44 protein-coding genes and 1 riboswitch are annotated in these 50887 nt (G+C 72.5%); of the genes, 10 read left to right on the top strand and 34 right to left on the bottom strand.

What is annotated here, in order from left to right; all coding sequences use genetic code 11:
• Positions 1 to 73: 73 nt before the first annotated feature.
• On the top strand, positions 74 to 223 hold the full coding sequence (locus V7E45_RS07160; protein WP_443055964.1) for a hypothetical protein: 150 nt from the start codon (positions 74 to 76) through the stop codon (positions 221 to 223).
• Positions 224 to 349: 126 nt separating this feature from the next.
• Here the strand turns inward: V7E45_RS07160 and V7E45_RS07165 are convergent, their stop codons facing one another.
• From V7E45_RS07165 to V7E45_RS07175, 3 genes are all read right to left on the bottom strand, one after another.
• A complete protein-coding gene (locus V7E45_RS07165) occupies positions 350 to 1135 on the bottom strand; it encodes an SGNH/GDSL hydrolase family protein (protein ID WP_333773270.1) in 786 nt (261 codons plus the stop codon).
• A gap of 249 nt (positions 1136 to 1384) precedes the next feature.
• The gene (locus tag V7E45_RS07170; RefSeq protein ID WP_333773231.1) at positions 1385 to 2344 is read right to left on the bottom strand and encodes a M23 family metallopeptidase; all 960 of its coding nucleotides are present in this window, start codon (positions 2342 to 2344) and stop codon (positions 1385 to 1387) included.
• 4 nt (positions 2345 to 2348) lie between these two features.
• A riboswitch (cyclic di-AMP (ydaO/yuaA leader) is annotated at positions 2349 to 2506 on the bottom strand.
• Between the two features lie 315 nt (positions 2507 to 2821).
• Positions 2822 to 4918 (bottom strand): alpha-galactosidase, encoded by a 2097-nt coding sequence (locus tag V7E45_RS07175; protein WP_333773271.1) that lies wholly within the window; start codon positions 4916 to 4918, stop codon positions 2822 to 2824.
• A 173-nt stretch (positions 4919 to 5091) separates the two neighbouring features.
• On the opposite strand from V7E45_RS07175, the gene V7E45_RS07180 reads away from it, so the two are divergent.
• On the top strand, positions 5092 to 5889 hold the full coding sequence (locus V7E45_RS07180; protein WP_333773232.1) for a tyrosine-protein phosphatase: 798 nt from the start codon (positions 5092 to 5094) through the stop codon (positions 5887 to 5889).
• A gap of 6 nt (positions 5890 to 5895) precedes the next feature.
• Here V7E45_RS07180 and V7E45_RS07185 read toward each other — a convergent pair whose 3' ends face one another.
• The 20 genes from V7E45_RS07185 to V7E45_RS07275 form a co-directional block, all read right to left on the bottom strand.
• Positions 5896 to 6018, bottom strand: a complete 123-nt coding sequence (locus V7E45_RS07185; RefSeq protein ID WP_333773233.1) for a DUF6126 family protein — start codon at positions 6016 to 6018, stop codon at positions 5896 to 5898.
• Entirely contained in the window at positions 6015 to 6626 is a 612-nt protein-coding gene (locus V7E45_RS07190; protein WP_333773234.1) for a helix-turn-helix domain-containing protein, read from the bottom strand. Before V7E45_RS07190 ends, V7E45_RS07185 begins: the two co-directional genes overlap by 4 nt.
• Before the next feature lie 73 nt (positions 6627 to 6699).
• Positions 6700 to 8085, bottom strand: a complete 1386-nt coding sequence (locus V7E45_RS07195) for an aspartate aminotransferase family protein (RefSeq protein ID WP_333773235.1) — start codon at positions 8083 to 8085, stop codon at positions 6700 to 6702.
• Positions 8082 to 9983 carry a 1-deoxy-D-xylulose-5-phosphate synthase gene (dxs, locus tag V7E45_RS07200; RefSeq protein ID WP_333773236.1) on the bottom strand — a complete coding sequence of 634 codons (1902 nt, stop codon included), beginning with the start codon at positions 9981 to 9983 and terminating at the stop codon, positions 8082 to 8084. Before dxs ends, V7E45_RS07195 begins: the two co-directional genes overlap by 4 nt.
• Before the next feature lie 41 nt (positions 9984 to 10024).
• On the bottom strand, positions 10025 to 11140 hold the full coding sequence (gene ispG, locus V7E45_RS07205; protein ID WP_333773237.1) for a flavodoxin-dependent (E)-4-hydroxy-3-methylbut-2-enyl-diphosphate synthase: 1116 nt from the start codon (positions 11138 to 11140) through the stop codon (positions 10025 to 10027).
• Between the two features lie 4 nt (positions 11141 to 11144).
• Positions 11145 to 12167 carry an adenosyl-hopene transferase HpnH gene (hpnH, locus tag V7E45_RS07210; RefSeq protein ID WP_333773238.1) on the bottom strand — a complete coding sequence of 341 codons (1023 nt, stop codon included), beginning with the start codon at positions 12165 to 12167 and terminating at the stop codon, positions 11145 to 11147.
• A gap of 5 nt (positions 12168 to 12172) precedes the next feature.
• On the bottom strand, positions 12173 to 12814 hold the full coding sequence (locus V7E45_RS07215) for a phosphorylase family protein (protein WP_333773239.1): 642 nt from the start codon (positions 12812 to 12814) through the stop codon (positions 12173 to 12175).
• Complete coding sequence (gene shc, locus V7E45_RS07220; protein WP_333773240.1) at positions 12815 to 14887, bottom strand: squalene--hopene cyclase; 2073 nt, start codon at positions 14885 to 14887, stop codon at positions 12815 to 12817.
• Between the two features lie 116 nt (positions 14888 to 15003).
• Positions 15004 to 16068, bottom strand: coding sequence for a polyprenyl synthetase family protein (locus V7E45_RS07225; RefSeq protein ID WP_333773272.1), 1065 nt, complete (start codon positions 16066 to 16068; stop codon positions 15004 to 15006).
• A 68-nt stretch (positions 16069 to 16136) separates the two neighbouring features.
• Complete coding sequence (gene hpnE, locus V7E45_RS07230; RefSeq protein ID WP_333773241.1) at positions 16137 to 17564, bottom strand: hydroxysqualene dehydroxylase HpnE; 1428 nt, start codon at positions 17562 to 17564, stop codon at positions 16137 to 16139.
• Positions 17561 to 17719, bottom strand: a complete 159-nt coding sequence (locus V7E45_RS40550) for a DUF6380 family protein (RefSeq protein ID WP_443055965.1) — start codon at positions 17717 to 17719, stop codon at positions 17561 to 17563. The genes hpnE and V7E45_RS40550 overlap by 4 nt, the downstream gene beginning before the upstream one ends.
• Complete coding sequence (hpnD, locus tag V7E45_RS07235; RefSeq protein ID WP_333773242.1) at positions 17719 to 18666, bottom strand: presqualene diphosphate synthase HpnD; 948 nt, start codon at positions 18664 to 18666, stop codon at positions 17719 to 17721. The genes V7E45_RS40550 and hpnD overlap by 1 nt, the downstream gene beginning before the upstream one ends.
• Entirely contained in the window at positions 18663 to 19559 is an 897-nt protein-coding gene (gene hpnC, locus V7E45_RS07240) for a squalene synthase HpnC (RefSeq protein WP_333773243.1), read from the bottom strand. The genes hpnD and hpnC overlap by 4 nt, the downstream gene beginning before the upstream one ends.
• Before the next feature lie 360 nt (positions 19560 to 19919).
• On the bottom strand, positions 19920 to 20699 hold the full coding sequence (locus V7E45_RS07245) for an ABC transporter ATP-binding protein (RefSeq protein ID WP_333773244.1): 780 nt from the start codon (positions 20697 to 20699) through the stop codon (positions 19920 to 19922).
• The gene (locus tag V7E45_RS07250; RefSeq protein ID WP_319146055.1) at positions 20692 to 21621 is read right to left on the bottom strand and encodes an ABC transporter permease; all 930 of its coding nucleotides are present in this window, start codon (positions 21619 to 21621) and stop codon (positions 20692 to 20694) included. Before V7E45_RS07250 ends, V7E45_RS07245 begins: the two co-directional genes overlap by 8 nt.
• 146 nt (positions 21622 to 21767) lie before the next feature.
• On the bottom strand, positions 21768 to 22640 hold the full coding sequence (locus V7E45_RS07255) for a glycosyltransferase family 2 protein (protein WP_333773245.1): 873 nt from the start codon (positions 22638 to 22640) through the stop codon (positions 21768 to 21770).
• A 5-nt stretch (positions 22641 to 22645) separates the two neighbouring features.
• Positions 22646 to 23425 carry a CDP-alcohol phosphatidyltransferase family protein gene (locus V7E45_RS07260; RefSeq protein WP_333773246.1) on the bottom strand — a complete coding sequence of 260 codons (780 nt, stop codon included), beginning with the start codon at positions 23423 to 23425 and terminating at the stop codon, positions 22646 to 22648.
• Complete coding sequence (locus V7E45_RS07265; protein ID WP_333773247.1) at positions 23403 to 24464, bottom strand: iron-containing alcohol dehydrogenase family protein; 1062 nt, start codon at positions 24462 to 24464, stop codon at positions 23403 to 23405. The genes V7E45_RS07260 and V7E45_RS07265 overlap by 23 nt, the downstream gene beginning before the upstream one ends.
• Positions 24452 to 25204 carry a phosphocholine cytidylyltransferase family protein gene (locus V7E45_RS07270; RefSeq protein WP_333773248.1) on the bottom strand — a complete coding sequence of 251 codons (753 nt, stop codon included), beginning with the start codon at positions 25202 to 25204 and terminating at the stop codon, positions 24452 to 24454. Before V7E45_RS07270 ends, V7E45_RS07265 begins: the two co-directional genes overlap by 13 nt.
• The gene (locus tag V7E45_RS07275; protein ID WP_333773249.1) at positions 25201 to 27012 is read right to left on the bottom strand and encodes a DUF5941 domain-containing protein; all 1812 of its coding nucleotides are present in this window, start codon (positions 27010 to 27012) and stop codon (positions 25201 to 25203) included. The genes V7E45_RS07270 and V7E45_RS07275 overlap by 4 nt, the downstream gene beginning before the upstream one ends.
• A 288-nt stretch (positions 27013 to 27300) precedes the next feature.
• Between V7E45_RS07275 and galE the strand changes: the two genes are divergently transcribed.
• The 3 genes from galE (at position 27301) to idi (ending at position 30136) form a co-directional block, all read left to right on the top strand.
• Positions 27301 to 28272 carry a UDP-glucose 4-epimerase GalE gene (galE, locus tag V7E45_RS07280; RefSeq protein ID WP_333773250.1) on the top strand — a complete coding sequence of 324 codons (972 nt, stop codon included), beginning with the start codon at positions 27301 to 27303 and terminating at the stop codon, positions 28270 to 28272.
• A 135-nt stretch (positions 28273 to 28407) separates the two neighbouring features.
• Positions 28408 to 29349 (top strand): cation diffusion facilitator family transporter, encoded by a 942-nt coding sequence (locus V7E45_RS07285; protein ID WP_333773251.1) that lies wholly within the window; start codon positions 28408 to 28410, stop codon positions 29347 to 29349.
• Between the two features lie 193 nt (positions 29350 to 29542).
• Positions 29543 to 30136, top strand: a complete 594-nt coding sequence (gene idi, locus V7E45_RS07290) for an isopentenyl-diphosphate Delta-isomerase (RefSeq protein ID WP_333773252.1) — start codon at positions 29543 to 29545, stop codon at positions 30134 to 30136.
• A gap of 3 nt (positions 30137 to 30139) precedes the next feature.
• Here the strand turns inward: idi and V7E45_RS07295 are convergent, their stop codons facing one another.
• Entirely contained in the window at positions 30140 to 30634 is a 495-nt protein-coding gene (locus tag V7E45_RS07295; protein WP_333773253.1) for an ATP-binding protein, read from the bottom strand.
• A 255-nt stretch (positions 30635 to 30889) separates the two neighbouring features.
• Between V7E45_RS07295 and V7E45_RS07300 the strand changes: the two genes are divergently transcribed.
• Positions 30890 to 31633: an enoyl-CoA hydratase/isomerase family protein gene (locus tag V7E45_RS07300; RefSeq protein WP_333773254.1), complete on the top strand. Its 744-nt coding sequence runs from the start codon at positions 30890 to 30892 to the stop codon at positions 31631 to 31633.
• Here the strand turns inward: V7E45_RS07300 and V7E45_RS07305 are convergent.
• Positions 31617 to 32261, bottom strand: a complete 645-nt coding sequence (locus V7E45_RS07305; RefSeq protein ID WP_333773255.1) for a DJ-1/PfpI family protein — start codon at positions 32259 to 32261, stop codon at positions 31617 to 31619. The genes V7E45_RS07300 and V7E45_RS07305 overlap by 17 nt on opposite strands.
• 11 nt (positions 32262 to 32272) lie before the next feature.
• The gene (locus V7E45_RS07310; protein ID WP_333773256.1) at positions 32273 to 33232 is read right to left on the bottom strand and encodes a GlxA family transcriptional regulator; all 960 of its coding nucleotides are present in this window, start codon (positions 33230 to 33232) and stop codon (positions 32273 to 32275) included.
• A 283-nt stretch (positions 33233 to 33515) separates the two neighbouring features.
• Between V7E45_RS07310 and V7E45_RS07315 the strand changes: the two genes are divergently transcribed.
• Positions 33516 to 35966 (top strand): Tex family protein, encoded by a 2451-nt coding sequence (locus tag V7E45_RS07315; protein ID WP_333773257.1) that lies wholly within the window; start codon positions 33516 to 33518, stop codon positions 35964 to 35966.
• 56 nt (positions 35967 to 36022) lie between these two features.
• Here the strand turns inward: V7E45_RS07315 and V7E45_RS07320 are convergent, their stop codons facing one another.
• A complete protein-coding gene (locus tag V7E45_RS07320; protein WP_333773258.1) occupies positions 36023 to 37663 on the bottom strand; it encodes an ABC-F family ATP-binding cassette domain-containing protein in 1641 nt (546 codons plus the stop codon).
• Between the two features lie 61 nt (positions 37664 to 37724).
• Complete coding sequence (locus tag V7E45_RS07325) at positions 37725 to 38753, bottom strand: oxidoreductase (protein WP_333773259.1); 1029 nt, start codon at positions 38751 to 38753, stop codon at positions 37725 to 37727.
• A gap of 90 nt (positions 38754 to 38843) precedes the next feature.
• On the opposite strand from V7E45_RS07325, the gene V7E45_RS07330 reads away from it, so the two are divergent.
• Positions 38844 to 39752, top strand: a complete 909-nt coding sequence (locus V7E45_RS07330) for an FAD-dependent oxidoreductase (protein WP_443055968.1) — start codon at positions 38844 to 38846, stop codon at positions 39750 to 39752.
• 92 nt (positions 39753 to 39844) lie between these two features.
• Here the strand turns inward: V7E45_RS07330 and V7E45_RS07335 are convergent, their stop codons facing one another.
• Complete coding sequence (locus V7E45_RS07335) at positions 39845 to 41797, bottom strand: Xaa-Pro dipeptidyl-peptidase (protein ID WP_333773261.1); 1953 nt, start codon at positions 41795 to 41797, stop codon at positions 39845 to 39847.
• 171 nt (positions 41798 to 41968) lie between these two features.
• Between V7E45_RS07335 and V7E45_RS07340 the strand changes: the two genes are divergently transcribed.
• Entirely contained in the window at positions 41969 to 43462 is a 1494-nt protein-coding gene (locus V7E45_RS07340; protein ID WP_333773262.1) for a M1 family metallopeptidase, read from the top strand.
• 12 nt (positions 43463 to 43474) lie between these two features.
• On the opposite strand, the gene V7E45_RS07345 is transcribed toward V7E45_RS07340, so the two are convergent.
• From V7E45_RS07345 to V7E45_RS07355, 3 genes are all read right to left on the bottom strand, one after another.
• Positions 43475 to 44392, bottom strand: coding sequence for a PfkB family carbohydrate kinase (locus tag V7E45_RS07345; protein ID WP_333773263.1), 918 nt, complete (start codon positions 44390 to 44392; stop codon positions 43475 to 43477).
• The gene (locus V7E45_RS07350) at positions 44389 to 44877 is read right to left on the bottom strand and encodes a macro domain-containing protein (RefSeq protein ID WP_333773273.1); all 489 of its coding nucleotides are present in this window, start codon (positions 44875 to 44877) and stop codon (positions 44389 to 44391) included. The genes V7E45_RS07345 and V7E45_RS07350 overlap by 4 nt, the downstream gene beginning before the upstream one ends.
• A gap of 74 nt (positions 44878 to 44951) precedes the next feature.
• A complete protein-coding gene (locus tag V7E45_RS07355) occupies positions 44952 to 46427 on the bottom strand; it encodes an amino acid permease (protein ID WP_333773265.1) in 1476 nt (491 codons plus the stop codon).
• 233 nt (positions 46428 to 46660) lie between these two features.
• Between V7E45_RS07355 and V7E45_RS07360 the strand changes: the two genes are divergently transcribed.
• Positions 46661 to 47368: a MerR family transcriptional regulator gene (locus tag V7E45_RS07360; protein WP_333773266.1), complete on the top strand. Its 708-nt coding sequence runs from the start codon at positions 46661 to 46663 to the stop codon at positions 47366 to 47368.
• Here V7E45_RS07360 and V7E45_RS07365 read toward each other — a convergent pair.
• Together V7E45_RS07365 and V7E45_RS07370 are read right to left on the bottom strand one after the other, a co-directional pair.
• Positions 47354 to 49537 (bottom strand): 3-hydroxyacyl-CoA dehydrogenase NAD-binding domain-containing protein, encoded by a 2184-nt coding sequence (locus V7E45_RS07365; RefSeq protein WP_333773267.1) that lies wholly within the window; start codon positions 49535 to 49537, stop codon positions 47354 to 47356. The genes V7E45_RS07360 and V7E45_RS07365 overlap by 15 nt on opposite strands.
• A 41-nt stretch (positions 49538 to 49578) precedes the next feature.
• The gene (locus V7E45_RS07370; protein WP_333773268.1) at positions 49579 to 50793 is read right to left on the bottom strand and encodes an acetyl-CoA C-acetyltransferase; all 1215 of its coding nucleotides are present in this window, start codon (positions 50791 to 50793) and stop codon (positions 49579 to 49581) included.
• Positions 50794 to 50887: the final 94 nt, after the last annotated feature.

Consider the following 50887-nt stretch of genomic DNA (forward strand, 5'->3'; position numbering starts at 1 on the left):
AGCGCGTGGGACATTGACCGCGGGCAGCCGCTGACCCGGCGGGGCCGCTGAGCGGGGCCGCTGCGGCCGGACGGTGCCCCGCACCGCACCCGACGGGCTCGCGGTGCAGCTGACCTCGTACCCGGGCGCGGTCCCCCGGTCCCGCGCCCAGCAGTGGGTGGACGAGGCACTGGCCCGCGAACTCGGTCTGCCACGCGAGGCGCTGACCGCAAGGAGCCGCTGAGCGCGTGGGACATTGACCGCGGGCAGCCGCTGACCCGGCGGGGCCGCTGAGCGGTCCCGCCGGGGTGCGGCCGGGCGGTGCCCCGTACCGCGGGGTGTGCGCGGTACGGGGCGGCGGCGCCGGCCGTCAGGCCACCGCGGCGATCCGCATCTTGATGTCGTCCGGCGACAGGGCGCCCTTAGCGGTCACATGGTCGCCGGAGGATTCGCCGCGCAGCCGGCGGCCGATCCACGGGACGAGGTACTCACGGGCCCAGTGGACGTCGTCGCGGCGGACCTCCAGGGTGCCGCGCGGCGGGAGCGGCGGCCAGGGCTGCTCCGGGTCGGCCGGGATCTCCAGGCCGAGGGCCTGGCCGGCGCGCAGGGCCACCCGGGTGTGCCCCTCGGGCGACAGGTGCAGCCGGTCGCCGTCCCAGGCCCTGCGGTCCTGCACGGACTTCAGGGACCACAGGTCGAGCACGGGGCAGCCGTACCGGTCGGCGATGGCGCGCACGTGCCCGTTGTAGGTCGCGATCTTGCCGCGCAGGTGCTTGAGGACGGGGACGCCCCGGGTGTCGAAGCCGGTCGTCACCAGCACCGTGCCCGCGGCCCCGGCGAGCCGGGCCAGCGCGCGCTCGAAGCGCTCGGCCACCTCGTCCGGGTCGGTGCCGGGACGGATGATGTCGTTGCCGCCCGCGCAGAAGGAGACGAGGTCCGGGGCCAGTTCGACGGCCTTCGGGAGCTGGTCGGCCACGATCTGGTCGAGCAACTTCCCGCGCACGGCCAGGTTCGTGTACGCGAAGTCGCCCTCGGGCCGCCGGTCGGCGAGCAGGACCGCGAACCGGTCCGCCCAGCCGACGAACGCCCCGTCGGGGCCGGGGTCGCCGACGCCCTCGGTGAAGCTGTCCCCCAGCGCCACGTACGACCCGATCACTGATCTGCTGTCATTCTTCGAATCGTCTGCCACGTCGGACCATGATTCACCTTTTTATGTGACCTACGCGACCGTAATACGGGGTTGACGGACGGTGAGATAAGCCACTTCCCCGACAGACGGCACGCGGGAATACACCGCGGCCCGACACACCGCGAGCAGGGCTCGTGCGGGACACACCGAAGGCCGGTCCCGGGGATCGGGGGGCCGGCCTTCGGTGCGTCAGGGAGATGGTTCGTGGGGTGCTCCTCAGCCGACGGGGACGCCGTGCGAGCGGAGGTAGCCGACCGGGTCGACGTCCGACCCGTAGTTCGGGGTGGTGCGGATCTCGAAGTGCAGGTGCGGGCCGGTCACGTTGCCGGTGGCGCCCGACAGTCCGAGCCGCTGACCCGCCGTCACGGTCTGGCCGGCCGACACGGAGAGCTGGGAGAGGTGGCCGTACTGAGCGTAGTAGCCGTCGCCGAGCTTGATGACGACCTGGTTGCCGTAGGCGCCGCCCCATCCGGCGGAGACCACGGTGCCGGCGGCGACCGCCTTGACCGGGGTGCCGGTCGGCACGACGAAGTCGACGCCGGTGTGGTGGCCGCTGGACCACATGCTGCCGGGCACGTGGTAGCCGGTGCCGATGGTGCCGCCGGTGACCGGGAGGGTGTAGCCGGCGGCCGGAGCAGCCTGCTCGGCCGGGGCGGCCTGCGCCGCAGGAGCCGCTTGGGCGGCCGGGGCGGAGGGGGCCGGCTGCGCTGCCGGGGCGGACGGGGCCGGCCGCGGACGCGAGGACGTCCTCGAAGCCGCGGAGGACTCGGTGTGCGCCGTGTGCGCCGTGTCCGCCTTCGCGCCGAGGGACAGCTTCAGGCCCGGGTGGATCAGCGCGGGGTCCGCGCCGACGGCCTGCCGGTTGTCCTGGTAGAGCCGCTGCCAGCCGCCCTCGACGTGCTGCTCGTCGGCGATCCTCGCCAGGCAGTCCCCGGTCCTCACCGTGTAGCTGCGCGCGCCCTGGCCCGTCTGCGCGGCGGCCTTCTCCGCGGCCGCGTTCTGCACGGCGGGCAGGGACCGGGCCGACCCGCCGGGAGCGGTCTGCGGCGTGGCGGCGTGCGCTCCGGTGGCCCCGAGGAGCGGCAGGGCCAGTGCGGCACCGCCGGTTCCGGCGACGGCGATGGAGCGGCTGAGACGCCGGTTCCTGGGGCGTCGGTGCTTACCCTTCGCGGGCATGGCGCGTTCCTCTCCGGCGCCTGCGAGGTGAGCTGTCGGGTTCGGGCTGGAGCTGCCCGGCCGCTCACCGCGGCTGCACCCCGAGCCTGTGCCCCGGAGACCGGGACAGGCAGTCGTACCTGAGGGGTCCCCCGCTCCTGCCGAACACGGGTCATGTGTGTGGGGACTCCGGGCGGCGGCAGGATTCGGCGTTCCGTCCGGATTGGTGGCGAACGTAAGCGAGCGGGACGTGGCCGGACAAGCAACCTGGTCTCGGCAGGAGCCCCCCAGATGATCCAATTCGGGAAAGTACGGTCACTCTGTGTGAATTCCGGACGGCGCGTCGTGTCGAATTCCCTCGTCCGCACCGGAATTACGTGCACATGACGCGCCACACTGGGTCACGGCTATGACGCTCCTCACGCCCCCGTCCGCCACCCTCCGCCAATCCGGATCGAGTTGGAGGAATACGGCGATTCGGACAGGCGGGCAGGCAGGCTAGACGCGGCGCAGCCGGAGGACGGTGGCGTCCAGGTCGCCCTTGAGGCCGGTGCGCAGGCCGTGGTGCAACAGGACCGCACCCCGATACACTTCGCCCGTTTCGCGGCATTCGTACGATGCGGTGGGGTCGAGTCCACGCAGCCGCAGCGCCGGTACCGGCTCGCCGTAGTGCTGCGCCTGGAGGCAGGCGAGGACGACCGACTCGTCCCCGAGGACGTACTGGACGGCGCTCTGCCCGCCCGCCGGGGGCAGCAGCCGGTACAGCTCGCCCCGCTGGACGACCGGGCGTATCTCCTTGTAGAGCTCCACCCACCGGCGGGCCTCGGCCAGCTCCTCGCCGGTCCACCCGGTGAGGTCGCCGCCGACGCCGAGCACCCCGGCCATCGCGCTGACGAAGCGGAACCGCAGCGAGCTGACCCGGCCGTTGAGCTGGGTGTTCGGGCTGTCGGTGACCCAGGCCGCCATCACCCGCGCGGGATGGATCTGGCTGAAGCCGTGCTGGATGGCGAGCCGGTCGAGCGGGTCGGTGTTGTCGGAGGTCCACACCTGGTCGGTGCGGCTGAGCACACCGAGGTCGATCCGGCCGCCGCCACCCGAGCAGGACTCGAAGGCGACCCGGGGGTGGGCGGCGCGCAACCGGTCCAGCAGCGCGTAGAAGGCGCGGACGTGGTCGGTCCACAGGCGCTGCGGATACGGCTCCCCGGGCCAGCCGGCGTCGGTGAAGCAGCGGTTGAAGTCCCACTTCACGTAGTCGATCGGGGCGCTGGACAGCAGGGCGTCCAGCTGTCCCCACAGGTACTCCTGGACGTCCTCGCGGGCGAGGTTGAGCACCAGTTGGTTGCGCAGCTCCGTCCGCCTGCGCCCCGCCTGGTACTGCACCCAGTCGGGGTGGGCCCGGTAGAGGTCGCTGTCGGCGTTGACCATCTCGGGCTCGACCCAGATGCCGAACTGCATGCCGAGGCCGTGCACCTGGTCCGCCAAAGGCTTCAGCCCGTGCGGGAAGCGGTCGGGGTTGGGCGTCCAGTCGCCTAGCCCGGCCCGGTCGCCGGTGCGGGCGCCGAACCAGCCGTCGTCCACGACGAACAGTTCGACGCCGATGTCGGCGGCGTGCCGGGCGAGGGCGGCCTGCTGGTCCTCCGAGATGCCGAAGCCGGTCGCCTCCCAGGAGTTGAACAGCACCGGCCGGTCCCGCGCGGCGTCCGGGATCACGTGGTCCCGCTGGTAGGCGTGCCAGGTGCGGCTGGCACCGCCGAAGCCGCCGTCGCTCCACAGGCCGGCGAAGACGGGTGTGGTGTACGACTCCCCCGGCTCCAGGAGCAGCAGCCCCGAGTCGTCCCAGCCGGCGCCGCCGGTGATCTGCACGCGCGCGTCGGGGAGTTGCGCGACGGCGATCCGCCAGGAGCCGGACCAGCCGAGCGCGCAGCCGTACACCTCGCCGCGCTCCTCGGTCGCGTCGGTGTCCAGCGCGACCCAGGGCAGGTGCTGGTGGCCGGTGTGGCCGCGGCGGCTGCCGATGACCTTCTCGCCGTAGGTGAGGGGGGCGGTGGTGAGCAGGGACTCGGCGGCCCAGCGGCCGTGCAGCTGGGACAGCCGCCAGCCCTCGCGCTCCGGCAGGGTCCAGGTGGCGGCGTCGGCCCGCAGCAGCTCCACGCGCGCGTCCCCGCCGTTGGCCACGGTCACCCAGCGTTCCACCACGTCCCCGCGCATCCGGTGGTGCAGGGTGATCGCCACGCCGTCGTCGTCGAAGCGCAGCCGCAGCTCGTCGGTGCCGGCGCCGGTGTCGGGGTCGGGCCCGGTCTCGTAGGACACGAAGCGCCATTCGGTGCCGCGTCGTTCACCGGTGCGCACGGACAGGGCGGGGCGGACGAAGCGGGGGCCGCCCTCGACGGGGTACTCCTCGTGGCCGTCGAGCGGGGACTCGAAGGGCCAGTAGCCGGGCAGCGGGCGCTCCGCCAGCTCCTCGGCGTCCGCGAGCGCGATCCGTGGCCCCCAGTGCAGGTGCAGCAGCTCGTCCGCCCCGGTGAGATGCAGGGCATAGCTGCTGGTGGGCCCCGAGAGGAGCCACGTACGACCGTTTTCGGCGATGTCCACCATCGAGACCTCACAGGTGCCAACAGATCCGCTCAAGTGCGAACATCATCAGGTCGGGTGGCCCCCGCTGGCAACGCCTGTGGACAACTCATTGCCCGAGGAAATCGATGTCGTATCGTCGACGCAGTGCCCGTCGCCGAGCCGCGCCGGCGGGAGCGAGCCGCAAAGGAGCCCCCGTGACGCAGCAGGTCCCGTCGACCGAGCCGGAGCTGGCCGCCGTACGCAACTTCCGTGACGTGGGCGGGCTGCCGACCGTGGACGGGCGGCGGGTGCGGCAGGGGGTGCTGTTCCGCAGCGGCCACCTCGCGCACGCCACCGCCGAGGACGCGGCCTTCCTCGGCTCCCTGGGCCTGCACACGATCTTCGACTTCCGCAACGCCGCCGACCAGCGGCTGGAGGGCCCGGACGTCGAGCTGCCCGGCGTGCGCAATGTGAACCTGCCGCTGAGCGACCCGGCGGACGGCGCCGAGTTCTGGAAGATGGTCCGCAACGGCGACCTCGACCAGCTCCGCTCGATCCTGGCGGACGGCAAGGGGGCGGCCCGGATGATCGCCTCGTACCGCGCGATCGTCACCCAGCGCACCGCCGAGCACTCCCGGGTGCTGCACGCGCTGGCCGAGGACAGTGTGCCCGCGCTGATGCACTGCGCGGCCGGGAAGGACCGCGCGGGCATCTCCATAGCCGTCACGCTCCTCGCCGTGGGCGTGGAGCGCGAGGCGGTCATCGCGGACTACCTGGAATCCAACGCCAAGCACCGCCGCTACAAGGTGCGCCGCGCCGGCAACCCGGACACCGCGTACACGCCCGAGGTCATGGAGCTGCTCAGCCCTCTCTTCGACGCGCGCGCCGAGTACCTGTCGGCGGCCTTCGAGAGCATCGAGGAGACCTGGGGCGACCTCGACACCTACTTCGAGCAGGGGCTGCGGCTCACCCCCGGGGCCCGGGAGCGGCTGCGCGAGCGGCTCGTGGACTGACGCCGCTCAGCTCTTGGCGCCGATCGCGAACAGCAGGTAGAGGAACGCGGCGAAGAGGTGGCCGACGGCGATGTAGATGATCAGCCGGATCCACAGCGAGCGGGGGAACTTCTCCTCGAAGTCGCTCATGGCAACTCTCCAGTCGGGTGGCCCAGGCACAGCGTGGCCGTGGGGCTCTGCAGCAGGGTGTGGACGAACAGCAGCTCCACGCCGTCGTGGTCCTCGGCGGCGAGCCGGTGCGGGGTGAGCGAGTCGAAGTGCGCGCTGTCACCGGGCGCGAGCAGATGCGCGGTGTCACCCAGCCGCAGCCTGAGCCGCCCCTTGAGGACGTGGAGCCACTCCTCGCCGGGATGGACGCGCACGATGTCGCCCTGGGTGCCGTACGGCACCCGGACCCGCAGCGCCTGCATGCCGCGCCTGGACGACCCGGCCTGGAAGTAGGTCCAGCCGCCCGCGTGGGTCGGTTCCATGTCGGCGGCGCGTACGATCGAGTCGCGTTCGGCGACCGTCTCGCCGAGCAGCTCCGAGACGGTCGTACCGTAGGTACGGGCGAGCGCGAGCAGCATCGGCAGCGAGGGCTGGCGCTGCCCCGTCTCCAGGCGGGACAGATGGGCGGGCGAGAGCCCGGCGGACCGGGCGGCGGCCTCCAGGGTGAGGCCGGCGCGCCTGCGCAGGGCGCGGAGCTGTGGGGCGACGGCGGGCAGCTCGTCCCCGGGCCCCGGCTCGGGAGCGTTCATGTCTCCATTGAGCCGGACTTTTGCCTCTGCGGCAAATTTATTGCCTCAGAGGCAAAAGCCCCGGACCCGCACGTCAGCGGTTGGCCACCGCCTGTTTGATCAGGGTCTTGCCGAAGTCCCACATCAGGCCGCCGCCGCTGTGCGCGTCGTCCATCACCGCGGTGAAGGCCGTCACGAACCGGTCCACGTCCGCCTCGTCGACGACCAGCGGCGGGATGAGCTTGATCACCTCCAGGTGGTCGCCGGAGACCTGGGTGAGGATCCGGTGCCGTTGCAGCAGCGGTACGACGACCATCTGGGCGAACAGGCCCTTGCGCGCGGCCTGCAGCATGGTCCAGCGCCCCCGCAGCTTCAGCGACGAGGGCCTGCCGAACTCGATGCCGATCATCAGGCCGCGACCGCGCACGTCGGCGAGCAGCTCGTAGCGGTCGATCAGCGCGCTGAGCCGGGACTTCAGCAGGTCACCCGTGCGCCGCACCCCGGCGACGATCTGCTCGTTCTCCATGACCGACAGCACGGCGAGCCCGGCCGCCATCGCCTGGGCGTTGGCCCCGAAGCTCGCCGAGTGCACCAGCACCCGGTCCATCGACGAGTAGACCTTCCGGAAGATCCAGTCCCTGCCGAGGGTCGCGCCGACCGGGACGTAGCCGCCGGACAGCGCCTTCGCCACGCACACCAGGTCCGGTTCGACGCCGTCCTCGTGCTGGTAGGCGTAGAAGTCGCCGGTGCGGCCGAGGCCGGTCTGCACCTCGTCGGCGATGAGCAGGGCCTTGTGCCGGTGCAGCAGGTCCTGGGCGGCCCGCAGGTAGCCGGGCGGTGCCTCGTGCACGCCCTTGCCCTGGATCGGCTCCACGATCAGCGCGGCGACGTCGCCCTTCCTCAGTTCCCGCGCCAGGGCGTCGAGATCGCCGAGGGGTACGGCGGTGTCGGGCAGCAGCGGGGCGAAGCCGTCGCGGAAGCCGTCCTCGCCGTTGACCGACAGGGAGCCGGTGGTCAGGCCGTGGAAGGCGTGGTCGCAGTAGAGGATCCGCGGCCTCCCGGTGGCGTAGCGGGCGAACTTCAGGGCCGTCTCGACCGCCTCGGTGCCGCTGTTGCCGAAGAACACCCGGTCCAGGTGCGGGCTGTGCGCGAGCAGCCGCTCGGCGAGCAGTCCGGGCAGCGGCTGGCAGTCGAAGCGGGTGAGGTCGGCGAGGCCCGCGTCGAGGACGTCGTGCAGCGCCTTGCGGACGACCGGGTGGTGCCGGCCGAGGCCCATCACCCCGAACCCGGCCAGCATGTCCAGGAAGTCGTTGCCGTCCGCGTCGAAGAAGTGGGCGCCTTCGGCGCGTTCGTAGACCTTGTCGAAGCCGATGGTGTGCAGCATGCGCGGGAGCTGCGGGTTCAGGTACTTCGCGTGCAGCTCGTAGCGCTCGGCCCCGCGCTCGGCGAGGAGGGCGCCGAGATCGAACTCGGTGGTCATTCAGCTTTCTCCTTGACTGTGCCCCCCATGTCCCTGACGGCCAGGCTCGCGCCGATCCGGCCGGCGACCTCGACGGGCGTGAGGCCGATGTCGGCCAGCACCTCGCCGCGCTTGGCGTGCGCGAGGAACTGCTCCGGGATGCCGAACCGCCGTACCGGCACGTCCACGTCGGCGTCCCCGAGGGCGAGCGCCACGGCCGAACCGACCCCGGCGGCACGGCTGTTGTCCTCGACGACGGCCACCAGACGGTGTCCGGCGGCCAGGCCCGGCAGCGCCGGGTCCACGGGCTTGACCCACCGCGGGTCGACCACCGTGCACCCGATGCCCCGGGCCTGGAGCAGCTCGGCGGCCTGGAGGCACACCGGGGCCATCACCCCGACGGCCACCAGCAGCACCTCGGGGCGCGCGGCCCGGTGCAGCACGTCCATGCCGCCGACGCGGTCGACCGCCGGGATCTCCGGTCCGACGGACTCCTTCGGGAAACGCACCAGGGTGGGCGCGTCGTCCACGGCGACGGCCTCGCGCAACTGGGCGCGCAACTGCTCGGCGTCGCGTGGGGCGGCGATCCTCAGGCCCGGTACGACCTGCAGCACGGACATGTCCCACATGCCGTTGTGGGACGCCCCGTCGACCCCGGTGACGCCGGCCCGGTCCAGCACGAACGTCACCCCGCACCGGTGCAGGGCCACGTCCATCAGCAACTGGTCGAAGGCGCGGTTGAGGAAGGTGGCGTAGACGGCCACGACCGGGTGCAGCCCGCCGGTGGCGAGGCCGGCCGCGGAGACGGCCGCGTGCTGCTCGGCGATGCCCACGTCCCACACCCGGTCGGGGAAGCGCTCGGCGAACCGGCCGAGGCCGACAGGGTGCAGCATGGCCGCCGTGATCGCCACGACGTCCTCCCGTTCCTCCCCGATCCGGACGATCTCGTCGCCGAACACCGAGGTCCAGGAGGGCCCGGCGGACGGCATGAGCGGGGCGCAGGTCAGCGGGTCCATCACGCCGACGGTGTGGAAGTGGTCCTCCTCGTGGGCGAGGGCGGGTTCGTAGCCGCGGCCCTTCTCCGTGAGGCAGTGGACCAGGACGGGCCCGTGGAAGCGCTTCGCCCGGCGCAGCGCCGCCTCGACCTCACCGATGTCGTGGCCGTCGATCGGGCCCACGTACTTCAGGCCCAGGTCCTCGAACATGCCCTGCGGGGCGAAGGCGTCCTTGAAGCCCTTCTTGGCGCCGTGCAGGGACTCGTACACGGTGTGGCCGACCACCGGCGTGCGCAGCAGCACGTCCTTGCCCCAGGCGAGGACCTTCTCGTAGCCGTCGGTGGTGCGCAGGGTCGCCAGGTGGCTGGCGAGGCCGCCGATGGTCGGGGCGTACGACCGCTCGTTGTCGTTGACGACGATGATCAGCGGCCGGTCCTTGGCGGCCGCGATGTTGTTCAGTGCCTCCCAGGCCATGCCGCCGGTCAGTGCGCCGTCGCCGATGACCGCGACGACATGGCCCTGCTCCCCCCGCACCTGGTTGGCCTTGGCCAGGCCGTCGGCCCAGCCCAGCGCGGTGGAGGCGTGGGAGTTCTCGATGACGTCGTGCTCGGACTCCTCGCGCGAGGGATAGCCGGACAGGCCACCCTTGCCGCGCAGCTTGGAGAAGTCCTGACGTCCGGTCAGCAGCTTGTGCACATAGCTCTGGTGGCCGGTGTCCCACAGGATGCGGTCGGCCGGCGACTCGAAGACCCGGTGGAGCGCGACGGTGAGTTCCACCACGCCCAGGTTGGGCCCCAGGTGGCCGCCGGTTCTCGACACCGCGTGCACCAGGAACTCACGTATCTCTCCCGACAGTTCACCGAGTTCCGCCTCGGACAGCGCCTTCAGGTCGCGTGGTCCCCGGATGGTCTCCAGAATCGTCACGCTGGGCCCCCTCTCGGTCCGTACCGTGCCTTGACCTCAACTCACTTCGTCTGCTCGGCGAGCTTCACGGCCTCCTCGATGAGGGTCTCCACGATCCTGGACTCGGGGACCGTCTTGATGACCTCGCCCTTGACGAAGATCTGGCCCTTGCCGTTGCCCGAGGCCACGCCGAGATCGGCCTCCCGGGCCTCCCCCGGACCGTTCACCACACAGCCCATGACCGCCACACGCAGCGGCACGTCCATGCCGGTGAGGCCGGCGGTGACCTCCTCGGCCAGCTTGTAGACGTCGACCTGGGCGCGGCCGCAGGACGGGCAGGAGACGATCTCCAGGCCGCGCTGCCTGAGGTTCAGCGACTCCAGGATCTGGATGCCGACCTTGATCTCCTCGGCGGGCGGGGCCGACAGCGACACCCGGATGGTGTCCCCGATGCCCTCGCTCAGCAGCGCTCCGAAGGCCACCGCCGACTTGATCGTGCCCTGGAAGGCCGGACCGGCCTCGGTCACCCCGAGGTGCAGCGGGTAGTCGCACCGCGCCGCGAGTTGGCGGTACGCCTCGATCATCACCACCGGGTCGTTGTGCTTGACGGAGATCTTGATGTCGCGGAAGTCGTGCTCCTCGAAGAGGGACGCCTCCCACAGGGCCGACTCCACCAGCGCCTCGGGGGTCGCCCTGCCGTACTTCTGGAGCAGACGGCGGTCCAGGGAGCCGGCGTTGACCCCGATCCGGACCGGCGTCGCGTGGTCCTTCGCGGCCCGCGCGATCTCCTTGACCTGATCGTCGAACTTCTTGATGTTGCCCGGGTTCACCCGGACCGCCGCACAGCCCGCCTCGATGGCCGCGAACACGTACTTGGGCTGGAAGTGGATGTCCGCGATCACCGGGATCCGCGACTTGCGGGCGATGGTCGCCAGGGCGTCCGCGTCGTCCTGGGTGGGGCAGGCGACGCGGACGATCTGGCAGCCGGACGCGGTGAGTTCGGCGATCTGCTGGAGCGTGGCGCCGATGTCCGACGTGCGCGTCGTCGTCATCGACTGCACCGACACCGGGGCCCCGCCCCCGACCGCCACCGGCCCGACCTGGATCCGCCGCGACGTGCGCCGCGGTGCGACCGGCCGGGCCGGTACCTCGGGAACGCCCAGGGAGACGGCGGTCACGACGTCACTCCCGGTTCCCGGAGACGGTCTCGCGCATGGCCCGCAGCGACTCCTTCAGGGAGCCCATGGTGGCGAGCACGGCCGTGGGCTCGTAGCCGCAGTGCGCCATGCAGTTGGCGCAGCGCGGGTCCTTGCCCCGGCCGTACTTGTCCCAGTCGGTGTCCTCGATGAGTTCGCGGTACGTCGGCACGTACCCGTCGCTCATCAGGTAGCAGGGTCGCTGCCAGCCGAAGAGCGAGTAGTTCGGGATCGCCCACGCCGTGCACGGGAAGTCGACCTTGCCCTCGAGGAAGTCCAGGAAGAGCGGTGAGTGGTTGAGCCGCCACTTGCGGCGGTTGCCGCCCGCGAAGGCCTTCCGGAACAGCTCGCGGGTCTGCTCGACGCCGAGGAAGTGCTCCTGGTCGGGTGCCTTCTCGTAGGCGTAGGCGGGCGAGATCATCATCTCGTCGACCTGGAGGTCGTCGTTGAGGAAGTTGAGCACCTCGATGATGGTCTGGGGGGTGTCGGTGTTGAAGAAGGTCGAGTTGGTGGTCACCCGGAAGCCGCGCCGCTTGGCCTCCTTGATGGCCTCCACCGCCTCGTCGAACACGCCCTCCTTCGCGACGGACTCGTCGTGCCGCTCACGCAGCCCGTCGATGTGCACCGCGAAGGCGAAGTAGGGCGACGGCTTGAACTTGTCCATCTTCTTGCGCATCAGCAGGGCGTTGGTGCACAGGAAGACGTACTTCTTGCGGGCCACCAGCTGCCGCACGATCTCGTCGATCTGCGGGTGCATCAACGGTTCTCCACCGGCGATGGACACCATCGGGGCGCCGGACTCCAGCACCGCGCCCACGGCCTGGGCCACCGGCATGCGCTGCTTGAGCACCCCGGCCGGATGCTGGATCTTGCCGCAGCCCTCGCACTTCAGGTTGCAGGCGAAGAGCGGTTCCAGCTCGACGATGAGCGGGAACTTGTCGCGCCTGCGGATCTTCTGTTCCGCCAGGTACGTAGCGACCTTGATGGACTGACGCAACGGCATGGCCATCTGGCTCACCTCCGGGGGAGCGGCTGAGAACGGTGCCATTCGAAAAATGCGGGAAGGATGGAACGGAGAACGCGGAAAGCGGTGATTCCCCCGCGCACCGTGCCGATCCGGACGAGTTCGTGTTCCGGAGCGTCCACGACCACCCGGACGGCCGCGACCGGGCGTTCGCCCGTGCGGACGGCGCTCAGCAGCGTGGCCGCCGACTCCATGTCGACCGCGATCGCGCCGGTCGCCAGCAGGTCGGACCGCTCCGGACCACGGACCACGTGATCGGAGCCGGTGAGCGGGCCGGTGTGGACCGTGCGCCCGGGCAGCAGGCGCGCGAGTTCCTTCACCAGCAGATCGGTACCTACGCACGGGACGGTCCCGCGCGGGTCCCGGGTCTCCTCGGCGACGACCAGGTCGCCGGGGTGCATGCCCGGGGCGAGGCCGGCGCAGAAGCCGGTGGCCACCACGGCGGCCCCGGTGAGCGCGGACCCGGCCAGCCGTCCGGTGACGGAGCGTTCCGCCGCCCTCGGGCCCATGCCCGTGCGGAGGAAGGTGACCGGCCCGCCCGCCCCGCCGCGGTCACCGGTGCGCAGGGCGAGGTGCTCGATGCCGAGCGCGCAGGCGATCAGCAGCGGGGCAGGGGCGGGCGGGACGTTCATTCAGCTCCCCTTGGCCTCGGAGCGGGACGTCGCGGCCTCGGTCACCGGCTGCCGCACCTCGGGCAGGTGCTTCCTGGCCGTGGCGAGCGGTGGCCGGTCGAAGGGGTCGCCGTGCAGGTACCGGCCGAGCGCGGTGAGCGGGAACACCTGCCGGTAGAGGTGGTAGTTGATGGAGAAGTCCCAGGGGAAGCCGGTGCCGGTGAAGTACGGCTCGTCCCAGGTGCCGTCCTCGCGCTGGGTCTGAGCCAGCCACCGCACGCCGCGCTCGACGGCCTTGGAGTCCCGCTCCCCCGCCGCCAGCAGCGCCATCAGCGCCCAGCCGGTCTGGGAGGCGGTGGAGGCGCCGCGGCCGCTCCACTCCTTGACGTACTTGTAGGAGCGCAGGTCCTCGCCCCAGCCGCCGTCGTCGTTCTGGACACTCTCCAGCCAGGTCACCGCCCGCCGGATCGCCGGGTGGGAGGCGGGCAGTCCGGCCGCGGTGAGGGCGGGCACCACCGAGCCGGTGCCGTAGAGGTAGTTGACCCCCCAGCGACCGAACCACGAGCCGTCCGGCTCCTGTTCGGCCAGCAGCCACTCGATGCCGCGCCGGGTGCGCGGGTCGTGGGTGAGGCCCTCGGCGGCGAGCATCTCCACCACGTGCGCGGTGACGTCGGCGGACGGCGGGTCGATGACCTCGCCGAAGTCGCAGAACGGCAGCCGGTTCGGGAACGGGCTGGTGTTGTCGGCGTCGAAGGCGCCCCAGGCCCCGTTGCGGGACTGCATCCCGAGGTTCCAGCGCACGGCCCGCCCGATGGCCCGGTCCACGCGCTCGGGGTCGTGGTGGCGGACCCGGCGCAGCGCGAGCGCGACCTCGGCGGTGTCGTCGATGTCCGGGTAGTTGTCGTTGTGGAACTCGAACGCCCAGCCGCCGGGCGGCAGTTGGGGCCGCTTCACGGCCCAGTCGCCGGGCCGGACGATCTCCTCGCCGAGCATCCAGTCGGCCGCTCTGACCAGTTGCGGATGGTCGACGGGCAGACCGGCGTCGACCAGGGCGATGGTGGCCAGGCAGGTGTCCCAGACCGGGGACTGGCAGGCCTCGATCATCCGGGCCCCGTCCTCGCGCCACACGGCGAAACGGTCCAGCGACGCCAGGCCCTCGCGCATCACCGGATGCTGGAGGTCGTAGCCGAGCAGGTACAGGGCGATGACCGAGTACACGGCCGGGGGCTGGATGCCGCCCCAGCAGCCGTCGTTCTCCTGCCGCTCGACGATCCAGCGGGCGGCGGAGTTCATCGCGGCCCGGCGCAGCCGGCGCGGGACGACCTTGCGGAGCTGGTGCAGCGCCTTGTCCAGCCGCTGGAACGCGCCGTCCCAGCTGGCCACCGGGGCGAGCGGCCGGTGCGGGTTGGGGTCGGCCGGGTCGGTGTGCAGCTCGTCGAGCGGGAAGGGCGCCGGGCGCACCGGGCGCTTGGCCGAGACGATCGTGAGCGGCACGATGGTCTGGCGGGCCCAGCAGCCGAAGTCGTAGATGTTGAGCGGCATCCAGGTCGGGAACCAGATCAGCTCCGGCGGGAGTTCGGGCAGGTCCTCCCACTTCCACCAGCCGAACAGGGCGAGCCAGATCCGGGTGAAGACCCGGGCGGAGGCGATGCCGCCGCGCTCGCGGACCCAGGCGGAGGCCTTCGCCATGTGCGGGGCGTCGGGCGCGTCGCCGGCCAGGCGGAGGGCGACGTACGCCTCGACGGTGGTGGACAGTTCGCCGGGGCCGCCGTAGAAGGTGGCCCAGGTGCCGTCCTCGCGCTGCTCGCCCCGGATGAACTTGGCGGCGGCCTGTGTCGTCGCCTCGTCCTGGATACCCAGGAACTGACGGAGCAGCAGGTCCTCGGCGTCCATCGTGACGTTCGTCTCGAGGTCGCCCTTCCACCAGCCCTGCGCGTCCTGGCGCGCCAGGAGGAAGTCGGTGGCGCGCCTCGCGGCGTGTTCGGCGGCTTCTTGTACCCCGGCCGCCGCGGGGGTGGTGAGGTCGGTGTGGCTGGCCGCGGCAGCTCGGGGCGGCAGGGTCGCCCCGGTACTTCCGTCGGTCGTCGCTGTCATGGCTTCCCCTTCGTGCAGTCGTGCGAGTCGTGCTGCTGTGGGTCCGCCGTCGGCCGGTGTCCGTCGTCCCTCGACACCGGCCGGCGACTATGCGAGGACTGTTCGACCGATAAGGATCATCTCTTTCGTACGACGACGAAGTCGGCGAGCGCCGTGAAGGCGGCCCGCACCGGGTCGGGCATGTCCACCGCGTCGAGCGCCTCGACGGCGATGGTGTGCTGACGGCGTGCCTCCTGGGCCGTCCACTCCCGGCCGCCCGCCTCCTCGATGAGGGCGGCGCGGGCCGCGAACTCCTCCTCGGAGAAGTTCTCGAAGTCGCTGCTCTTGGCGTCGGCGGCGAGGATCTCGCCGAGCCGCTCGGAGGCGGAGCCGCCCGCCGCGAGCGCGGCCACCACCGGCAGGGACTTCTTGCGCTGGCGCAGGTCGCTCCAGGTCTGCTTGCCGGTGGCCCCGGGGTCGCCCCAGATGCCGAGGAGGTCGTCGACGGCCTGGAAGGCGAGGCCGAGGTGGTAGCCGTACCTCTCCAGGGTGTCGGCGGTGCGGTCGTCGGCGCCGCCGAGGACCGCGCCGATGGAGCTGGAGGCGGCGAGCAGGGCGCCGGTCTTGTTGCCCTCCATCTCCAGGCACTCCTCGACGCTGACCCGGTCGCGGTGCTCGTAGGAGATGTCCTGCGCCTGACCGTCGATCAGGGCGCGGGTGGCGGTGGTCAGCCGGCGGGTGGCCCGGCCGGCCTCGACGGTGCCGAGTTCCAGCAGCACCTCGTTGGCCAGGGCGAACAGGGCGTCGCCGACCAGGATGGCCTGGGCGGGACCGTGCACCTTCCAGACCGTGTCGCGGTGCCGGCGCTGCTCGTCACCGTCCATCAGGTCGTCGTGCAGCAGCGAGAAGTTGTGGACGAGCTCGACCGCGACGGCCCCCGGGACGCCCACCTCGGGGGCGGCGCCGGTGACCTCGGCGGAGAGGACGGCGAGGGCCGGCCGCACGGCCTTGCCGCCGTCGCCGTCGGCGGGGTTGCCGGCGGCGTCGATCCAGCCGAAGTGGTAGGCGGCGACGGTGTCCATCGGAGGCGCCAGGCGGTCGACGGCCGCACGCAGGACCGGGGTGGCCAGGGTCCGTCCACGCTCCAGGAGCGCGGTCACGTCCACCGCGGTCCTCCGAGCGGGTGTCGAGGCCGGGGGCACAGTGGGCACAGTCTCTCCTCTTGTTGCGGTACCGGGGGTGCGGGGGCCTGCCGTGCTCTGATGAGGCATCAGGCCGCCTCCTCGAACGCGAAGAGACGGCTCGGACGGGGCCGGCCCAGGGCGCTCAGCGCGGCGTCGGCCGCGCTCACTCCACTGCGGACCGCACTTTCCATGGTCGCGGGCCACCCGGTGGCGGTCCACGCTCCGGCCAGGTACAGGCCGGGGGCCTTGGTGCGGGCGCCGGGCCGCAGCCGCCCGACGCCTGGGGTGGGGGCGAACGTGGCCGTACGCTCCCGGGTCACGAAGAAGTCCCGCACCACCGCGTCGCGGGCGCCCGGGATCAGCCGTTCCAACTCGGGCAGGTAGCGCTCGCGGAGCGCGGCGACCGGGGCGTCGATGTCGTCCTGCGCGGCCGACTGGGACAGCGCCAGGTACTGCCCCGCGCCGAGGCCGGACGCGTCGGTCCGGTCGAAGACCCACTGCACGGGGGTGCCGAGGGCGGCGAAGAAGGGCCTGGCGAGCACCTTGCGGTCGTAGACGACGTGCAGGTTGAGGATCGGCGCGGTGCCGATGTCCAGCAGCCGCTCGGGGGCGTCCAGGGCTCCGGGCGGCAGCAGGTCGTGCGTCTCGCGCTGGGGTACGGCGAGCACGACCGTGTCGGCGTGCAACGTTTCGCCGGGAACCTGAACGCTCCAGGTCCCGTTCCCGTTGGAGAGGACGGAGGTGACGCGTGAACGGAGCTCGGTACGGACACCCGCGGAGTCGAGCGCCTTGCGGGCCAGACGGTCGTGCAGTTCGCCCAGCGGGACGTGGGCCCAGCCGATGTCGGCCGCGCCCGGGTCGGACAGCAGACCGGTCTTGAACACCATCGCGGCGAGTCCCAGTGAGGCGTCGCCCGCGACCGCGTTGAGGGTGGCGACCCCGACCAGGTCCCACAGGGCCTCGACGGCGCGCGCGGACTGGCCGTGCGCGGTCAGCCACCCGCCGAAGTCCTGCGCGTCCAGGGCCGGATCGGCCGGGTCCAGCGCCTTGAGCGCGAGCGCGGCGCGGCCGACCGCGGCGCGCTCGGCGAGCGAGAGGTGCGGATAGGCGGCCAGGCTGCGCCCCAGGTGGAGCGGAACCGGCAGCCGGTCGCGCCGCAGTCTGCCGAGCCGCCGCCCCTCGGGCTTGGCGACGTCGACGACGGGCACGTCAAGGCGGTTCTGCAGCGGTGCCAGCGCCGCGCCGTCGATCCGGTCGAGGAACCAGCGGTAGGCGGAGCAGCAACGCAGGTAGACGTGCTGGCCGTTGTCGACGGTCAGTTCGCCGCGGCGGAAGGAGAAGGCGAGGCCGCCCAGCCTCGGCCGGCCCTCGAGCAGGGTGACCCGGAGACCCGCGTCGGCGAGCGCGAGCGCCGCGGTGACCCCGGCGAGACCGCCGCCGACGACGACGGCACTGCGCCCCGCGGGTGCCGGGGTGCCGGCCTGCGCCTGCGTGTGGCGTGAGCCCTCGCTCATCGTGCGTCCTTCCCTGCGTGCCGAGCGTGCTGGATGAACGGTGCACGGTCGGCCGTCGCAGTCAGGGACGCCACGCCGCAGCGGAGGGTTGCCCGCCGCGTCCGCCCGCCGGATCCGGCCGGCGCCCCGGCAGGCACCAGCCCCGCAGAACCCATCAGGCGCGCCTCCTGACGGTGCGCCGGGAAACGTGCCGGGTGTCGAGTCCGGACAGTCCGCGTACGGCGACGTAGGCCTTCTCCCGGCCGGGCAGCGAGACCCGGCCGCGCAGCACGGCCTCCGGGTCGCGCTCGATGCGGTCGAGGAGCCTGCGGTAGATGCCGGCCATGGCCGCCACGCAGGCGCCGCTGCGCCGGTCGAGCATGGGCAGCAGCCGGTAGCCCTCGGCGAACAGGGCGCGGGCCCGTCGCACCTCGAAGTGCACGAGGCCCGCGAAGTCGGAGCCCTCGGGAGGCGTCGGCCCGTCGAACCCGGCCGAGCAGCCGAACTTGGCCAGGTCGTCGGCGGGCAGGTAGGTGCGGCCGCCCTGGGCGTCCTCGCGGACGTCCCTGAGGATGTTGGTGAGCTGCAGCGCGAGCCCGAGCGTGTCGGCGTACTCGGGCGCGCGCTCGGCGCCGCGCGCCCCCGGTTCGGTGCCGAACACGCCGAGCGAGAGCCGGCCGATGGCGCCGGCCACGCAGCGGCAGTAGACCTTGAGGTCGTCCCAGGTCTCGTAGGTCTCCCCGCGCACGTCCATCTGCACGCCGTCGATCAGCTCGTCCAGGCCGCCGAGCGGGATCGGGAAGGCGCACGAGGCGTGGGCGAGGGCGACGGCCACCGGGTCGGTGTCGTCCTCCTCTACGGCGCCCTCGCGGACCCGGGCGAGCAGCGCCCTGGTGTCCTCGAGACGGGCCACCTTGGCCTCGCCCGGCAGCTCTCCGTCGCCGATGTCGTCGACGCGCCGGGAAAGCGCGTACAGCGCCGACATGGCGCGGCGCTTGGGCGTCGGCAGCAGCCGGATGCCGTAGGCGAAGTTGCGGGCCTGCTGTCCGGTGACGGCCTCGCAGTAGCTGTAGGCGGCGAGTACCGGTGCCGAGACCTGCTCAGACTCCACGGTCCGGATCACCTCTCTCCTCGCAGGGTCACGCCCACCTCGCGCAGCAACTGGACCTTGCCGGGCTTGGGCGGGCCGGGAAGTACGTCGTATTCGGCGGCGGCGATCGCCCCGATCGCCGCCCTTCCCCCCGCCACGAATCCCGCGAGCAGCAGCTTCAACCTGCCGTGGACGCTACCCACCAGGGGGGCGCCTTCATTCAGCAGATCGCGGGCGCGTTGCGCCTCGTATGCAACCAGGGCGCGCACCGATGCGCCCGCGGTTTTCCCGGAGAGATCCGCTTCCTGCACGTGAAAGCGCTTCATGTCGGCGGCGGGCAGGTAGATCCGGTCGCGGCCGAGGTCCTCGGCGACGTCCTGGAGGTGTTCCACGATCTGCAGTGCCGTGCAGATCGCGTCGGACCGCCGGACCCGTTCCGGGGTGGAGGTGCCGGTGACGGCGAGGACGAGGCGGCCGACGGGGTTGGCCGACAGTTCGCAGTAGGCGAGGAGGTCGTTGTAGGTCTCGTACCGGGCGACGAGCTGGTCCTGGCGGTTGGCGGCGATCAGGCCGAGGAAGGGCTCGGGGGTGAGCCGGCGGCGGCGGACCGTGGGCTGCAGGCGGCGCAGCAGCGGGTGGCGCGGGGTGCCGTCGAAGACCCGCCGCAGGTCCGCCTCGAAGGCGTCGAGCAGGACCAGGCGGTCCTCGGCGTCCGTGGCCGAAACGCCGAGCACGCGCGCGTCGGCGCCGCCGGGGGCCAGGTCGCCGTCGCCGATGTCGTCGACGAGGCGGGCGAAGCCGTAGACGGCCATGAGGTCGTCGCGCCAGGCCCGGGGCAGGAAGAAGGGGGCCACGGGGAAGTTCTCGCTCGCGGCCTTGTCCAGGGTGGCGCGCTCCAGTCCGTGCGCCGTGTCGCTCACCGTCACCGCGCGCTGCCCGGGGCGGGGACGGCACACACTCCGCTGAACTGGGGAGTTTCCGTAGCCATTGCCGTCACATCTCCCGTTCTACACTGCCGACCCAATACACACTATTTCGGACACGCCATCCGGCCGTCCACGGGACGGCCCGGCGCGCGATGCCGCGCATTATCGCCCCACTTGCCGCTTTCCGGCACCGGTACAGCTTACGTTGTACAACGCGGCGTGGTCCGTCGGGGTGTCCTGCACATCACAACAACACACCGATTGGCGTCAAGATTCCTAAGCCGCAAAGGAGTTGACGCTTCCTTTGCAGACGCAGGGCCCCGCCGGACGGTTGCCGGCGGGGCCCTGGCCGAAATCGGGCTACTTGCCCGTGAACTTCTCGTATTCCTTCAGGACCTCGTCGGTCGGGCCGTCCATGCGCAGCTCACCGCGCTCCAGCCACAGGACCCGGTTGCAGGTGTCCCGGATGGACTTGTTGTTGTGGCTTACCAGAAACACCGTGCCGGCATCCTTGCGCAGTTCCCGGATGCGTTCCTCGGAACGCTTCTGGAACTTGCGGTCGCCGGTGGCCAGCGCCTCGTCGATCATGAGGACGTCGTGGTCCTTGGCGGCCGCGATGGAGAACCGCAGCCGCGCCGCCATGCCGGAGGAGTACGTGCGCATCGGCAGGGTGATGAAGTCGCCCTTCTCGTTGATCCCCGAGAAGTCGACGATGTCCTGGTAGCGCTCCTTGACCTGCTCCCGGGACATGCCCATGGCGAGGCCACCGAGGATGACGTTGCGCTCGCCGGTCAGGTCGTTCATCAGGGCGGCGTTGACGCCGAGCAGCGAGGGCTGGCCGTCGGTGTAGACCTTGCCCTTCTCGGCGGGCAGCAGCCCGGCGATGGCCCGCAGCAGGGTGGACTTGCCCGAGCCGTTGGAGCCGATCAGGCCGATGGCCTCGCCGCGGTAGGCGACGAAGGACACCCCGCGCACGGCGTGCACCTTGCGCACGCCCCGCTCCTCGCCGCGCTTGAGGATGCGGCTGAGGGCCGCGGTGGCGCTGCCCTTGCCGGTCTTCGCGCCGTTGACGCGGTAGACGATGTGCAGCTCGTCCGCGATGACGGTGGGACGCCGGTCCCCGGTGTTCTGCTCAGCCACGGCCGTACCTCTCCTCCGCCTTCCAGAAGTACACGAAGCCGCCGGCGAAGACGACCACGGCCCAGAACAGGGCGATGCCCCACACGTGCGGCGGCAGGTTGCCGGCGCCGTACCCGTCGATCAGCGCGAACCGCATCAGGTCCATGTAGACGGCCGCCGGGTTGACCTGGAGCAGCCGGACCACCCACTCCGGGCGGCCCTCCATCATCTTGCTGATGGAGAACATGACTCCCGAGGCGTACATCCAGGTGCGCAGCACGAACGGCATGAGCTGGGCGAGGTCGGGCGTCTTGGCGCCCATGCGGGCCACGATCAGCGCCAGACCGGTGTTGAACAGGAACTGCAGGCACAGCACCGGGACGATGAGCAGCCAGGACAGGCCCGGGTAGCTGCCGAAGCCGATCGCCACGATGAACATCACGATCATCGAGAAGAGCAGCTGCTGGAGCTGCTGCAGCGAGAAGGAGACCGGCAGCGAGGCGCGCGGGAAGTGCAGGGCGCGCACCAGGCCCAGGTTGCCGGCGATCGCGCGGACGCCCGACATGACCGAACTCTGCGTGAACGTGAAGACGAACACGCCGGTGACCAGGAACGGGATGTACACGTCCTTGGACATGCCGCGGCTGGCGTGCAGGATGACGCCGAAGATGAAGTAGTAGACCGCCGCGTTCAGCAGCGGGGTCGCCACCTGCCACAGCTGGCCGAGCTTGGCCTGGCTGTACTGCGCGGTCAGCTTCGCCTGGGAGAAGGCGAGGATGAAGTGGCGCCGCCCCCACAGCTGACGGACGTACTCGACGAGGGTGGGCCGGGCACCGCTCACGGCGAGCCCATACTTGTCGGCGAGCTGCGCCGCCGTCAGTCCCTCGTCGGGCGACGGGGCCGCGGTCACCGCGACACCGCCGTCGTGCGTTGTCTCACTCACAGGTGGAAGCTTTCGTCTGCTGGTGTGTCGAGTTCGAAGGGTCGAGTTCGAGTGTGCGTGTTCGCGTGTGCGGGTGCCCCGTCTGCGCCGGCGGATCCGTCCCCCCGGGGGGCGCGGTGGCGCGCCGCCCCGCACGGTCGAGCTTGTCAGATGACCGGGGGCCGGCCCAGTCGGGTCAGCCGCCACACCGTACGCCACCGCATGGGACGGCGGGGACCGCACGGGCTGGACCAGCCCTCCCGGAAGCCGCCGAACCAGGCCCTCAGGGCCGCTCCGGAGGGCCGGCGCAGCAGGGTGAGCAGCAGCCAGACCCCGAGGTAGACGGGGACCAGTGGGGCGGGGAGGTTGCGGCGGGCCAGCCAGACCCGGTTGCGGGCGACCATGCGGTGGTACACCGCGTGCCGCGAGGGCGCGGTCGTCGGGTGGTACAGCACCATGTCGGACCGGTAGTCGATCATCCAGCCCGCGTCGAGGGCCCGCCACGCGAGGTCGGTCTCCTCGTGGGCGTAGAAGAACTCGTCCGGCAGGACACCGGCGTCGGCGAAGACGCGGGTGCGCACGGCGTTGGCGCCGCCGAGGAAGGTGGTGACCCGGGAGGAGCGCATCGGGTCGGAGGCGCGCAGCCGGGGCACGTGGCGCCGCTGGGTCTCGCCGGTCTCGGGGTCGGCGATGCGGAAGCTGATGATGCCGAGCTCGGGGTCGGCCTCGAACGCCTGCCGGCACAGCTCGGCGGTGTCGTGGCGGGCGAGGAGGCCGTCGTCGTCGAGGAACATCAATATGTCGACATCGCGACCGCTGGGACCGAAGGCCGCTATGCCGACGTTGCGGCCGCCGGGGATGCCCAGGTTCTCGGGCAGCTCGACGGTCCGCACGCCCTCGGGGACGTCCGGGACGGGCGAGCCGTTGCCGACCACGACCACCTCGACCCGGTCGCCGTCCTGCTTGGCGACGGAGTCGAGGAGGGCACGCAGCTCCTCGGGCCGGTTGCCCATGGTGATGATGACCGCGCCGACCCGCATGCCGCTCACCTCAGCCTGCTGGAGGCGAGGATGGACACCAGGTGCAGCAGCGTCTGCAGCATGGCGATGCCGGCGAGGACGGCGGTGCCGAGCCGGGTGAAGAACAGGTCGCCGTGGATCTGGTCCGCGATCGCGAGGACCAGGATCAGCAGCGACGCCTCGATCCCGAGGATCAGCCGGTGGAACTTCAGGGCCGCGGCGGCCCGGCGGGCCAGCGCCACGCCCGAGGACCGCGGCTCGGCGGCCGACTCCTGCACCGGCGGCTTGCCGGCCTGGTGGCGGGCGACGCCGACCAGGTCGGTCTCGGCCTTGATCAGGATGGCGCCGAGCGCGGCGAGGGTGCCCAGGAAGGCCCACAGCCAGTCGATGCGGCCGCCGCCCCACAGGTCGGCGGCGCGCAGGCCGAGCCCGACCAGGACGGCCGCGTCGGTGAGGTAGGCGCCGACGCGGTCCAGGTAGACCCCGTTCAGCGAGTACTGCTTCTTCCAGCGCGCGACCTCGCCGTCGACGCAGTCCAGCAGCAGGTACAGCTGGGTGGCGACCACCCCGAGGACGGCGCCCGGGATCCCGGGCACCAGCAGGGCCGGGGCCGCGAGCACACCGCAGACGGTCATCAGGTACGTGAGCTGGTTGGGCGTGACCTTGGTGTTCACCAGGTAGCGGTCGACGCGCAGGGACACCTCACGCATGTAGAGGCGTCCCCCCCAGTGCTCACCGCTGCGCCGGTCCTTCACCCCGGCGGGGTGGACGACCGGCCGGAGTTCAGCTACCGATGGCCTTGACATAGTCGGCGTAGGTGTCCTTGATCTGGTTCGGCTTGAGGTCGAGGTGTTCGAGGATCGTGTACCGGCCGGGCCTGGTCTTCGGGGCGTACTCCACGGCGCGGACGAACTCGTCCACGCTGAAGCCGATCTCCTCGGGCAGCACCGGAAGCCCGTGCCGGCGCAGCACCTCGGCCATGTAGGCCGCGTCCTCGTGCGCTCCGCGCAGGTGCATCGCGAAGGCCGCGCCGAGGCCGCACTGCTCGCCGTGGCTGGCGGCGCGCTTGGGGAAGAGCAGGTCGAAGGCGTGGTTGATCTCGTGGCAGGAGCCCGAGGCGGGCCGTGAGTCGCCCGAGATCGACATCGCGATGCCGGTGAGGACCAGCGCCTCGGCGAGCACCTGGAGGAAGTCGTTGTCCCCGATGCCGCCGGGGTGCCTGAGCACGGCCTCGCCGGCCTGCCGGGCCATGGCGGCGGCCAGGCCGTCGACCTTCTCGCCGGTGACCCGCTGGGACAGCTCCCAGTCCGCGATGGCGTTGATGTTGGAGATCGCGTCGCCGATGCCGGCCCGCACGAAGCGCGCCGGCGCCTCACGGATGATGTCCAGGTCGATGACGACCGCGATCGGGTTGGGCACGCCGTAGGAACCGCGGCCCGCGTCGTTGTCGAGCGTGGCGACCGGCGAGCACAGGCCGTCGTGCGCGAGGTTCGTCGGGACCGCGACCAGTGGCAGGCCGACCCGCGCCGCGGCGAACTTGGCGCAGTCGATGATCTTCCCGCCGCCGAGGCCGACCACCGCGTCGTAGTGGTCGGCCTTCATGGCGCCGGCCAGCCGGATCGCGTCGTCGAGCGTGCCGCCGCCGACCTCGTACCAGGTGGCACCGGGCAGCGAGGGCGCCAGGCGCTCGCGCAGCCGTGCGCCGGAGCCGCCGCTGACGGCGACGGCGAGCCGGCCCGACTGCGAGATGCGCTGGTCGGCGAGGACGCCCGCCAGGTCGTCGAGGGCACCCGGGCGGATGTCCACGACGACCGGCGAGGGAATGAGCCGGGTCAGTACTGGCACGCGATCTCACGTCCCCGGGCGAGGTCGTCGTGGTTGTCGATCTCGACCCACTGGACATCGCCGATCGGCGCGACGTCGATCTTGAAGCCGCGGTTCACCAGCTCCTGGTAGCCGTGCTCGTAGAACTGCTGGGGGTCGGTCTCGAAAACCGTCTTCAGCGCGTCGGCCAGGTCGGGGGCGGCGTCGCCCTCGATCAGGGTGACCCCGATGTACTCGCCGGTGGCCTCGGCCGGGTCCATCAGCTTGGTGATCTTCTGGACGCCCTTCTCGGGGTCCACGACGACCTTCATCTCCTCGTCGGCGAGGGACTTCACGGTGTCCAGCGCGAGGATGATCCGCTTGCCCTCGCCGCGGGCCGCGAGGAGGGTCCGCTCGACCGAGACCGGGTGCACGGTGTCGCCGTTGGCGAGGATCACGCCGTCCTTGAGGGCGTCCCGGCCGCACCACAGGGAGTAGGCGTTGTTCCACTCCTCGGCCTTGTCGTTGTCGATGAGGGTGAGCTTCAGGCCGTACTTCCGCTCCAGGGCCGCCTTGCGCTCGTAGACGGCCTCCTTGCGGTAGCCGACGATGACCGCGACCTCGGTCAGGCCGATCTCGGCGAAGTTGCCGAGCGTCAGGTCCAGGACGGTCGGCTCGCCCTCCACACCCTCGGGACCCACCGGCACCAGGGCCTTGGGCAGCGTGTCGGTGTAGGGGCGCAGACGGCGTCCGGCGCCGGCCGCCAGCACGAGGCCGATCATGCGGTTTCTCCTTCGTCGTGTACGGCGGGCGCCCCAGCGGACACCCAGAAGCGGATGCTCTCGGCGAGCACCACCAGGGCGACGGCCACGGCGAGCACCGTGAGCGCGACCTTGAACTGCGAGGCGGTGAGCAGCGCGGCCAGGACGGTGACGAGCAGCGTCCGTCCTTCCTGCCCCCCGATGGCGCGCACCAGCCAGGCCGGCGGCGCTCCGGCGTTCCCGCGGATGCGGTACACCGTGTCGTAGTGATGGTAGGCGACGGCGGCCACCAGCCCGAAAGCCGCGGGAAGGGCTCCGTTCACCCCGGCTTCGGCCGCGAGGGCGAGCACGGTGCCGTACTCGGCGGCCCGGAAGAAGGGCGGGACGAGCCAGTCGAGGGCGCCCTTGAGCGGGCGGGCGACGGCGAGCGCCGAGGCGAGGACGTAGACGAGGGCGCCGGCGACGGGCAGCACGCTGCCGTACCCGGACAGGGCCGAGCAGGCCACGACGGCGGCGCCGCCCGTCAGGGCCGCGGCGGGCACCGCGAGACCGGGCAGGCCCCTGCCGCCGAGCACGCGCCGCGCCGCGTCGGCGAGCGGGCCGGTGTCGGCCAGGTCGGCGAGGGCGAGTGCCGCACGGTCGGTGCGCCGGGCCTTGCGGGTCAGCGACCGCAGCACGCGGCCCGCCGTGGTGTACGTCGCAGCGAAGGCACAGCCGACGAGCAGCACGTAGAAGGTGATGCGGGGCGTGGTGGCCGCCGTCAGGACGGCGATCATGGCCCAGCGCTCGCCGATGGGGAGCACGATCATGCGGCGCACCCAGACCGTCCAGCCGACGCTGTCGAGCCGGCCGGAGAGGGCGGCGGTGGGGCTGGTGTTGGCGGTGGCGTCGTGGTTGGCCTCGTTGAAGGAGAAGTCCACGACGTGCCGGCAGGTCTGCAGGATCATGGCGCCGAGGGCGAGGGCCCACACGTCGTCGCCGCCGCGGGCCGCGCCGAGGGCGAGGCCGGCGTAGTAGGCGTACTCCTTGGCCCGGTCGAAGGTGGCGTCGAGCCAGGCGCCGAGCGTGGAGTACTTCAGGGCGTAGCGGGCGAGCTGGCCGTCGGTGCAGTCCAGCACGAAGGAGGCGATGAGCAGCACGCCGGCCGCGACGAAGCCGGCCCGGGTGCCCGTGGCGGCGCAGCCGGCCGCTATCAGGGCGGTGAGCAGCGAGGCCGTGGTGACCTGGTTGGGGGTCAGGCCCCGGCGGGCGCACCAGCGGGCGAGGTAGCGCGAGTAGGGGCTGATGCAGAACGTGGTGAAGAAGCCGTCGCGGGACTTCACGGCCGACTTCAGGCGTACGGCCTCGTCGTCGACGGCGGCGACGGCCTGCCGGGCCTCGTTGCGGGTCTGCGGGTCGGCCGGGACGACGGCGACCAGGCTGCCCAGCTCGGGCCGGTGGATCTCCGCGCCGTCGGCGTCGAGGGCGCCGGTGATCCGGTCGGGGACGCCGTCGACGGCGACCTCGACACCCGCCGCGCCGCCTCCGCCGGCCCGCTCGCGGACCAGGGCGTGGGTCAGCGCCTGCCGGGCGGCCGGCTGGGCGGTGACGGCGCCGGGCACGGCGGCGAGCGGGAAGCGCGGGTCGGTGAGGCCGAGGCGCAGGGCGTGCGGGTGGCCGACGAACCGGGCGTCGACCAGGGCCACCCGCCGGTCGGCCGGGACGGCGGCGAGCCGGGACCCGGCCTCGGCGGCGTCGGCGGCCATCAGCACGTCGAAGCCGAGGGACCGCAGATCGTTCTCGAGCGACGATCCGGGGACCGGCTGACCGGTGACGATGGCGGTCGGCAACCGAACTCACTCCCTGGGTGCCGGCGCGGCGGCGCCGGATCTTCTGCGTGGTGGGGCGCCCTGCCTGCGGCACCCGGGCGGCATGTCGGCGAAGGGTATCGGATGACCGGAAGCCCATGTTCACCGGCCGTTCACGGCCCGGCCCCCGGGGTCTGTCCCGGCCTTTGCCGCGATCATCATCGGGGATGGGGGGCCGCCCGACAAACCACGGGCGTGAACCGCCCCCACAGACCCGGGCATCCCCGGGCATGCGGGACAGGCGGAGGGCTGCGCATAGGGTGGACGACCATGACGTGGCTGATCACCGGCGGAGCCGGATACATCGGGGCGCACGTGACGCGGGCCATGGCGGCCGCCGGGAAGAGCGTCGTGGCGCTGGACGACCTGTCGGCCGGCGTGCCCGAGCGGCTCCCCGCGGACGTCCCGCTGGTCCGGGGTTCGACCCTGGACGGCGACCTGCTGACGCGGGTCGTCGCGGAGCACGGCGTGACCGGGGTGGTCCACCTCGCGGCGCGCAAGCAGGTCGCCGAGTCCGTGGCGGAGCCCACCCGCTACTACCGGGAGAACGTGGGCGGTCTCGCCACGCTCCTGGACGCGGTGGCCGCGGCGGGCGTGCGCCGGCTGGTGTTCTCCTCCTCGGCGGCCGTGTACGGCGACCCGGAGGTCGGCCTGATCACCGAGGACACCCCGTGCGCGCCGGTGAACCCCTACGGCGAGACCAAGCTGGCCGGTGAGTGGCTGGTGCGGGCGGCGGGAGCGGCCCACGGCATCTCCACGGTGTGCCTGCGCTACTTCAACGTGGCGGGCGCGGCCGCCCCGGAACTGGCCGACACAGGCGTGTTCAACATCGTGCCGATGGTCTTCGACCGGCTCACCCGGGACGAGGCCCCGCGGATCTTCGGGGACGACTACCCGACGCCGGACGGCACGTGCGTCCGGGACTACATCCATGTCGCCGACCTGGCCGAGGCCCACCTCGAGGCGGCCCGGCGGCTCGACGCGGGTGAGGTCGCCGGGGACCTCACGCTGAACATCGGGCGCGGTGAGGGCGTCTCCGTGCGCGAGCTGATCACGGTGATCGGCGAGGTGACCGGCGACCGGCGGCCGCCCCTGGTGGAGGGACGCCGCCCCGGGGACGCGCCGCGTGCGGTGGCGTCGGCCGAGCGGGCCGCCGAGGCGCTGGGCTGGCGGGCCCGGCGCGGGGTGCGGGAGATGGTGGCGTCGGCCTGGGAGGGCTGGCGGCTGCATCACGCCGGGTAGCGCCGCGGCTCCCTGACCAGCGGATCGTTTCCGCAGGTCAGGGCAGATGACAACGGTGTTCAGTGCCGCGTTGCCCGGTACCCCCCGCCCGTAGTTCACTGAAGGCCCGGGCGCGACACGGAAGGCGGTCTTCTCATGGGGGCAGGGCACGACCACGGGCACGCGCACAGCCACGCGCCGCCCACCGGTACGGCCGCGGCCGCCTATCGCGGCCGGCTGCGCGTGGCGCTGGGCATCACCCTGACGATCATGGTGGTGGAGATCGTCGGCGGTCTCCTCGCGGACTCGCTGGCGCTGATCGCGGACGCGGCCCACATGGCGACCGACGCGGTGGGGCTGTGCATGGCGCTGCTGGCCATCCACTTCGCGAACCGCCCGCCGACCACCAACCGGACCTTCGGGTTCGCGCGCGCCGAGATCCTCGCCGCCCTGGCCAACTGCCTGCTGCTGCTGTGCGTGGGCGGGTACGTCCTGTTCGAGGCGGTGCAGCGGTTCGTCACGCCCGCGGACACCCGGGGCGGCCTGATGATCGTGTTCGGTCTGGTCGGCCTGGTCGGGAACTCGGTCTCGCTGGTCCTGCTGATGCGCGGGCAGAAGGAGAGCCTGAACGTGCGCGGCGCCTTCCTCGAGGTGGCGGCGGACGCGCTCGGCTCGGTGGCGGTGCTGATCTCGGCGACCGTGATCCTCACCACGGGCTGGCAGGCGGCGGACCCGATCGCCTCGCTCGCGATCGGGCTGATGATCGTGCCGAGGACGCTGAAACTGCTGCGCGAGACGCTGGACGTGCTGCTGGAGGCGGCGCCGAAGGACGTCGACATGGCCGAGGTGCGGGCGCACATCCTGGCCCTGGACGGCGTGGAGGACGTGCACGACCTGCACGCCTGGACGATCACCTCGGGCATGCCCGTGGTCTCCGCGCACGTGGTGGTCAGCTCCGAGGTGCTGAACGCCATCGGCAACGAGAAGATGCTCCACGAGCTGCAGGGCTGCCTCGGCGGCCACTTCGACGTGGAGCACTGCACCTTCCAGCTGGAGCCGGGCGGTCACGCCGAGCACGAGGCGCGGCTCTGCCACTGACCACCGCTCACCCCGCGCACTGCTGTTCTACGCATGCCAGGGCGGTTCCGGGCGGCGGGCGCCGGGCACGATGACCTACCGGATCCCACTCGGCGGCCGCACCGCGCGGGACATGCGGACGTGCGGGGAAGTGCCGGGAGTGCCGGATTCGTACGGCAGACTTGGGGTGCGAAGACCGAGGCGAAGGATGGGTATGCCGATCACACCTGCCACCGAGACGCACAGCTCGTCGAACGGCACCGCAGAGGCGATTTTGCTGGAACTGGTCGACGAGAAGGGCGTGACGATCGGCACCGCGGAGAAGCTCTCCGCCCACCAGCCGCCGGGACAGCTGCACCGGGCGTTCTCCGTGTTCCTCTTCGACGAGCACGGCCGGCTGCTGCTCCAGCAGCGGGCGCTCGGCAAGTACCACTCCCCCGGTGTGTGGTCCAACACCTGCTGCGGCCATCCCTACCCCGGTGAGGCGCCGTTCGCCGCCGCGGCCCGGCGGACCTACGAGGAGCTGGGCGTCTCGCCGTCGCTGCTGGCCGAGGCGGGCACCGTGCGCTACAACCACCCGGACCCGGAGTCCGGCCTGGTGGAGCAGGAGTTCAACCACCTGTTCGTCGGTCTGGTGCAGGCCCCGCTGGTGCCGGACGCGACGGAGGTCGGCGCCACCGCCTTCGTGACCGCGGCCGAGCTGGCGGAGCGGCACGCCAAGGACCCGTTCTCGGCGTGGTTCATGACGGTGCTGGACGCGGCCCGTCCGGCGGTCAGGGAGCTGACGGGACCGTCCGCGGGCTGGTAGGCACTACGGCAGCACGGCGGGCTTGAGCGGCAGGGCGGCCCAGATCACCTTGCCGCCGCTCGCCGTGTGCTCCACGTCGACGACGCCGCCCGCCTCCCGGGCCACCTCACGGACCAGGAGCAGGCCCCGGCCGCCGGTCTGACCGTGGTCGGCCTCCAGGGCGGTCGGGCGGTAGGGGTGGTTGTCCTCCACCGACACCCGCACCCACTCGGCGCCGACGGCCACCTCAACGGCGAGCATCGGCGACAGCAGGGCCGCGTGCCGGACCGCGTTCGTGACCAGCTCGGAGACGATCAGCAGCAGCCCGTGCACCAGGTCGTCGGAGACGGGCACGCCCTGGCGCAGCAGCAGGTCCCGTACCGCGTGCCGGGCCTGTGGGACCGAGGCGTCCACGGCCGCCGCGGTGAACCGCCACACGCCCTCGTACGGCAGGGGATCCGGCGGCCGTTCGGCGCCCCCCGGTGGGCGCGGGCCTTCCCCGCGCCCTTGATTGTCCATGGTCCGGTCGCCACCCTCGCGCTCGATTGTCACCACACGTCGAGTGTTGGTAACGATCGGCTCCCCTCCGCCACACTGAACACAAGTCAGCGGGTATCGAACGGTTCTGACCGCCTGCGTACGACATGGTCGCTTGTGGGACTGTTCCTGCCCTCGCGGCGCCGGTTCGCGAACTTTTCGGGTTGTACGCGTGTGGCCCCGGTCACCCCACCCCCTTCCAGGCCGCCTTCCCCGCGGGCCGATAGCATCCGCCGCATGGACCCCGAGCTGTCGCACCAGGTCACCGGCGCCGTCGCCACGGTCGTCATCCGGAATCCGGCCAAGCGCAACGCCATGACGGCGGCGATGTGGCGGTCCCTGCCGCCGCTGCTGGCGGAGCTGGCGGCCGACCCCCGGGTGCGGGCGCTCGTACTGACCGGCGAGGGCCAGACCTTCTGCGCGGGCGCGGACATCTCCTCGCTGCGCGGCTCGGCCGCCGAGGCGCAGTCCCTGGCCGTGGCCGCCGAGGAGGCCCTCGCCGCGTTCCCCAAGCCGACCCTCGCGGCCGTGCGCGGCCACTGCGTGGGCGGCGGCGCGCAGCTCGCCGCGGCCTGCGACCTGCGGCTCGCGCGCGAGGACGCGCTGTTCGGGGTGACCCCGGCGCGGCTCGGGATCGTCTACCCGGCGTCCTCCACCCGCCGGCTGGTCTCCCTGGTGGGACCGGCCACCGCCAAGTACCTGCTGTTCACCGCCGAGCTGATCGACGCCGCACGGGCGCTGCGCACCGGGCTGGTGGACGAGGTGCTGCCCGAGGACGGACTGGACGGGCGGATCGCCGAGCTGACCGGGGTCCTCGTGGCCCGCTCCCAGCTCACCCAGGCGGCCGCGAAGGAGTTCGTGGACGGCCGCACCGACCGGGACGCCCACTGGACGGAGCAGGCGCGCGGCAGCGGCGACACCGCGGAGGGGGTCGCCGCCTTCCTGGAGCGCAGGCAGCCGCGGTTCAGCTGGACCGCGTGAGCAGGAAGCGGCTGCGCGCCCGCAGCGCGTCGACGAGGTGCGCGGGGGCCTTGCGCGGGGACCCGGCGTCGTAGGGCGGCCGCGGGTCGTACTCGGTGGCCAGTTGGACGGTCCGGGCGACGTCGTCGCCCGCGATCCGGCCGAGCAGGGTGAGGCCCATGTCGATGCCGGCGGAGACGCCCGCGGCGGTGACGTACTTGCCGTCGAAGACCACGCGCTCCTCGGCCGGCCGGGCGCCGAACCGTTCGAGTTGGCCGAGGGCGAGCCAGTGCGAGGTGGCCCGGCGGCCCTCCAGCAGCCCGGCGGCGGCGAGCAGCAGCGAACCCGTGCAGACCGAGGCCGTCCAGGTGCTCGTGGCGTCGACGGCGCGCAGCCAGTCCAGCAGCGGCCGGTGCTCCATCAGCGCGCTCTGGCCGGGGCCGCCCGGCACCACGACGACGTCGGGGCGGGTCACCTCGGCCAGCGACCGGTCGGCGACGATCCCGAGGGCGCCGGTGTCCGTGCGGACGGCACCGGTGCGCTCGCCGACGAACACGGTCTCGGCGCCCGGGGTGCGGACCAGGATCTCGTAGGGTCCGACCGCGTCGAGCGCGGTGAACCCGTCGTAGACGACGACGGCGATCTGCATGGGACGTCCCTTCAGTGGGTGAGGGCGGGGCGGAACCGGCGCCGGTACTCGGCCGGTGCGGTGCCCAGGGCCTTGACGAAGGCGCGCCGCATGGCCTCGGGGGTGCCGTAGCCGCTGGCGCGGGAGACCTCCCCGACACCGTCCGCGGTGTCCTCCAGGAGCCGGCGGGCGTGCTCCAGGCGGACCCGGTCGACGTAGCGGCCGGGGGTCGTGCCGGTCTCCTCCCGGAAGGCCCGGGCGAAGTGGCGGGGCGAGAGCCGGGCCCGGGCGGCGAGCGACTCGACCGTCAGGTCGTCGGCCGGGTGCTCGGTGATCCACCGCTGGATCTCGCGCAGGGGTTCGCGCCGCGCGGTCTGCGCGGCGAGCTGGGCGCTGAACTGCGCCTGGTTGCCGGGGCGGCGCAGGAACACCACCAGGTGCCGGGCGACGGTGAGCGCGACGTCCCGGTCCAGGTCCTCCTCCACGAGGGCGAGGGCGAGGTCGACACCGGCGGTGACACCCGCCGAGGTGGCGACGTGTCCGTCCCGGACGTAGATCGGCTCGGGGTCCACGGTCACGGCCGGGTGGTCGCGGGCCAGCCGGTCGCAGTACGCCCAGTGGGTCGTCGCCCGGCGGCCGTCGAGCAGACCGGCGGCGGCCAGCAGGAGCGCGCCGGTGCACACCGAGACCAGCCGGGGCGCACCCGGGCCGTGCGTCCGCAGCCAGCCGGTCAGCCGCGGGTCGGGGTCGCGGGTGCCCTGGCCGCCGGGCACCAGCAGGGTGTGCGGCCGGGGCGCCGCGTCGAGCGCCCCGTCCGGTACGAGGGTCAGGCCGCTGGAGGTGCGGACCGGGCCGCCGTCCAGGGAGGCGGTGCGGATCAGATACGTCCCCGGGGTGTGCTGCTCGGCCCCGCTGAACACCTCCAGCGGGCCGGTGACGTCGAGGCTCTGCACGCCGTCGAAGAGGACGAGCAGGAGGGTGTGCTGCGCCATGACTCCGATTCTTCGCCCCTCCCGGCATGGCCGCAATGACGGGTTCCCCACCTTTCCTGCCATGTCGCCCGGCCGCGCCCCGGCAGTCGTCCGGCAGAGGTCCGGCGGCGGTCCGGCGGGGCCGCACCGGAGCGGCGGTGCGCGTGGTCGCGTCCGCGCGGGCGGCCGCCGGGCGGGGCGGTGGGGGCCGGGCGCCCCGCCGGTGCCCCGCCCTGATCCCCGCTTGCCGGTGTCACCTGCCACAATTGCCGCGCAACCAAAGTGGAGAAGGCGGTACGCGATCGTGACGACACCCGGATCCATCGAAGCGGGATCCATCGAAGGCAGGATCGCCGGAGAACTCGGCGTACGGGAGCGGCAGGTGAAGGCCGCGGTGGAACTGCTCGACGGCGGCTCGACCGTGCCCTTCATCGCCCGCTACCGCAAGGAAGCGACCGAGATGCTCGACGACGCGCAGCTGCGCACGATCGAGGAGCGGTTGCGCTACCTGCGGGAGCTCCAGGAGCGGCGGACCGCGATCCTGGAGTCGGTGCGCGAGCAGGGCAAGCTCACCGAGGAGCTGGAGGCGCGGATCCGCGGCGCGGAGACCAAGGCGCGCCTGGAGGACATCTACCTCCCGTACAAGCCCAAGCGGCGCACCAAGGCGCAGATCGCCCGGGAGGCGGGCCTGGAGCCGCTGGCGGACGGACTGCTGAGCGACCCGTCCGTCGAACCGGTGGCCGCGGCCGCCGCGTTCGTGGACGCCGGCAAGGGCGTCGCCGATCCGCAGGCCGCCCTGGACGGCGCGCGGGCCATCCTGACCGAGCGGTTCTCGGAGGACGCCGACCTGATCGGCGAGCTGCGCGAGCGGATGTGGACGCGCGGACGGCTGGCGGCGAAGGTACGGGACGGCAAGGAGGAGGCGGGCGCCAAGTTCGCCGACTACTTCGACTTCACCGAGCCGTTCACCGAGCTGCCCTCGCACCGGATCCTGGCGATGCTGCGGGGCGAGAAGGAGGAGGTCCTCGACCTCGTCCTGGAGCCGGAGGAGCCCACCGAGGGGCCGTCCTCCTACGAGGGCATCGTCGCCTCGAAGTTCGGCATCGCCGACCGGGGCCGCCCCGCGGACAAGTGGCTGAAGGACACGGTCCGCTGGGCCTGGCGCACCCGGCTCCTGGTCCACCTGGGCATCGACCTCAGGCTGCGGCTGCGGACGGCCGCCGAGGACGAGGCGGTGAACGTGTTCGCGGCGAACCTGCGCGACCTGCTGCTGGCCGCCCCGGCCGGCACGCGCGCGACCCTCGGCCTCGACCCCGGCTTCCGTACCGGCGTGAAGGTCGCCGTGGTCGACGCGACCGGCAAGGTCGTCGCCACGGACGTCATCTACCCGCACGTCCCGGCCAACAAGTGGGACGAGGCGCTCGCCAAGCTGGCGCGGCTGGCCGAGCGGCACGCGGTCGACCTGGTCGCGATCGGCAACGGCACGGCGTCCCGCGAGACCGACCGGCTCGCCGCCGAACTCATCGCGAAGCACCCCGAGTTGAAGCTCACCAAGGTGATGGTGTCCGAGGCCGGCGCGTCCGTGTACTCGGCGTCGGAGTACGCCTCGCGGGAACTGCCGGACATGGACGTGTCGCTGCGCGGTGCCGTCTCCATCGCCCGCAGGCTCCAGGACCCGCTGGCCGAGCTGGTGAAGATCGACCCGAAGTCCATCGGTGTGGGCCAGTACCAGCACGACCTGTCCGAGGTGAAGCTGTCCCGCTCGCTGGACGCGGTCGTCGAGGACTGTGTGAACGGCGTGGGCGTGGACGTCAACACCGCGTCCGTGCCGCTGCTCTCCCGCGTGTCGGGCATCTCGTCCGGGCTCGCCGAGAACATCGTCGCCCACCGGGACGCCAACGGGCCGTTCACCTCACGCTCGGCGCTGAAGAAGGTGGCGCGGCTCGGCCCGAAGGCGTACGAGCAGTGCGCGGGCTTCCTCCGCATCCGCGGCGGCGACGACCCGCTGGACGCCTCCAGCGTGCACCCGGAGGCCTATCCGGTGGTGCGCCGCATGGTGAAGACCGCGGGCCAGGACGTCGCCTCCCTCATCGGCAACACCGGGGCGCTGCGCTCGCTCAGGCCCGCCGACTTCGTGGACGACACCTTCGGCCTGCCGACCGTCACCGACATCCTGCGGGAGCTGGAGAAGCCGGGCCGCGACCCGCGACCCGCCTTCAGGACGGCCACCTTCAAGGACGGCGTGGAGAAGATCTCCGACCTGACCTCCGGGATGGTCCTGGAGGGTGTGGTCACGAACGTGGCGGCCTTCGGCGCCTTCGTGGACGTCGGCGTCCACCAGGACGGGCTGGTGCACGTCTCGGCGATGTCGAAGACGTTCGTCAAGGACCCGCGGGACGTGGTGAAGCCGGGCGACATCGTCAAGGTGAAGGTCCTCGACGTGGACATCCCGCGCAAGCGGATCGCGCTCACCCTGCGCCTGGACGACGAGGCGGCACCGCAGGACCAGGGCGGCGGCCGGCAGCAGCGCGGCGGCGCCCGCCCGCCCCAGCAGCGCCAGGGCCAGGGCCAGAGGCAGGGCCAGGGCCAGGGCCAGAGGCAGGGGCAAGGCCAGAGGCAGGGCCAGGGCCAGGGCCAGCGGCAGGCACGCGGCGGTGACCGGGGCGGCCGCCAGGCACCGGCGCCGGCCAACAGCGCGATGGCGGACGCGCTGCGCCGGGCGGGGCTGCTGAACCCGGACGGCAAGCGGCGCTGAGCCGCCGGGCCGGGACGCACGCACCCCGCGTGCGGCCCGGCCCGCAGGTGCCCGCGCTAGCGTTCCGTGACCTTGCCGTCGGCCACGTCGAAGCGGCGGGTCACCCGGACCGCGTCCAGCATGCGGCGGTCGTGGGTGACCAGCAGGAGGGTGCCCTCGTAGGAGTCGAGGGCGGACTCCAGCTGCTCGATGGCGGGCAGGTCGAGGTGGTTCGTCGGCTCGTCGAGGACCAGCAGGTTCACTCCGCGGCCCTGGAGCAGTGCCAGGGCCGCGCGGGTCCGCTCGCCCGGCGACAGGGTCGCGGCCGGGCGCAGCACATGGTCCTGCTTCAGGCCGAACTTGGCGAGCAGCGTGCGGACCTCGGCCGGCTCGGTGTCGGGGACGGCCGCGCGGAACGCGTCGAGCAGCGACTCGGAGCCGTGGAACAGCCCGCGGGCCTGGTCGACCTCGCCGACCAGCACGCCCGAACCCAGCGCCGCGTGGCCCGAGTCGAGCGGGACCCGGCCGAGCAGCGCGCCGAGCAGGGTCGACTTGCCCGCGCCGTTGGCACCGGTGAGCGCGACCCGGTCGGCCCAGTCGAGCTGCAGCGACACCGGGCCCAGGGTGAAGCCCTCGCGCCGGACCTCGGCGTCCCTGAGGGTCGCCACGACCGCGCCCGAGCGGGGGGCGGCCGCGATCTCCATGCGCAGCTCCCACTCCTTGCGCGGCTCCTCGACCACGTCGAGCCGCTCGATCATCCGCTGCGTCTGCCGCGCCTTGGCGGCCTGCTTCTCGCTGGCCTCGCTGCGGAACTTGCGGCCGATCTTGTCGTTGTCGTTGCCCGCCTTGCGCCGGGCGTTCTTCACCCCCTTGTCCATCCAGGAGCGCTGCATCTGGGCGCGGTCCTGGAGGGCGGCCCTCTTGTCGGCGTACTCGTCGTAGTCCTCGCGGGCGTGCCGGCGCGCGACCTCGCGCTCCTCCAGGTAGGCCGCGTAGCCGCCGCCGTAGAGGTTGATCTCCCCCTGTGCGAGGTCGAGTTCGAGCACCTTGGTGACCGTGCGGGTGAGGAACTCGCGGTCGTGGCTGACGACCACCGTGCCCGCGCGCAGCCCGGTGACGAAGCGCTCCAGGCGCTCCAGGCCGTCCAGGTCGAGGTCGTTGGTGGGCTCGTCCAGGAGGAAGACGTCGTAGCGGGAGAGCAGGAGGGAGGCGAGGCCGGCGCGGGCCGCCTGGCCGCCGGACAGGGAGGTCATCGGCTGGTCCAGGTCGACGGCCAGGCCCAGGGAGTCGGCGACCTCCTCCGACCGCTCCTCCAGGTCGGCGCCGCCGAGGTCCAGCCAGCGTTCCAGGCCGGCCGCGTAGGCGTCGTCGGCGCCGGGGGCGCCGTCGACCAGCGCCTGGGTGGCCAGGTCCATCACCCGCTGGGCCTCGGCGACCCCGGTGCGGCGGGCCAGGAACTCCCGGACGGTCTCGCCCGGCCTGCGCTCGGGCTCCTGCGGCAGGTGGCCGACGGTCGCGGTGGGCGGGGACAGGCGCAGTTCGCCCTGCTCGGGCCGGGTGAGTCCGGCGAGCAGGCGCAGCAGGGTGGACTTGCCCGCGCCGTTGGCGCCGACCAGCCCGATCACGTCCCCGGGCGCGACGACGAGGTCGAGCCCGGAGAAGAGCGAGCGGTCGCCGTGCCCGGCGGCGAGGTTCTTGGCGACGAGGGTGGCAGTCATCAGGAGGCCGATCCTAGTGTCCCGCGCCGGCGGCGCTCAGCGGGTGCCGGGGGCCGTCCCGCTACCGGCTCTCCATGGCCCGCACCAGCACGCTGCCCGGGGTCCGGGCCACCACGAAGGACTCCCCCTTCACCGCCGCGGGGTCCAGCGGGATGCGATGGTGGCCGGGCTCCAGGACGCCGTCGAAGATCTCGTGGGTGTGGGTGCGGTGCAGGCGGTCCAGGCGGTAGGCCGTGACCCGGACCCGGCACGGCGAGGTCACGTCGACGCCGGCCTCGCCGCCCGCGGCGGCCAGGGCTGTCAGCCGACGCCGCGCGAGCGGGCTGCGGTCCAGGGCGTGCTCGATCTGCGCGACGAGCAGCGGGACGATCGGGGCGAGGCCGTCCACCTCGGCGACCTCCACCCCGGCCCGCTCGAACGCCGCACGGACGGCGACCCGTTCGGTCTCGCCGACCGCGCGCCCGAAGGCCACGGCGCCGTAGCCGCGCAGTTCCTCGGCGGGGACGCCGCGGGCGTCCTGGGCGATGTCGGCACCCACACCGATGGGGCGCAGCGCGGCGGCGAGCCGGGCGAGGACGGCCACCCGGGCGCCGATCAGCAGGACCCGGCGGAGCGCGGGCGGGGCGCCGGCGTCCTCGATCAGCGCGGCGAGGGCTGCGCGGTACCCGGGCCCGTCGAAGCGGAACGGCCCTGTGCCGTGGTAGCCGTTGCGTACGAGGTCGACGTGGTCGTCGGTCTGCCAGGCGAAGTCGCGCCAGATGTAGTCGTCCCCGTCCCGCTCGATGACGGCGGTCACCGCGCCGCAGCCCAGGTCCGCGCACTCGGGGCAGCCGTAGATCACGAACCGGCCGTCCGGGAGCGGCGCGGCGGCCTCCAGCAGCAGGCAGCGCACCTGGGCGGTGAAGACGGCGGGCGGGACGTCGGAGGCGAGCGGGGAGACGGCGTCCAGGTCGGAGAGCTGGAACAGCAGCGGGCGCCCGTCCACGACGAAGTCCACGAAGTCACGGTGGACCTGGTAGCCACCGTCGGCGAGCACACCGCCGGCGCGTGTCGCCGGTGCCAGGCCGAAGGTCGCGTATGCGGCAGACATGCTGTGAGTATCCCCACACCAGGACGGATGTGAGCGCTGCGTGACATGTTCCGTTAGCGTCCTCGCGTGGAGCGCGAGTCGAGTGACGAAGTGATCGTGGTCGGCAGCGGGGTCGTCGGGCTGACGACGGCCGTGGTGCTGGCCGAGTCGGGCCACCGGGTGTCGGTGTGGGCCCGGGAGCCCGCCGAGCGCACCACCTCGGCGGTCGCCGGCGGACTGTGGTGGCCGTACCGGATCGAGCCCGAGCCGCTGGTCGGCGCGTGGGCGCTGGAGACCCTCCGGGTGTACGAGGGGCTGGCGGACCGCTCGGCCCGGACGGGCGTACGCCTGGTCGAGGGCGTACACCGCGGGGCCCGGCTGGACGAGCTGGGTGAGTGGGCGGGCCGGGTGCCGGGGCTGCGCGCGGTCGCCGACGGGCTGGTGGCACGGCTGCCGTTGATCGACATGCCGGCCCATCTGGCCTGGCTGCGGGGGAGGTTGGCGCGGGCGGGCGGCACGGTCCGGGAGCGGGAGGTCACGGACCTGGCCGCCGTCCCCGCCGGCGTGGTGGTCAACTGCACCGGCCTGGACGCCCGTTCGCTGGTGCCGGACCCGGCGGTGCGTCCGGTGCGCGGGCAGCTCGTCCTGGTGGAGAACCCGGGGATCACGACCTGGTTCACGTCCGTGGACCACTCCTCGGACACCTCGACCTACTTCTTCCCGCAGCCGGACGGACTGGTCCTCGGCGGTACGGCGGAGGAGGGCGCCTGGTCGCCGGAGCCGGACCCGGCGACCGCCGCGGCGATCGTCGAGCGGTGCGCGGCGGTGCGGCCGGAGATCGCCGGTGCGCGGGTGCTGGCACACCGGGTCGGCCTCAGGCCCGCCCGCGACGCCGTACGCCTGGACCGGCAGTCCCTGCCGGGCGGCCGGGTCCTGGTGCACAACTACGGCCACGGCGGCGCCGGCGTCACCGTGGCCTGGGGCTGCGCCCGGGAGGCGGCGGCCCTGGCGACACGGTGAGCCGCCGCCCCGGGCCCGCCGGGGGTTGAGCGAGAGGTGCCGTGCGGGGCGGACGGCCCCGTGGGGGTCGCCCGCCCGGCAGGCTCCGGAACTCAGCTCGCCGGAAGACGGCGGCCGGAGGGCGTCGCGCGTACGCCGTCCAGCGGCCGCGGGGCGGGAGCGGCCGAGGTGGCGCCCGGGACCGCGGACGTGAACGCCGGGGCTCCGCCGACCAGCGGGAGGCGGGCCGTCGTGCGGGACAGGTCCAGGGTGAGGGTCGGTCGGGTGGCCGGCGGGTCGATCAGGTCCTTGTCCGTGCCGGCGACGATCAGCGCGAGCCGGTGGCCCTTCGGGATTACGTGGTCGGTGGCCGCCAGGTCGAGGGTCATGGTGTAGGCCCTGCCCGGGGTGAGCGGGACGCCCTTGCCGAGCGAGGCGTAGTGGCCGAGGTCGGCCCAGCCCCGGCTGAACACGGTGTAGTCGACGTGGGCCGTCTTCGCCCGGGTCTCCTTGTAGCAGGAGCTGTCCCCGGCCGTGCTCCGTCCCCAGCACGTGCGGTCGGTGAGCGTGGTGATGCCCTCGCCGCCGTCGGCGTAGTCGCGGATCGTGTCCGGGCCGACGTCCACCAGCACGGCGGACAGGTGGGCCGATGAGGTGCTCGGGGTGGCGGTCACGGTCACCCGGGAGGAGCCGGACAGCCGCAGGTCGCGGGTGAGGGGCGGGGTGAGGAAGCCGGCCTTCTCGGGGGTGGCCGTGGTGAGCCGGCCGGCCCAGTCGGTCTCGCTCAGCCGGGGGTCGTCGGTGAAGGTCTCGGTGCCGGTCGCCCGGCCGCGGCCCAGGGTGCCGACGCCGGCCGTGGTGCCGGGGGCCGGGTGCAGGGTGGTGGTCCGGGTGCCGTGCGGCGGCCAGACCCTGCTGGTGACCCACTGGTCGGGGTGGCGTTCGACGTCGGCCATCGGCTCGCGGTCGATGCCGTTGTCGTAGCCGAGGAGTTCGTGGTCGAACCAGCGGTGCAGGGTGTCGACCCAGGCGCCGCGACGGTAGTCGAAGGGGTCGACGTGGCCGGTCTGGGAGAGCCAGATCTTGCGCTTCACGCCGTGCTTCGCGAGGGCGTCCCACCACTGGCCGAAGTGCTTGGTGCGCACGTTCAGGTCCTGCATGCCGTGCACGAGGAACACGCTGGCCCGCACCTTGGCCGCGTCCGCGACGTAGTTCCGCCCGGTCCACAGCGGGGTCCAGTCGCCGGTGCGCGGGCTGCCGTCGGCGAGCCGCTTCTGCACGGCCGCGCAGTGCGCCCGGGCGGTGTCGCTCTCGACGTAGCCGGCCAGTTCGTCGGGGCCGCCGTCGTACAGCGGGGCTCCTTGCGCGAAGTAGTAGTCGTACCAGGAGGAGATGGCGCTGATCGGGACGATGGTCCGCAGTCCCTTCACGCCGGTGGCGGCGACGCCGTTGGCGATCGTGCCGTCCCAGCTCTTGCCGATCATGCCGGTGCGGCCGTTGGTCCAGGTCGCCTTGACGGTCCTCGTGCCGGTCCGGGTGGTGTACGCCCTGGCACGCCCGTTCAGCCAGTCGACGACGGCCTTGGCCGACCGGACGTCGGACCGGCCGCCCACGTCCACGCAGCCGTCGGACCGGTCGGTGCCGGCGAGGTCGACGCCGACGAAGGCGTAGCCGCGGGGAACGAAGTAGTTGTCGTAGTAGAGCGGCATTCCGACGACGTGACCGTGCGTGTCGTACGTCTTGACCTGGCTCTCGTTGCCCCGTCCGCAGCAGGAGTAGTACGGGCTGGCATCCATGATCACCGGCACTTTGCGGCCCTGACGGGCCGGTTCGGAGGGCCGGACGATGTCCGCGGCGACGCGGTCCTCGTGGCCGTCGCCGTCCTCGTCGAGGCCGGTGCCCACCCACACCGACTCGCGGACGGCGTGCGCGTACGAGTAGACGGGCCGGCTCTCGCGGGGTGGCGCGGCCTGTGCGGCCACGGGGGTGAGGAAGGCGGCCAGCAGGGCGGTGACGGCCGCGGTGGCGAACGCTCTCCAGATCGTGAAGCGCGTGCGTATCGGCATGCGCGGACGGTACTCCGGTCAACTCCCGTACAGAAGAGGGCTTTACGGCACCCACGTGGCTCGTGACGGCTGAATGGCGATCGTGTGACGGCGGTGGTCATGGACAGCCGGGGGTCACAGCGACTCAATAGGCTCCGAACAGACTTCCTGTCCCGACGACTTGGAGCTGACGTGCACCGCAGAATCATCGCGCCGGGCGCACTCGCGGCGGCCTCCCTGCTGCTGGCGATCCCGGCATCGGCCGCGACCCCCTCCCCCGGCGCGCCGGGCATCGGCGACCCCTACTACCCGTACTACGGCAACGGCGGCTACGACGTCTCGCACTACGACCTGCGGCTGCGCTACCAGCCGAGGACTGACGAACTGGAGGGCACGGCGACGATCCAGGCGCGGACCACGCAGGACCTCTCCAGCTTCGACCTGGACTTCCTGCTGGACGTGAGCGAGGTCCGGGTCAACGGCGCCAGGGCCGCGTTCACCCACTCCCAGCAGCACGAACTGGTCGTCACCCCGAAGACGCCGCTGGCCGAGGGGACCACGGCCACCGTCGTCGTCCGCTACAGCGGGGTGCCGTCGACGAAGAGCGCCTACGGTTTCACCGCCTGGCACCGCACCCCGGACGGCGCGGTGGCCGCCGACGAGCCCGAGTCCGCCTGGTGGTGGTTCCCGAGCAACGACCACCCCAGCGACAAGGCCACCTACGACGTGTCGGTGGCCGTGCCGGACGGCACCCAGGCCATCTCCAACGGCACCCTGCAGTCCACCGTCTCCAAGCTCGGCTGGACCCGCTACACCTGGCGGCAGACCAAGCCGCAGGCGACCTATCTGGCCACCCTCGCGCTGGGCGGGTTCGACATCACCACCGGCACCTCCGAGGGCGGGGTGCCGGTGATCAACGCCTACAGCAAGGACCTCGGCGACAACGACGGGGCCGCACGAGCGAGCGTCGAGCGCACCGGGGAGATCGTCGACTGGCTGAGCGGCTACTTCGGGCCGTACCCGTTCGCCTCAGCGGGCGGTTACGTGCCGAACACCACCACCGGGTACGCGCTGGAGACCCAGACCCGCGTCTACTACAGCCCGAAGCAGTTCGCGAACGGCTCCAACACCTCGGTGGTCGTGCACGAGTTGGCCCACCAGTGGTACGGCGACGACGTGTCGCTCAAGCGCTGGAAGGACATCTGGATCAACGAGGGCTTCGCCAGGTACGCGCAGTGGCTGTGGTCCGAGCACGAGGGCGAGGGCACCACCCAGGAACTCGCCGACTACGTGTACGACTCGCACCCGGCCGGCGACGCGTTCTGGACCGTACGGCCCGGCGACCCGGGCCCGGACGGCCAGTTCGACATCGCCGTCTACGACCGGGGTGCGCTCGCCATCCAGGCCCTGCGCAACAAGGTCGGCGACAAGGCGTTCTTCGCCATTCTGAAGGGCTGGCCCCGCGACCACGCGTACGGCAACGCCTCGGTGGCAGACTTCCGCAGGTACGCCGAGCGCGTGTCCGGGCAGAAGCTGACCGCGCTGTTCGACACCTGGCTGTTCCAGCCGGTCAGGCCGGCCGCCTCGGCGGCTCGCGCCGCCGCGCTCGCGAAGGCGGGCACGGCGGTGGCCCAGCCGCGGTCGTGGAAGCGGATCGCGGCGACGGACGACGTGCACGGCCGCTGACGCCCGGGCGGCTCACACCGCCGACCGGGCCGCCCCCGCCAGCAGTTCGTCCCGGCCCACCGCCGCCGCCCGGGTGGCCGGGACCGTGCAGGCGTACGCCCCGGCGACCGCGCCGAACCGGGCACATCGGGCGGGCGTCCGGCCGGTGAGGCGGCCGTAGAGGAACGCGGCGGCGAAGGCGTCGCCCGCGCCGTTGGAGTCGACCACCGGCGCGGGCGGCGGCACGGCCGGTATCCGGGTCAGCTCGCCGTCCGCGAGCAGGTGCGCGCCCTCGGCGCCCGCGGTGGCGACGACCACCTCGGCCCGGCCGCGCTCCGCGATGCGCCGCATGGTCCGCTCCGGGTCGGGCAGCGCGGCGGCGGACAGGAAGACGACGTCCGCGGCGAGCGCGAACGGCTCGTGGTACGGGTTCTCGCCGTCCCAGTCGTGCAGGTCGGTCGAGAGGGGCACGCCCGTCCCGGCCAGCACGGGCAGGGCCTCGGCGCAGGGCTGGGTGATCGTCACGTGCACGTGCCGGCCCGCTCGGGCCAGGCCGCGCAGCAGCTCCCGCGGGAAGCGGTCGCCGGGGTGGGAGCGGCTGGTGTCGTACAGGGACAGCCGGCGGCCGTCGGGGCCGACGAGGTTGACCGCGCGCTTGGTCCCGGCGGGCTGCGGCAGGGCGGTGAGGCCGATGCCCCGCTCCCGGTGCAGGGCCCGGACGAGGTCGCCCTCGGGGTCGTCGCCGAGCAGGTCGAGGTGGTGGGTGCGCAGGCCGAGCGCGGCCAGGCCCACGGAGACGAAGTCGCCGGTCTGGCCCGCGCGGGTGCGGATCCCCGAGTCGATCATGTAGCTGTCGGCGTACGGGAGCGGCAGCTCCGGGACGTGCACGATCGTGTCGACCCCCGCTCCGCCCAGCACCAGCACGTCGTGGGCCCCTGCCTGTGCGGTCATCCCGCGCCCTCCCCGTGGTCGTAGACCGTCACCGCGACACCGCGCTCCACGAGCCGCTCCCTCACGAGCGGCTCGACGCGGGACCATCTGCCGCCCGCCAGACCGCAGCCTATGCGGGGCATGTGCACGGAGGCGCCCCGTTCCACCGCTTCGTCCGCGAGCCGGCCGAGTGCGGCGTCGATCGCCTCGTAACGGACCGGGACGCCCTTGCTGCCGGTCCGGACCCCGCGCTGGCCGATCATGTTCGCGACCCACAGGCGCGGGCCGACCTCGACGAGCTGGACGGCGCCCAGCCCGAAGTCGTTCCCCGCGCGGCCCCGGTGCCAGGCGCGGTAGGCGGCCTCGGGTTCCGGCCAGCGCCGGGAGAGCGCGAGGACGAAGCCCCTGCCCCAGCCGCCGATGTCGTTGCAGACATGGGCGATGACCTTGGGCCCCTTGGCGAACGGGGCGGTGGCGTCACCCTGGAGGTACGTGATCTGCGTGATCTCCGGCATGACGCCACCGTAGGCGGTGCCACTGACAGTGGCGGCGGGTCACGGCGGCGGGCCGCCGCCGGGGGCTACTCGGCGTCCGGGGACATCCGGGACAGCTCCCGCTCGGTGTTCCGGGACACCTGGCGGCGTACCGCGAACCAGCCGGCGACCAGCATGACGGCGAGCACCGGGATGAGGAGCAGCGTCTTGCGGCCGACCTCGGGGTCGTTCCACATCATGCCGAGGCAGACCAGCAGGAACACGATCGTGGCGATCTCCGTGACCGGGCTGAACCTCAGCCGGAAGTTCGGCCGGGTCACCAGGCCCGCGCGGGCGCGGCGGACGAACAGCATGTGGCAGAGCATGATGATCACCCAGGTGCTGATGATGCCGAGGGAGGCGACGTTCAGCACGATCTCGAAGGCCTGGCTGGGCATGAGGTAGTTCAGGCCGACGCCCAGCACGCAGACCGCGCAGGTCAGCAGGATGCCACCGTAGGGGACCTGGCTGCGGTTCATGCGGGCGGTGAACTTCGGCGCGGACCCGGCCATGGCCATGGAGCGCAGGATGCGGCCGGTGGAGTACAGGCCGGAGTTCAGCGAGGACATCGCGGCGGTCAGCACGACCAGGTTCATCACGTCACCGGCCGCCGGAACACCGATCTTGGACAGCACCGTCACGAACGGGCTCTCGTCGGCGGAGTAGACCGAACCGGGCAGCAGCAGCGCGAGCAGCACGACCGAGCCGACGTAGAACAGGCCCACGCGCCACATGATCGAGTTCACCGCGCGCGGGACGACCTTCTCCGGCTCGGCGGTCTCGCCGGCGGCGACGCCGACCAGTTCGAGGGCGGCGTACGCGAAGATCACGCCCTGCATGACCAGGACGACCGGCATCACACCGTGCGGGAAGACGCCGCCGCTGCCGGTGATGACGCTCATGCCGGGGGTGTGGCCGCCGACCTTGTGCTGGGTGGCCAGCAGGAAAATGCTGATCAGCATGAAGCCGACGATGGTCGCGACCTTGATGATCGCGAACCAGAACTCCATCTCGCCGAAGATCTTCACCGAGATCAGGTTCACCGTGAGCACCACCGCGAGGGCGATCAGCGCCAGCACCCACTGCGGGACGGAGGTGAACATGCTCCAGTAGTGCGTGTAGAGCGCGATCGCGGTGATGTCGGCGATGCCGGTGGTCGACCAGTTCAGGAAGTACATCCAGCCGGCGACGTAGGCGCCCTTCTCACCCAGGAACTCACGGGCGTACGAGACGAAGGACCCGGAGGACGGGCGGTACAGGACCAGCTCACCGAGGGCGCGGACGACGAAGAAGGCGAAGACGCCGCAGACGAGGTACGCCAGGGCGAGCGCGGGGCCCGCGTTGTGCAGCCGGCCACCGGCGCCCAGGAGGAGTCCGGTACCGATGGCGCCGCCGATGGCGATCATGTTGACGTGGCGGGCCTTGAGGTCCTTGCTGTAGCCGGCGTCGCCCGCGTCCGCGGGGGTCCCGGCCGCCCGGTCACGAGCGGCGGTCTGCGCCGGTTCCACGGCTTTGTTGCTCACGGGTGGTTCCACTTCCTGGTGCGCCCGGGCCTCGTGGGCCCGGGGGTCGTACAGGGCTCGGCCCGCACCACCTCTGGTGTGCGCGGCACAGACCAAGGCAGCACTTTCGCAGACAATTCCCAGGTCACGCGGTAATCGGAGTCACAGAGCGTCGCTTCTCACACGACCCGCACACGCCGCACACGACTCACCACGGGTGTCACAGCACTGGTGAGACAGCGATACTGCTGCACATGACGACCGATGCCGGGGAGCCCACCCTCACGATCGACGAGCTGGCCGCGCGGACGGGCGTCACGGTGCGCACGGTCCGCTTCTACGGCAGCAAGGGCCTGCTTCCGCCGCCGGTGATCGGACCGCGCCGGGTGGGGCACTACGGGCCGGGACACGTGGCCCGGCTGGCCCTCATCGAGGAGCTGCGGCAGCAGGGCATGACGCTGGCCGCGATCGAGCGCTACCTGCGGCAGCTGCCGGCCGGCCTCACCCCGGACGACCTCGCCATCCACCGGGCGGTGGTCGCGTCCTGGGCGCCGGAGGCCGTCGAGACGGTGTCCCGCCGGGAGCTCGAACGGCGGGCCGGGCGGCCGCTGGGCGAGGAGGAGGTGGAGCGCCTCGCGGCGATGAACGTGGTGGGCCCCGCGGACGACGGCACGTTCCGGGTGGACGCGGGGCTGCTCCGCCTCGGCGTCCAGCTCCTCGACGTGCCGCTGTCGCAGGAGACCATCCTCGCGGCGCGCAAGGTGCTCATCGAGCACTCGCGCGCCGCGGCCCACGAGCTGTCCCAGCTCCTGCGCGGCGAGGTGGCCGAGCGCGCCACCCAGGACGTGCGGTCCCTGTCGGCGCACATGCAGCCGCTGGTGGTACAGGCCCTGCTGACCACGTTCCAGCGGTCGCTGCGGGAGGAGCTGGGCGAGTGGCTCACCGGGTCACGAACGGACTGAGTCGCCGAACGTCTCCCCCTTCTCGGCCTTCTCGACCAGCAGCGCGGGCGGCGTGAACCGGTCGCCGTAGGTCTGCGCCAGTTCGCGGGCGCGGGCCACGAAGCCGGCGGCCCCGCCCTCGTAGCCGTTGATGTACTGGAGCACGCCGCCGGTCCAGCCGGGGAAGCCGATGCCGAGGATGGAGCCGATGTTGGCGTCGGCGACGGAGGTCAGCACGCCCTCCTCCAGCAGGCGTACGGTGTCGAGCGCCTCGGCGAAGAGCATCCGCTCCTGCATGTCGCGGAACGGGATCCGGTGTCCGGGCCGGGTGAAGTGCTCGCGCAGGCCGGGCCAGAGACCGGCGCGCCCGCCGTCCTCCGCGTAGTCGTAGAAGCCGGCGCCGCCGCTGCGGCCGGTGCGGCCGAACTCGTCGACGAGCCGGTCGATGACCGCCTCCGCCGGGTGCGCGGTCCAGGTGCCGCCCGCCTCCTCCACGGCCCGCCTCGACTCGTTGCGGATCTTGCGCGGGAGGGTGAGGGTCAGCTCGTCCATCAGGGAGAGGACCTTGGCCGGGTAGCCGGCCTGGGCGGCGGCCTGCTCGACGGAGGCGGGCTCGATGCCCTCGCCGACCATGGCGACGCCCTCGTTGATGAAGTGGCCGATCACCCGGGAGGTGAAGAAGCCGCGCGAGTCGTTGACGACGATCGGTGTCTTGTTGATCTGCCGGACCAGGTCGAAGGCCCGGGCGAGGGCCTCGTCGCCGGTCCGCTCGCCCTTGATGATCTCCACCAGCGGCATCTTGTCGACGGGCGAGAAGAAGTGCAGTCCGATGAAGTCGGCCTGGCGCTCCACGCCCTCGGCGAGCGCGGTGATGGGCAGCGTGGAGGTGTTGGAGCACAGCAGCGCGTCGGGTGCGACGACCGACTCGATCTCCTGGAACACCTTGTGCTTGAGCGTGGTGTCCTCGAAGACGGCCTCGATCACCGCGTCGCAGCCCGCGAGGTCGGCGACGTCGGCGCTCGGGGTGATCCGGGCGAGGAGCGCGTCGGCCTTCTGCCGGCTGGTGCGGCCCCGGGAGACGGCCTTGGCGCACAGCTTCTCGGAGTAGCCCTTGCCCTTGAGGGCCGCCTCCAGGGAGACGTCCTTGAGGACGACCTCGATGCCCGCGCGGGCGCACGAGTAGGCGATGCCGGCGCCCATCATGCCGGCGCCGAGGACGGCGACCTTGCGGACCTGGCGGGGCTCGACGCCCTGGGGGCGGTTCGCGCCGGAGTTGACGGCCTGGAGGTCGAAGAAGAACGCCTGGATCATGTTCTTCGAGGTCTGCCCGGCGGCCAGCTCCACGAAGTAGCGGGCCTCGATGACCTGTGCGGTCTCGAAGTCGACCTGGGAGCCCTCGACGGCGGCGGCCAGGATGTTGCGCGGCGCCGGATAGGGCGCGCCGCCCGTCTGCTTGCGCAGGGTGGCCGGGAAGGCGGGCAGGTTGGCGGCGAACTTGGGGTTGGCCGGGGTCCCGCCGGGGATGCGGTAGCCGGGCCGGTCCCAGGGCTGCTGGGACTCGGGGTTGGCGTCGATGAAGGCGCGGGCCTTGGCGAGCAGTTCCTCGGGCGTGGCGGCGACCTCGTGGACGAGGCCGTTCTCCCGGGCACGGTGGGCGTTGTACTGCTGGCCCTGGAGGAGCACCTTGAGCAGGGCGTCGGCGATGCCCAGCAGCCGTACCGTGCGGACGACCCCGCCGCCGCCGGGGAGCAGGCCGAGGGTGACCTCGGGACAGCCGATCCGGGTGCCTGAGGTGTCGAGGGCGACGCGGTGGTGGCAGGCGAGGGCCAGCTCGAAGCCGCCGCCGAGGGCCGCGCCGTTGATCGCGGCGACGACGGGCTTGCCGAGGGTCTCGATGCGGCGCAGGTTGCGCTTGAGGGCGAGGCCGCCGTCGAACAGTTCCTGGGCGGTCTCGGGCGTGACCCGGATCAGGTCGCGCAGGTCGCCGCCCGCGAAGAAGGTCTTCTTCGCCGAGGTGAGGATGACGCCGCGGATCGAGTCCCGCTCGGCCTCCAGCCGGTCGGTGATCGCGGCGAGGGAGTCGCGGAACGCCTGGTTCATGGTGTTCGCGGACTGGTTCGGGTCGTCCAGGACGAGGGTGACGACCCCGGTGTCGTCCTGTTCCCAGCGGATGGTGGTGCTCTCGGTCATGACAGTCGTCTCCGTTGAAGTCGTGGGGGTCCGCTGGGAGGTCAGATGCGCTCGACGATGGTGGCGATGCCCATGCCGCCGCCGACGCACAGGGTGGCGAGGCCGTAGCGCTTGTCCTGGCGCTCCAGCTCGTCGATGAGCGAGCCGAGGATCATCGCGCCGGTCGCGCCGAGCGGGTGGCCGAGCGCGATGGCGCCGCCGTTGACGTTGACCTTGTCCAGGGACAGGCCCATGTCCTTGGCGAAGCGCAGCACGACCGCGGCGAACGCCTCGTTGATCTCGACCAGATCGATGTCGTCGATGGTCAGGCCGGCCTTGGCGAGGGCCTTGCGGGCGGCGGGGGCGGGACCGGTGAGCATGATGGTCGGCTCGGAGCCGGAGACGGCGGCGGCGACGATCCGTGCGCGCGGGGTCAGGCCGTGGCGCTCGCCGACCTCCCTGGAGCCGATCGCGACGAGCGAGGCGCCGTCGACGATGCCGGAGGAGTTGCCCGCGTGGTGGACGTGGTCGATCTTCTCCACCCAGTGGTACTTCTGCAGCGCGACCGCGTCGAAGCCGCCGAGCTCGCCGATGTCCGCGAACGACGGCTTGAGCTTGGCGAGGGAGTCGGCGGTGGTGCCCGGGCGCACGTGCTCGTCGTGGTCGAGGACGACCAGGCCGCTGCGGTCCTTCACGGGGACCACCGAGCGGTCGAAGCGGCCCTCCTTCCAGGCGGTGGCGGCGCGCTCCTGGGACAGGGCCGCGTACTCGTCGACGTCCCGGCGGGTGAAGCCCTCGACGGTGGCGATGAGGTCGGCGCCGATGCCCTGCGGGACGAAGTCGACCGACAGGTTGGTCATCGGGTCGTTGAACCAGGCGCCGCCGTCGGAGGCCATCGGCACGCGGGACATGGACTCCACGCCGCCGGCCAGCACCAGGTCCTCCCAGCCCGAGCGGACCTTCATGGCGGCCATGTTGACGGCTTCAAGGCCGGAGGCACAGAAGCGGTTCTCCTGCACGCCGGCGACCGTGTCGGGCAGGCCGGCGGCGATCGCGGCGATCCGGGCGATGTCGGAGCCCTGGTCGCCGACCGGGCCGACGACGCCCAGCACGATGTCGTCGATCGCGGCCGGGTCGAGGCCCGGGAAGCGGTCGCGGATCTCGTGGATGAGACCGACGACCAGGTCGATGGGCTTCGTGCCGTGCAGGGCGCCGTTCGCCTTGCCGCGGCCGCGCGGGGTGCGGATCGCGTCGTACACGTACGCTTCGGTGCTCACTGGTGTGCCTTTCGGGAGGGTGGGCCGAGCCGGGTCGGTCGCCGAGGGCTGAGGGTCGTTGAGGGCCGGGTGGCCGGGGCCGGGTCGTCGGGGC

It is taken from the genome of Streptomyces sp. IBSBF 3136 (genome assembly GCF_036815105.1).
Taxonomy (GTDB): domain Bacteria; phylum Actinomycetota; class Actinomycetes; order Streptomycetales; family Streptomycetaceae; genus Streptomyces.

What these genes read in the sequence shown, in the direction of transcription:
- V7E45_RS07170 (WP_333773231.1), bottom strand. Translation starts at nt 2,344, where the DNA reads ATGCCCGCGAAGGGTAAGCACCGACGCCCCAGGAACCGGCGTCTCAGC.
- V7E45_RS07175 (WP_333773271.1), bottom strand. Translation starts at nt 4,918, where the DNA reads ATGGTGGACATCGCCGAAAACGGTCGTACGTGGCTCCTCTCGGGGCCC.
- V7E45_RS07185 (WP_333773233.1), bottom strand. Translation starts at nt 6,018, where the DNA reads ATGAGCGACTTCGAGGAGAAGTTCCCCCGCTCGCTGTGGATCCGGCTG.
- V7E45_RS07190 (WP_333773234.1), bottom strand. Translation starts at nt 6,626, where the DNA reads ATGAACGCTCCCGAGCCGGGGCCCGGGGACGAGCTGCCCGCCGTCGCC.
- V7E45_RS07195 (WP_333773235.1), bottom strand. Translation starts at nt 8,085, where the DNA reads ATGACCACCGAGTTCGATCTCGGCGCCCTCCTCGCCGAGCGCGGGGCC.
- hpnH (WP_333773238.1), bottom strand. Translation starts at nt 12,167, where the DNA reads ATGGCCATGCCGTTGCGTCAGTCCATCAAGGTCGCTACGTACCTGGCG.
- V7E45_RS07215 (WP_333773239.1), bottom strand. Translation starts at nt 12,814, where the DNA reads ATGAACGTCCCGCCCGCCCCTGCCCCGCTGCTGATCGCCTGCGCGCTC.
- shc (WP_333773240.1), bottom strand. Translation starts at nt 14,887, where the DNA reads ATGACAGCGACGACCGACGGAAGTACCGGGGCGACCCTGCCGCCCCGA.
- hpnE (WP_333773241.1), bottom strand. Translation starts at nt 17,564, where the DNA reads ATGAGCGAGGGCTCACGCCACACGCAGGCGCAGGCCGGCACCCCGGCA.
- V7E45_RS40550 (WP_443055965.1), bottom strand. Translation starts at nt 17,719, where the DNA reads ATGGGTTCTGCGGGGCTGGTGCCTGCCGGGGCGCCGGCCGGATCCGGC.
- V7E45_RS07255 (WP_333773245.1), bottom strand. Translation starts at nt 22,640, where the DNA reads ATGCGGGTCGGCGCGGTCATCATCACCATGGGCAACCGGCCCGAGGAG.
- V7E45_RS07260 (WP_333773246.1), bottom strand. Translation starts at nt 23,425, where the DNA reads ATGTCAAGGCCATCGGTAGCTGAACTCCGGCCGGTCGTCCACCCCGCC.
- V7E45_RS07270 (WP_333773248.1), bottom strand. Translation starts at nt 25,204, where the DNA reads ATGATCGGCCTCGTGCTGGCGGCCGGCGCCGGACGCCGTCTGCGCCCC.
- galE (WP_333773250.1), top strand. Translation starts at nt 27,301, where the DNA reads ATGACGTGGCTGATCACCGGCGGAGCCGGATACATCGGGGCGCACGTG.
- V7E45_RS07285 (WP_333773251.1), top strand. Translation starts at nt 28,408, where the DNA reads ATGGGGGCAGGGCACGACCACGGGCACGCGCACAGCCACGCGCCGCCC.
- idi (WP_333773252.1), top strand. Translation starts at nt 29,543, where the DNA reads ATGCCGATCACACCTGCCACCGAGACGCACAGCTCGTCGAACGGCACC.
- V7E45_RS07295 (WP_333773253.1), bottom strand. Translation starts at nt 30,634, where the DNA reads ATGGACAATCAAGGGCGCGGGGAAGGCCCGCGCCCACCGGGGGGCGCC.
- V7E45_RS07300 (WP_333773254.1), top strand. Translation starts at nt 30,890, where the DNA reads ATGGACCCCGAGCTGTCGCACCAGGTCACCGGCGCCGTCGCCACGGTC.
- V7E45_RS07305 (WP_333773255.1), bottom strand. Translation starts at nt 32,261, where the DNA reads ATGCAGATCGCCGTCGTCGTCTACGACGGGTTCACCGCGCTCGACGCG.
- V7E45_RS07310 (WP_333773256.1), bottom strand. Translation starts at nt 33,232, where the DNA reads ATGGCGCAGCACACCCTCCTGCTCGTCCTCTTCGACGGCGTGCAGAGC.
- V7E45_RS07320 (WP_333773258.1), bottom strand. Translation starts at nt 37,663, where the DNA reads ATGACTGCCACCCTCGTCGCCAAGAACCTCGCCGCCGGGCACGGCGAC.
- V7E45_RS07325 (WP_333773259.1), bottom strand. Translation starts at nt 38,753, where the DNA reads ATGTCTGCCGCATACGCGACCTTCGGCCTGGCACCGGCGACACGCGCC.
- V7E45_RS07335 (WP_333773261.1), bottom strand. Translation starts at nt 41,797, where the DNA reads ATGCCGATACGCACGCGCTTCACGATCTGGAGAGCGTTCGCCACCGCG.
- V7E45_RS07345 (WP_333773263.1), bottom strand. Translation starts at nt 44,392, where the DNA reads ATGACCGCACAGGCAGGGGCCCACGACGTGCTGGTGCTGGGCGGAGCG.
- V7E45_RS07360 (WP_333773266.1), top strand. Translation starts at nt 46,661, where the DNA reads ATGACGACCGATGCCGGGGAGCCCACCCTCACGATCGACGAGCTGGCC.
- V7E45_RS07365 (WP_333773267.1), bottom strand. Translation starts at nt 49,537, where the DNA reads ATGACCGAGAGCACCACCATCCGCTGGGAACAGGACGACACCGGGGTC.